61 protein-coding genes are annotated in these 54,776 nt (G+C 66.1%); 35 read left to right on the top strand and 26 right to left on the bottom strand.

The features are described from left to right. The first annotated feature begins 106 nt into the window (after positions 1-106). Positions 107-361 (top strand): hypothetical protein, encoded by a 255-nt coding sequence (locus P0645_RS17110; protein ID WP_284165773.1) that lies wholly within the window; start codon positions 107-109, stop codon positions 359-361. 69 nt (positions 362-430) lie between these two features. Here P0645_RS17110 and P0645_RS17105 read toward each other — a convergent pair whose 3' ends face one another. Together P0645_RS17105 and P0645_RS17100 are read right to left on the bottom strand one after the other, a co-directional pair. Next, on the bottom strand, positions 431-1,153 hold the full coding sequence (locus P0645_RS17105) for a copper homeostasis protein CutC (RefSeq protein ID WP_284165772.1): 723 nt from the start codon (positions 1,151-1,153) through the stop codon (positions 431-433). Then, positions 1,153-2,025, bottom strand: coding sequence for an ROK family protein (locus P0645_RS17100; RefSeq protein WP_284165771.1), 873 nt, complete (start codon positions 2,023-2,025; stop codon positions 1,153-1,155). The genes P0645_RS17105 and P0645_RS17100 overlap by 1 nt, the downstream gene beginning before the upstream one ends. Positions 2,026-2,130: 105 nt before the next feature. Between P0645_RS17100 and pyrF the strand changes: the two genes are divergently transcribed. Further along, entirely contained in the window at positions 2,131-2,853 is a 723-nt protein-coding gene (gene pyrF, locus P0645_RS17095) for an orotidine-5'-phosphate decarboxylase (RefSeq protein ID WP_284165770.1), read from the top strand. Between the two features lie 6 nt (positions 2,854-2,859). On the opposite strand, the gene P0645_RS17090 is transcribed toward pyrF, so the two are convergent. Then, positions 2,860-3,156, bottom strand: coding sequence for an Rdx family protein (locus tag P0645_RS17090; protein WP_284165769.1), 297 nt, complete (start codon positions 3,154-3,156; stop codon positions 2,860-2,862). A gap of 171 nt (positions 3,157-3,327) precedes the next feature. On the opposite strand from P0645_RS17090, the gene P0645_RS17085 reads away from it, so the two are divergent. From P0645_RS17085 to P0645_RS17030, 12 genes are all read left to right on the top strand, one after another. Beyond that, positions 3,328-4,683: an arylsulfotransferase family protein gene (locus P0645_RS17085; protein WP_284165768.1), complete on the top strand. Its 1,356-nt coding sequence runs from the start codon at positions 3,328-3,330 to the stop codon at positions 4,681-4,683. Further along, complete coding sequence (locus P0645_RS17080; protein ID WP_284165767.1) at positions 4,676-4,927, top strand: hypothetical protein; 252 nt, start codon at positions 4,676-4,678, stop codon at positions 4,925-4,927. The genes P0645_RS17085 and P0645_RS17080 overlap by 8 nt, the downstream gene beginning before the upstream one ends. Further along, positions 4,927-6,339: a sulfotransferase gene (locus P0645_RS17075; protein ID WP_284165766.1), complete on the top strand. Its 1,413-nt coding sequence runs from the start codon at positions 4,927-4,929 to the stop codon at positions 6,337-6,339. Before P0645_RS17080 ends, P0645_RS17075 begins: the two co-directional genes overlap by 1 nt. A gap of 168 nt (positions 6,340-6,507) precedes the next feature. Then, positions 6,508-8,313 (top strand): adenine deaminase, encoded by a 1,806-nt coding sequence (locus tag P0645_RS17070; RefSeq protein WP_284165765.1) that lies wholly within the window; start codon positions 6,508-6,510, stop codon positions 8,311-8,313. Next, positions 8,310-9,785: an AMP nucleosidase gene (locus P0645_RS17065; RefSeq protein ID WP_284165764.1), complete on the top strand. Its 1,476-nt coding sequence runs from the start codon at positions 8,310-8,312 to the stop codon at positions 9,783-9,785. Before P0645_RS17070 ends, P0645_RS17065 begins: the two co-directional genes overlap by 4 nt. Before the next feature lie 129 nt (positions 9,786-9,914). Next, positions 9,915-10,202 carry an HU family DNA-binding protein gene (locus P0645_RS17060; protein WP_267635460.1) on the top strand — a complete coding sequence of 96 codons (288 nt, stop codon included), beginning with the start codon at positions 9,915-9,917 and terminating at the stop codon, positions 10,200-10,202. A gap of 93 nt (positions 10,203-10,295) precedes the next feature. Next, positions 10,296-11,192: a DMT family transporter gene (locus tag P0645_RS17055; RefSeq protein WP_284165763.1), complete on the top strand. Its 897-nt coding sequence runs from the start codon at positions 10,296-10,298 to the stop codon at positions 11,190-11,192. Between the two features lie 88 nt (positions 11,193-11,280). Then, the gene (locus P0645_RS17050) at positions 11,281-12,531 is read left to right on the top strand and encodes a sarcosine oxidase subunit beta family protein (protein ID WP_284165762.1); all 1,251 of its coding nucleotides are present in this window, start codon (positions 11,281-11,283) and stop codon (positions 12,529-12,531) included. A gap of 121 nt (positions 12,532-12,652) precedes the next feature. Beyond that, on the top strand, positions 12,653-12,937 hold the full coding sequence (locus tag P0645_RS17045; protein WP_284165761.1) for a sarcosine oxidase subunit delta: 285 nt from the start codon (positions 12,653-12,655) through the stop codon (positions 12,935-12,937). Beyond that, on the top strand, positions 12,934-15,882 hold the full coding sequence (locus P0645_RS17040; RefSeq protein ID WP_284165760.1) for a sarcosine oxidase subunit alpha family protein: 2,949 nt from the start codon (positions 12,934-12,936) through the stop codon (positions 15,880-15,882). Before P0645_RS17045 ends, P0645_RS17040 begins: the two co-directional genes overlap by 4 nt. After that, complete coding sequence (locus tag P0645_RS17035; RefSeq protein WP_284165759.1) at positions 15,875-16,435, top strand: sarcosine oxidase subunit gamma; 561 nt, start codon at positions 15,875-15,877, stop codon at positions 16,433-16,435. Before P0645_RS17040 ends, P0645_RS17035 begins: the two co-directional genes overlap by 8 nt. 70 nt (positions 16,436-16,505) lie before the next feature. Further along, a complete protein-coding gene (locus tag P0645_RS17030) occupies positions 16,506-17,165 on the top strand; it encodes a helix-turn-helix domain-containing protein (RefSeq protein ID WP_284165758.1) in 660 nt (219 codons plus the stop codon). Between the two features lie 18 nt (positions 17,166-17,183). On the opposite strand, the gene P0645_RS17025 is transcribed toward P0645_RS17030, so the two are convergent. Further along, the gene (locus tag P0645_RS17025; RefSeq protein ID WP_284165757.1) at positions 17,184-17,912 is read right to left on the bottom strand and encodes a zinc-ribbon domain-containing protein; all 729 of its coding nucleotides are present in this window, start codon (positions 17,910-17,912) and stop codon (positions 17,184-17,186) included. 167 nt (positions 17,913-18,079) lie between these two features. Here P0645_RS17025 and P0645_RS17020 point away from each other — a divergent pair, with 167 nt between their 5' ends. Genes P0645_RS17020 through P0645_RS17005 form a run of 4 tightly spaced genes read left to right on the top strand, consistent with a single transcriptional unit; the run spans position 18,080 to position 20,992 of the window. After that, entirely contained in the window at positions 18,080-18,751 is a 672-nt protein-coding gene (locus P0645_RS17020; RefSeq protein WP_284165756.1) for a cell division ATP-binding protein FtsE, read from the top strand. Next, entirely contained in the window at positions 18,748-19,653 is a 906-nt protein-coding gene (locus P0645_RS17015) for a cell division protein FtsX (RefSeq protein ID WP_284165755.1), read from the top strand. Before P0645_RS17020 ends, P0645_RS17015 begins: the two co-directional genes overlap by 4 nt. Further along, a complete protein-coding gene (locus P0645_RS17010) occupies positions 19,650-20,390 on the top strand; it encodes a lysophospholipid acyltransferase family protein (RefSeq protein WP_284165754.1) in 741 nt (246 codons plus the stop codon). Before P0645_RS17015 ends, P0645_RS17010 begins: the two co-directional genes overlap by 4 nt. Further along, positions 20,387-20,992, top strand: coding sequence for a pyridoxamine 5'-phosphate oxidase family protein (locus P0645_RS17005; protein WP_284165753.1), 606 nt, complete (start codon positions 20,387-20,389; stop codon positions 20,990-20,992). Before P0645_RS17010 ends, P0645_RS17005 begins: the two co-directional genes overlap by 4 nt. Before the next feature lie 3 nt (positions 20,993-20,995). Here the strand turns inward: P0645_RS17005 and P0645_RS17000 are convergent, their stop codons facing one another. After that, a complete protein-coding gene (locus P0645_RS17000; RefSeq protein WP_284165752.1) occupies positions 20,996-21,955 on the bottom strand; it encodes an acetyl-CoA carboxylase carboxyltransferase subunit alpha in 960 nt (319 codons plus the stop codon). Positions 21,956-22,114: 159 nt separating this feature from the next. Then, a complete protein-coding gene (locus P0645_RS16995; protein ID WP_284165751.1) occupies positions 22,115-23,071 on the bottom strand; it encodes an L-malyl-CoA/beta-methylmalyl-CoA lyase in 957 nt (318 codons plus the stop codon). 190 nt (positions 23,072-23,261) lie between these two features. Between P0645_RS16995 and dgcA the strand changes: the two genes are divergently transcribed. Then, positions 23,262-24,224 (top strand): N-acetyl-D-Glu racemase DgcA, encoded by a 963-nt coding sequence (gene dgcA, locus P0645_RS16990; RefSeq protein ID WP_284165800.1) that lies wholly within the window; start codon positions 23,262-23,264, stop codon positions 24,222-24,224. Between the two features lie 4 nt (positions 24,225-24,228). Further along, entirely contained in the window at positions 24,229-25,089 is an 861-nt protein-coding gene (locus P0645_RS16985) for a D-amino-acid transaminase (protein WP_284165750.1), read from the top strand. 32 nt (positions 25,090-25,121) lie between these two features. Here P0645_RS16985 and trhA read toward each other — a convergent pair whose 3' ends face one another. The 3 genes from trhA to P0645_RS16970 all read right to left on the bottom strand — a co-directional run bounded on the left by trhA (position 25,122) and on the right by P0645_RS16970 (position 27,013). Further along, positions 25,122-25,775, bottom strand: a complete 654-nt coding sequence (trhA, locus tag P0645_RS16980) for a PAQR family membrane homeostasis protein TrhA (protein ID WP_284165749.1) — start codon at positions 25,773-25,775, stop codon at positions 25,122-25,124. Positions 25,776-25,953: 178 nt separating this feature from the next. After that, entirely contained in the window at positions 25,954-26,274 is a 321-nt protein-coding gene (locus P0645_RS16975; protein WP_502855190.1) for a DUF1244 domain-containing protein, read from the bottom strand. Positions 26,275-26,281: 7 nt separating this feature from the next. Beyond that, positions 26,282-27,013, bottom strand: coding sequence for an N-formylglutamate amidohydrolase (locus P0645_RS16970; protein WP_284165748.1), 732 nt, complete (start codon positions 27,011-27,013; stop codon positions 26,282-26,284). Between the two features lie 157 nt (positions 27,014-27,170). Here P0645_RS16970 and pyk point away from each other — a divergent pair, with 157 nt between their 5' ends. Both pyk and P0645_RS16960 read left to right on the top strand, forming a co-directional pair. Continuing rightward, a complete protein-coding gene (pyk, locus tag P0645_RS16965; protein WP_284165747.1) occupies positions 27,171-28,616 on the top strand; it encodes a pyruvate kinase in 1,446 nt (481 codons plus the stop codon). Positions 28,617-28,698: 82 nt separating this feature from the next. Beyond that, positions 28,699-28,923 carry a hypothetical protein gene (locus P0645_RS16960; RefSeq protein ID WP_284165746.1) on the top strand — a complete coding sequence of 75 codons (225 nt, stop codon included), beginning with the start codon at positions 28,699-28,701 and terminating at the stop codon, positions 28,921-28,923. A 108-nt stretch (positions 28,924-29,031) separates the two neighbouring features. On the opposite strand, the gene P0645_RS16955 is transcribed toward P0645_RS16960, so the two are convergent. From P0645_RS16955 to P0645_RS16915, 9 genes are read right to left on the bottom strand one after another with little or no spacing between them, the layout of a single operon-like run. After that, entirely contained in the window at positions 29,032-29,556 is a 525-nt protein-coding gene (locus tag P0645_RS16955; RefSeq protein ID WP_284165745.1) for a flagellar basal body-associated FliL family protein, read from the bottom strand. Between the two features lie 9 nt (positions 29,557-29,565). After that, a complete protein-coding gene (gene flgH / locus P0645_RS16950; protein WP_284165744.1) occupies positions 29,566-30,282 on the bottom strand; it encodes a flagellar basal body L-ring protein FlgH in 717 nt (238 codons plus the stop codon). 14 nt (positions 30,283-30,296) lie between these two features. Then, on the bottom strand, positions 30,297-30,713 hold the full coding sequence (gene flgA / locus P0645_RS16945) for a flagellar basal body P-ring formation chaperone FlgA (protein ID WP_284165743.1): 417 nt from the start codon (positions 30,711-30,713) through the stop codon (positions 30,297-30,299). Continuing rightward, positions 30,713-31,498 (bottom strand): flagellar basal-body rod protein FlgG, encoded by a 786-nt coding sequence (gene flgG / locus P0645_RS16940; protein WP_284165742.1) that lies wholly within the window; start codon positions 31,496-31,498, stop codon positions 30,713-30,715. The genes flgA and flgG overlap by 1 nt, the downstream gene beginning before the upstream one ends. Before the next feature lie 8 nt (positions 31,499-31,506). Beyond that, positions 31,507-32,223: a flagellar hook-basal body complex protein gene (locus tag P0645_RS16935; protein WP_284165741.1), complete on the bottom strand. Its 717-nt coding sequence runs from the start codon at positions 32,221-32,223 to the stop codon at positions 31,507-31,509. A gap of 3 nt (positions 32,224-32,226) precedes the next feature. Beyond that, positions 32,227-32,493: a flagellar biosynthetic protein FliQ gene (locus P0645_RS16930; RefSeq protein WP_284165740.1), complete on the bottom strand. Its 267-nt coding sequence runs from the start codon at positions 32,491-32,493 to the stop codon at positions 32,227-32,229. A gap of 4 nt (positions 32,494-32,497) precedes the next feature. Then, positions 32,498-32,791: a flagellar hook-basal body complex protein FliE gene (gene fliE, locus P0645_RS16925; RefSeq protein ID WP_284165739.1), complete on the bottom strand. Its 294-nt coding sequence runs from the start codon at positions 32,789-32,791 to the stop codon at positions 32,498-32,500. Positions 32,792-32,805: 14 nt separating this feature from the next. Continuing rightward, the gene (gene flgC / locus P0645_RS16920) at positions 32,806-33,198 is read right to left on the bottom strand and encodes a flagellar basal body rod protein FlgC (protein ID WP_284165738.1); all 393 of its coding nucleotides are present in this window, start codon (positions 33,196-33,198) and stop codon (positions 32,806-32,808) included. Positions 33,199-33,206: 8 nt separating this feature from the next. Continuing rightward, a complete protein-coding gene (locus tag P0645_RS16915) occupies positions 33,207-33,593 on the bottom strand; it encodes a FlgB family protein (RefSeq protein ID WP_284165737.1) in 387 nt (128 codons plus the stop codon). An 82-nt stretch (positions 33,594-33,675) separates the two neighbouring features. On the opposite strand from P0645_RS16915, the gene P0645_RS16910 reads away from it, so the two are divergent. After that, the gene (locus P0645_RS16910) at positions 33,676-35,004 is read left to right on the top strand and encodes a FliI/YscN family ATPase (protein WP_284165736.1); all 1,329 of its coding nucleotides are present in this window, start codon (positions 33,676-33,678) and stop codon (positions 35,002-35,004) included. Here the strand turns inward: P0645_RS16910 and P0645_RS16905 are convergent. From P0645_RS16905 to P0645_RS16880, 6 genes are all read right to left on the bottom strand, one after another. Next, positions 34,995-35,822 carry a DUF1217 domain-containing protein gene (locus tag P0645_RS16905; protein ID WP_284165735.1) on the bottom strand — a complete coding sequence of 276 codons (828 nt, stop codon included), beginning with the start codon at positions 35,820-35,822 and terminating at the stop codon, positions 34,995-34,997. The genes P0645_RS16910 and P0645_RS16905 overlap by 10 nt on opposite strands. Further along, positions 35,819-36,223 carry a flagellar biosynthesis repressor FlbT gene (gene flbT / locus P0645_RS16900; RefSeq protein WP_284165734.1) on the bottom strand — a complete coding sequence of 135 codons (405 nt, stop codon included), beginning with the start codon at positions 36,221-36,223 and terminating at the stop codon, positions 35,819-35,821. The genes P0645_RS16905 and flbT overlap by 4 nt, the downstream gene beginning before the upstream one ends. Beyond that, positions 36,220-36,597: a flagellar biosynthesis regulator FlaF gene (gene flaF, locus P0645_RS16895; protein WP_284165733.1), complete on the bottom strand. Its 378-nt coding sequence runs from the start codon at positions 36,595-36,597 to the stop codon at positions 36,220-36,222. The genes flbT and flaF overlap by 4 nt, the downstream gene beginning before the upstream one ends. Positions 36,598-36,682: 85 nt before the next feature. Further along, positions 36,683-37,897, bottom strand: a complete 1,215-nt coding sequence (locus P0645_RS16890) for a flagellin N-terminal helical domain-containing protein (RefSeq protein WP_284165732.1) — start codon at positions 37,895-37,897, stop codon at positions 36,683-36,685. A gap of 226 nt (positions 37,898-38,123) precedes the next feature. Then, positions 38,124-38,471 carry a hypothetical protein gene (locus P0645_RS16885; RefSeq protein ID WP_284165731.1) on the bottom strand — a complete coding sequence of 116 codons (348 nt, stop codon included), beginning with the start codon at positions 38,469-38,471 and terminating at the stop codon, positions 38,124-38,126. Next, positions 38,468-38,764 carry a rod-binding protein gene (locus P0645_RS16880; RefSeq protein WP_284165730.1) on the bottom strand — a complete coding sequence of 99 codons (297 nt, stop codon included), beginning with the start codon at positions 38,762-38,764 and terminating at the stop codon, positions 38,468-38,470. The genes P0645_RS16885 and P0645_RS16880 overlap by 4 nt, the downstream gene beginning before the upstream one ends. 99 nt (positions 38,765-38,863) lie before the next feature. On the opposite strand from P0645_RS16880, the gene fliK reads away from it, so the two are divergent. Further along, complete coding sequence (gene fliK / locus P0645_RS16875) at positions 38,864-40,471, top strand: flagellar hook-length control protein FliK (RefSeq protein WP_284165729.1); 1,608 nt, start codon at positions 38,864-38,866, stop codon at positions 40,469-40,471. Between the two features lie 10 nt (positions 40,472-40,481). Then, the gene (locus P0645_RS16870; protein ID WP_284165728.1) at positions 40,482-41,153 is read left to right on the top strand and encodes a flagellar hook capping FlgD N-terminal domain-containing protein; all 672 of its coding nucleotides are present in this window, start codon (positions 40,482-40,484) and stop codon (positions 41,151-41,153) included. A gap of 4 nt (positions 41,154-41,157) precedes the next feature. Here the strand turns inward: P0645_RS16870 and ubiB are convergent, their stop codons facing one another. Further along, entirely contained in the window at positions 41,158-42,684 is a 1,527-nt protein-coding gene (gene ubiB, locus P0645_RS16865) for a 2-polyprenylphenol 6-hydroxylase (RefSeq protein ID WP_284165727.1), read from the bottom strand. 1 nt (position 42,685) lies between these two features. Further along, the gene (gene ubiE / locus P0645_RS16860) at positions 42,686-43,438 is read right to left on the bottom strand and encodes a bifunctional demethylmenaquinone methyltransferase/2-methoxy-6-polyprenyl-1,4-benzoquinol methylase UbiE (protein WP_284165726.1); all 753 of its coding nucleotides are present in this window, start codon (positions 43,436-43,438) and stop codon (positions 42,686-42,688) included. An 82-nt stretch (positions 43,439-43,520) separates the two neighbouring features. On the opposite strand from ubiE, the gene P0645_RS16855 reads away from it, so the two are divergent. The 10 genes from P0645_RS16855 (at position 43,521) to gyrB (ending at position 54,304) form a co-directional block, all read left to right on the top strand. Then, positions 43,521-44,198 carry a hypothetical protein gene (locus P0645_RS16855; protein ID WP_284165725.1) on the top strand — a complete coding sequence of 226 codons (678 nt, stop codon included), beginning with the start codon at positions 43,521-43,523 and terminating at the stop codon, positions 44,196-44,198. Further along, complete coding sequence (gene mutM, locus P0645_RS16850; RefSeq protein WP_284165724.1) at positions 44,191-45,129, top strand: bifunctional DNA-formamidopyrimidine glycosylase/DNA-(apurinic or apyrimidinic site) lyase; 939 nt, start codon at positions 44,191-44,193, stop codon at positions 45,127-45,129. Before P0645_RS16855 ends, mutM begins: the two co-directional genes overlap by 8 nt. Positions 45,130-45,178: 49 nt before the next feature. After that, positions 45,179-45,955 carry an enoyl-CoA hydratase-related protein gene (locus P0645_RS16845; RefSeq protein ID WP_284165723.1) on the top strand — a complete coding sequence of 259 codons (777 nt, stop codon included), beginning with the start codon at positions 45,179-45,181 and terminating at the stop codon, positions 45,953-45,955. A gap of 95 nt (positions 45,956-46,050) precedes the next feature. Beyond that, positions 46,051-46,320, top strand: coding sequence for a 30S ribosomal protein S20 (gene rpsT, locus P0645_RS16840; RefSeq protein WP_284165722.1), 270 nt, complete (start codon positions 46,051-46,053; stop codon positions 46,318-46,320). A 524-nt stretch (positions 46,321-46,844) separates the two neighbouring features. Beyond that, positions 46,845-48,215, top strand: a complete 1,371-nt coding sequence (gene dnaA, locus P0645_RS16835) for a chromosomal replication initiator protein DnaA (RefSeq protein ID WP_284165721.1) — start codon at positions 46,845-46,847, stop codon at positions 48,213-48,215. 130 nt (positions 48,216-48,345) lie between these two features. Then, the gene (gene dnaN, locus P0645_RS16830) at positions 48,346-49,464 is read left to right on the top strand and encodes a DNA polymerase III subunit beta (RefSeq protein WP_284165720.1); all 1,119 of its coding nucleotides are present in this window, start codon (positions 48,346-48,348) and stop codon (positions 49,462-49,464) included. Positions 49,465-49,547: 83 nt separating this feature from the next. Continuing rightward, complete coding sequence (recF, locus tag P0645_RS16825) at positions 49,548-50,642, top strand: DNA replication/repair protein RecF (RefSeq protein WP_284165719.1); 1,095 nt, start codon at positions 49,548-49,550, stop codon at positions 50,640-50,642. Next, positions 50,639-51,073, top strand: a complete 435-nt coding sequence (locus tag P0645_RS16820; RefSeq protein ID WP_284165718.1) for a VOC family protein — start codon at positions 50,639-50,641, stop codon at positions 51,071-51,073. The genes recF and P0645_RS16820 overlap by 4 nt, the downstream gene beginning before the upstream one ends. Continuing rightward, entirely contained in the window at positions 51,070-51,690 is a 621-nt protein-coding gene (locus P0645_RS16815) for a LysE family translocator (RefSeq protein ID WP_284165717.1), read from the top strand. Before P0645_RS16820 ends, P0645_RS16815 begins: the two co-directional genes overlap by 4 nt. Before the next feature lie 163 nt (positions 51,691-51,853). Next, the gene (gene gyrB / locus P0645_RS16810; protein ID WP_284165716.1) at positions 51,854-54,304 is read left to right on the top strand and encodes a DNA topoisomerase (ATP-hydrolyzing) subunit B; all 2,451 of its coding nucleotides are present in this window, start codon (positions 51,854-51,856) and stop codon (positions 54,302-54,304) included. The last annotated feature ends 472 nt before the right edge of the window (positions 54,305-54,776 follow it).

Here is a 54,776-nt window from a genome sequence, read left to right as displayed (position 1 = left end):
CGCCTTCCGCGCGATGCTAGCCCGCGCGGGGCCCAAGTCAATCCGTCCACCCTTTGGTAACCGCGATGCGCTTCACTGGCGCTGCCCACCAGAAAGGACAAGGCCGATGCGTATTCTTTCCACCCGCGCCACCGAGGTGATGCACGACCGGACCACCAGGATGATCAGCGCAACCATTGTGATCCGGCTCGAGCTTGGCGAAGCGACGGCCGAACGTCGGGTCAGGGTCATGGCGCCTGTCATCGCGGCGGGCGGGGCGCCGCTCAAGGACCGGCTGGTTGCGGCGGCGAAACTTGCGCTGGCCATGGACGGGCGGATGCCCCGCCCGCCGGAGGCGGAGCTGGTGCGCCCGGCGGCGTGAGACGCGCCGTCACGCTGTGTGCACGCATCGCGGCCCCGACGAGAAACGAAGTGCCCGAGGAGGCGGCGGTCACGTCCGGTCAAGCGCCGTGCGAAGCGCGCGCACCGCTGCCAGGTCGGTCATCTGCCGATCCGCGCCCGCAAATCCGAAGGCCAACTCCCCCGCCGTAGAGGGCGCGGCACGGCCGCAGGAGGCGTGCACCTCCAGAACCCCGGTCGCGTCCAGCAGGGCACGGACAGTCTCAGCCCGGATACCGCCCGCCGCCAGAATGCCGGGGCGTCCCGCCGCCTGCCGGACCAGCGCGGAGAGCGTCGCTGTACCTTGTGCAGCGCTCGCCGCACCGCCCGACGTGAGAATACGCGCAACGCCAAGTGCCCGCGCCGCTTCCAGCGCGCGCGCCTTGTCTTCCACCAGATCAAAGACCCGGTGCAGCGTCACGTCCATCCCATCGGCCGCGCGCACGAGCCGCTCCATCGCCGCCAGGTCGAGCCCGTCCAGCCCGCCCGCACCGATGGTGACACCTGCAAGACCCGCAGCGCGTGCCCGTGCGATATCGTCGGCGATCACCTGAAGTTCCATCTTGTCATATCGGAACCCTCCGGCGCGCGGTCGGATCAACGCGGTGACAGGCAGTCCCGATCTTCCGGCGAAAGCCATCAGCGCGGCCGAGGGCGTCAGCCCGCCGAGCGCCAGCGCCGCGCACAGTTCGATCCGGTCCGCGCCGCCTTCTATTGCGGCCTCGATCCCCGCAGGCGTCTCGACGCACAGTTCCAGCACCACGCGCGCCGCCATCAGATCCCCTCCGCCAGATAGCTCGCACCGATCAGCCCCGGCTCCACCCGGTGCAGCGCGGGCACCAGAAGGGCCGCGTCGGGCGGCGCAAGCATGCGCGCCCGAACCGCGCGGTCGAGCGCCGCCACAAGGCGCTGATCCCGCCCGAGACCGCCGCCGACCGGCGCGACCGATGGCCCGATCACATTCATCACCATCGCCAGCGGCCCGCTGACCATGTCGAGCCAGAGGCCGACCGCGCGCACCGCCGACGCCTCCCCCGCCGCCCAATTCGCGAGAACCGCCCGGCTGTCCCGGCCGTCGCCGGTCAGATGGGCGTCAAGCCGTTCCAGCCCGCGCGCGCCAGCGACCGTATCGGCGCAACCGGAAAGGCCGCAACCGCAGGTCCAGGCGGGTACATCCGTCCGCCCCATGACCGGCCCATGGCCCCACTCGCCCGCCACCCCGCGCGCGCCGCGATGCAGGTGCCCGCCGATCACCAGGCCGCCACCCGCCCCGGTGCCGAGGATCACGCCGAAGACCACCGCGTGCCCTGCTCCCGCACCGCTTCGCGCCTCGGCAAGCGTGAAGCAATCGGCATCATTGGCGATCAGGACCGGACATCCCAGCAGCTGTTCCAGATCACGCGCCAAAGGGCGGCCGTCAAGGCAAGGGATATTGGCAACCCGCGCCCGGCCCGTCACCGGGTCGACGATACCGGCAATCGACAAGTGAACCCGGTCCGCACCCGCCGCCGCTTCCCGCAGCACCCCGACGAAAGCCGCGAAATCCGCCCCCGGCGTCGGCCAGGATCGCACCGGGTCAAGCACGCCCGGCGCACGGACCTCTGCCGCGCGGATCTGCGTGCCGCCGATATCGAATGCGATGATCATTCCCGGTCCTCCGCCCCCTTGCTTAGCAAGGCCGCGCGCGCGCCTCCAGCCTTGACAGCCTCCGGCCTGCGGCCCATGAGAGCGCCGACACAAGCGGAGAGTGAGATGACTGAAGCCGATGATCGCCTCATCGTGGCGCTTGACGTGCCGAATGCGCTTGCCGGTCTGCAAGTGGCGCAAGAGATCGGCCCCGCCGTCAGCTTCTACAAGATCGGGCTCGGCATGCTGACGGGGGGCGGACTGGCGCTTGCGAACGAACTGAAAACCGAACACGGCAAGCGCATCTTCCTCGACATGAAGCTTTTCGACATCGGCGCGACGGTCGAAGCGGCGGTGCGCGGGCTTGCACAATTCGATCTCGATTTCCTCACCGTCCATGGCGACCCGCATGTGGTCCGGGCGGCGAAGGAAGGGGCGGGCGGCAAGGATCTGAAGATTCTCGCCGTCACCATCCTCACCTCGCTCGACCGCGCCGATCTTGACGCCGCGCTGATCGTGCCGGGCGCCGTGCCCGACATCGTCACCGACCGTGCGGCCCGTGCCCTTGCCGCCGGGGCTGACGGCGTGATCTGCAGCCCGCAGGAAGCAGCGCGCATCCGCGCCCTGCCGGAAGCGTCGGGCAAGCTGATCGTCACGCCGGGTGTCCGGCCCGTCGGTGCTGCGCTTGGCGACCAGAAACGCGTCGCGACGCCCGCCGAGGCGATTGCTGATGGCGCCGATCATGTGGTGGTCGGTCGCCCGATCTGGGCCGCGCCCGACCCGCGCCGCGCGGCGCAGGCGATCCTGGCCGAACTTGCCTCGCCCCAGGCACAGCGCCCGAACCGCTGACCCCGCCTAGCGGTCCAGATGGCCAAGATCGCGGTCCGGCGCGATCCGGTCCCGCACGCGCTGCTTCAACGCCTTCACATCGGGAAAACCGCCATCGCGCTTGCGTTCCCACAGCAGCTCGCCGTCAATCCAGATCTCGAAGATGCCGCCCGTGCCCGGGGCCAGCGTCACCCCGCCCAGATCGGTGCCGAAGGTCGACAAGAGTTCCTGCGCCATCCAGCCCGACCGCAGGAGCCAGTTGCACTGGGTGCAATAGCGGATCTCCACCCTTGGCCGCGCAGCTGCATTGTCCGCCTTGCTCATCGCTCACCTCCCCGCCGGTTTGCCCGCCGTTGCCAGTCCGGCAGGCGCCCGGCAATTGTTCACATCTGACCGCATAATCCCGACGTTCATGCCGGAATTCCGCAAAGAAATTGCCGCCAATCGCGCAGCCATGCTAGGCCAGTCGCAGAAATACGCGGGTGGATTCTGTTCATGCAACGGCTGATGGCGCTGAAGATCGAGCTTTGGGCGGTCCTGCTCCTGCTGCTTGTGGCCGTCGTCGGCGCGCTCGGCTTCGGTTTTGCGGCGATTGACGGCGAACGCGGCGCCAAGCGTTTCGGGAAACTCTCGCAAACCGCGCTTTTTCTCGCCGAAATGCCCGATACGGTGAAGGCCGCGCTGAAGGCCAAGGACCGGATGCAGGTCTATGACAGCGGCGCTTTCGACGGCAAACCGACGGGCTGGGCGCCCCTTCAGGGTGCGATGCCCGCGCTTTCGGGCTATCTCTTGCAAAGCCGCTATGACGGCACCCGCCGCCGCCCGGTGGTCGAGCTTCTGTCACTGTCGGACTGGCAGGTCCGGCATGAATGGGTGATCGAGGCCAACGACCTCATCGGCGATTTCCAGACCGACAGCTACCACGCGCTCTTCAGCAATTGGGAATCCGAGTTCTACCGGGCGATCCATCCCTATCTCACGCCAGGCGGCGCGCTGCTGATCAAGGACCACACCGGCCCGCTGATCAGCGTGAATGCCTGCGGCAAGCGAAACTGGATCATGCCGGGAAAGCTCTTCCATCACTCGACCGAGGCCGATGCCGACGGCAATCTCTGGATCCCGTCGGTGATCGAGCCTTCGACCATCCCGCGCACCGACAAGACCTTCTACGACGACGAAATCGCGCAGGTCTCGCCCGACGGAAAGGTGCTGTTCGCCCGTTCGGTGCCCGCGATGCTGATGAAGCACGGGTTTACCCATCTCCTTTTCACCAACGCCCGCTATTCCTTCGACCCGACCCATCTGAACGATATCGAGCCGGTGCTGGCCGACGGACCCTACTGGAAGAAGGGCGACGTTTTCCTCAGCCTGCGCAATATCTCGGCCATCGTGCTTTACCGCCCGTCGACGGACGAGATCGTCTGGATGAAACAGGGTCCCTGGATCGCCCAGCATGACGTTGATGTCCTGAACGACCATATGATCGCGGTCTATGACAACCGGGCGGAGGACAGGGGCGCCCGGCCCTTTGTCGAGGATCATTCGCGGATAGCAACCTACGACTTCGCCACCGGCAAGGACGGCGCGATCCTTGACGATCTGATGGCCGCCGAGAAGGTCCAGACGATTGCCGCGGGCCTCTATTCGCCGCTGCCGGGCGGCTATCACCTGATCGAGGATGTGACGCAGGCGACGCTTCTCCTCGCCGATCCGGCGGGCCTGAAGGCAGCCGAGTTCACCAACCGCGCCGAAAATGGTAAGGTCTACCAGCTGGGCTGGAGTCGTTTTCTTTCCCAGGTCGAGGGCGACCGCGCCCTGGCCGCAATTGAAGGTGTTACCTGCAATGAATAGATCCCTGATGTCTCTTGGCCTTGCTGCCGTCCTTCTGGCGCTGCAGCCGGGCATGGCGCTTGCCTACATCGGCCCCGGCGTCGGCGCGGGCGCGATCGGTGCGGTGATCGGCGTCATCGGCGCCATCTTCCTCGCGATCTTCGCGGTCCTTTGGTATCCGATCAAGCGGATGCTGAAGGGCAAGAAGAAGCCCGGCGCGACGAACGGCGCCGCCAAGGCCTCCGACAGTTCCGCCGCCAAGTGATGCTTTTCTGGGGGCTCGTGACGCTCGCGGCGGTCCTCGCCAGCGAGGCTTTGCTGCGCCTGCCGGTCATTGGCCGGATCGCCGAGGTTTCGGCGACGGCGCAGAAAGCCGGGCGGGTCCTCAAATCCGGGCGCATTTCCGATCACTGGAAGGAACGGATCCTGCCAGCCTATGCGCTGCGCATCGGCGTCGGGTCGGTTACCTTCTTTCTCTTGCTCTGCCTTGCGCTTCTGCCGGTTGCGCTGCTCGGGCTGCTCTATCCGCCGGGTCTTTCCGCCTGGATGGCGGCCCTGCTGAGACCGATGGCGATTCTCGTGCTGTGCGTCGTTTCCCTCGGCTACCTCTGGCTGAGGACACGCGGCGCCGCGGCGCACAGGGCGGCGGGCGCCTCTTCGGACTATTCAGCGCTTGACCGGACGCTTCACCGGCTGGCGCTTGGCTCGCCGATGGTGGGCGAAATGGCGATGGACATCGAAAAGGGCCTCTTCCTGAAATCCGCACCGCAGGATGACGGGCGCCATGTGTTCGTCACCGGCCTTGCGCGGGCCGGCACCACGATCCTGATGCGGGAAATCCACGCGACCGGCCAGTTCGGCTCTCTCACCTATGCCGACATGCCTTTCGTGCTGGCTCCGAACCTCTGGGCGAAACTGTCGTCGAAGGGTGCGAAACCCGGCGCCAGGACCGAGCGCGCCCATGGCGACGGGATCGAGGTGGATACCCAAAGCCCCGAGGCGCTGGACGAGGTCTATTGGAAGATGGCCGATGGTGGCGCCTACATCGGCGCCGACGGGCTCAGCCCCCATTCGCCTGACGGGGACGTCGTCGCGGGCTATCGCGACCTGATCCGGCTGGTGCTGCGCAAGACCGGCAAGGGGCGCTATGTCTCTAAGAACAATAACAATATCCTCAGAATCGCCACGCTGGCCGAGGCGATACCCGAGGCGCAGATCCTCGTGCCGCTGCGCGAACCGCTGGCTCATGCGGCAAGCCTGCTGAACCAGCACGAGCGCTTTGCCGACAGCGATCCGTTCGTGTGCGATTACATGACCTGGCTCGGCCATCACGAGTTCGGCGCGACGCATCGGCCCTTCCTGTTCGACGGGCGGCCCGAGGGTGACCCGGCAACGCTTGACTACTGGCTTCGGGTCTGGATTGCAGCCTATCGCGCGCTCGATACCGCCGAGGCGGCGCATGAGAATATCGCTTTCGTCCCTTATGAGGCGCTCAGCGCCGATCCCGCCGTCTGGCAGGCCGTCGCCCGCCGGATCGGGCTTGAACCGCGCCCGGCAGGCGAATTGAAGGTGGCGCGCGACAAGGCGCCGGGCGCGCATGATGCGGCCCTCGCGGCAGAGGCGGCGGCGCTTCATGCGCGACTGAAGGCGCGGGGGCTTGCCAGGCTCGGGCTTTGATGTCCGTCGGGCCTCGTCGAGCATTTCATGCACTCCTCGGTTCCGTCCGCGCGCCTGTCAGCGAAGAGAGCGCGAAGGGCTCGATGAGCGGCCATTTTCGGGAGATTCATTGAAAAGCTGCGGTTGGCCTGCTCTTGCAAGCCACCGGACCTTCTGCCAAATTCTGGCATGAAAAACCAAAATCCCCCCCTTCTTTCCTGGGCCGACGTGGCCCCCCGCCTGGTCGCGGTCGCGGCCGGTCGCTCCCCGGCCGATCTGGTGATCCGCGGCGGCCAATGGGTGAATGTCCATACCCGCGAAGTGCTGCCCGGCCATGATGTGGCGATTGCCGATGGCCGCTTCGCCGCCATCGCGCCGGATCTGTCCTATGCCATCGGCCCCGATACTCAGGTGATCGACGCCAAGGGCCGCTATATGGTTCCCGGGCTTCTGGATGGCCATATGCATGTGGAATCGGGCATGCTGACCCCCGCCGAATTCGCCGCCGCCGTCATCCCGCACGGCACGACGACCATGTTCGCGGACCCGCACGAGATCGCCAATGTCCTGGGCATCGAGGGCGTGCGGATGATGCATGACGAGGCGGCTCTCCAGCCCGTCAACATGTTCATGCAGATGCCCTCCTGCGCGCCCTCGGCGCCGGGGCTGGAGACGACGCCCTACGAGATCGGCCCGGACGAGGTGACCGAGGCGATGAGCTGGCCGGGGATCATCGGGTTGGGAGAGATGATGAACTTCCCGGGCGTCAGCGCGGGAAGCCAGCAGATGCTGGCCGAGATCGCCGCGACCCAGCGGGCGGGCAAGACGGTGGGCGGGCATTATGCCTCACCCGACCTCGGGCCGAATTTCCTGGCCTATGTGGCGGGCGGTCCGGCGGATGACCATGAGGGCACGACCGAGATGGATCCGGTGGTGCGGGCGCGGCAAGGCATGCGTGCGATGATGCGCCATGGTTCGGCCTGGTTCGACGTCGACCGTCAGATCACGGCGGTGACGGAGAAGGGGCTCGACCCGCGGAACTTCATCCTTTGCACCGATGATTGCCACCCGGGGACACTGGTCGAGGAAGGCCATATGGACCGTGCCTATCGGCGCGCCGTCGAGAAGGGTTGCGACCCGCTGATCGCCTTGCAGATGGCCACGATCAATACCGCCACCCATTTCGGGCTGGAGCGCGAATTGGGGTCGATCGCGCCGGGCCGCCGCGCGGATGTGATCCTGACCTCGGACCTGACGACCCTGCCCTGCGAAAGGGTGATCGCGCGCGGCCGGACGGTCGCCGAGAACGGTCGCCTGACCGTTACCTGCCCGCATTACGACTGGCCCGCGAAAGCGAGGGATACGGTCAGGATGGGGCGCGACAAGGTGGCGGACGATTTCCTGATCCCGGCCCCGAAAGGGGCGCAAACGGTCAGCGCCCGCGTCATCGGCATCGTCGAGAATCAGGCGCCCACGCGCGCCCTGACCCGGACGCTGGCCGTCAGGGGCGGGATCGTCGAGCCGGACGAGGCGCAGGATGTCGCGCAATGCGCGGTGATCGAGCGGCATCTTGGTTCGGGCCGTATGGTGAACGGCTTCGTGAACGGTTTTCGCTACAAGGGCCAGATGGCCATGGCCTCGACCGTTGCGCATGACGCGCACCAGATCATCGTCGTGGGCACCGACCGCGACCTGATGGCGAAGGCTGCGAACAGTATCGCGAAGATGGGTGGTGGCTTCAGCCTGTGGAAGGACGGGGAAGAAATCGCCGACATCCCCCTGCCCGTCGCGGGGCTGATGTCGGACGCGCCCGCTGAGGAGATGGCGAAGAAAGCCTCGACCCTTGTCGCCCGCATGCGCGACTGCGGCTGCGATCTGAACAACGCCTCGATCCAGCATTCCTTCCTTGCCCTCGTTGTCATCCCCGAGCTTCGGATATCCGACCTCGGGCTGGTCGATGTGACCCGTTTCCAGTTCACGGAGCTTTTCGAATGACCCCGGCACCGTCGATCCTTCTGCCGAACATGCCGCCTGCCGAAAGCTTCACCGATGCGGAAGCGGCCGTGGCGCGGCTTGAGGCGCTGTACGCCCAGTCCTCGCAATTCCTCATGGAGAAGTTCCGCGCCACGCTGCAGGGCCATCGCCCGCCCGCCCGGGTCCGCGCCTTCTATCCGGAAGTGCGGATCACCACGACCAGCCATTCGCTGGGCGACGCGCGGATGGGCTTTGGCCACATTCCGGTGCCGGGCACCTATGTGGCGACGATCACCCGGCCCGACCTTTTCCGCCACTATCTGGTCCAGCAGCTGTCGCTTTTGATCGAGAACCACGGCGTGCCGGTCGTCGTCGGCCCCTCCTTCACGCCGATGCCGGTGCATTTCGCCGTCACCGCGCAACCCTCGCTGACCGTGCCGCAGGAGGGCGTGCTGGACTTTCCGCTGCGCGACGTCTTCGACGTGCCGGACCTGACGACCACGAACGACGATATCGTCAACGGCACGGCGCGGCCCAATCCCGACGGGTCGGGACATCTGGCGCCCTTCACCGCGCAGCGGGTCGATTATTCGCTGGCGCGTCTGTCGCATTACACCGCGACCGATCCGGTGCATTTCCAGAACCATGTGCTCTTCACCAACTACCAGTTCTATGTCGATGAATTCGAAGCCTTCGCGCGGGCGTCGCTGGGCGATCCGGCTTCCGGCTACACAAGCTTTGTCGCGCCGGGGAATGCCGAGATACGGTCGCCCGACGGGGTCATTCCCGATCTGCCGCGCCTGCCGCAGATGCCGACCTATCACCTGAAACGCCGGGGCGGGCAGGGAATTACCCTCGTCAATATCGGGATCGGCCCGTCGAACGCCAAGACCGCGACCGACCATATCGCGGTCCTCCGCCCGCACGCCTGGATGATGGTCGGTCATTGCGCGGGGCTGAGAAACAGCCAGTCGCTGGGTGATTTCGTGTTGGCCCATGCCTATCTGCGCGAGGATCATGTGCTGGACGCCGACCTGCCGGTCTGGGTGCCGATCCCGGCCTTGGCCGAGATCCAGATCGCGTTGCAGGAGGCGGTTCAGGAAGTGACCGAGCTGGAAGGCTACGAGCTGAAGCGCATCATGCGCACCGGCACGGTCGCCACCATCGACAACCGCAACTGGGAACTGCGCGACAAATCCGGCCCCGTTCAAAGGCTCAGCCAGTCGCGCGCCATCGCGCTCGACATGGAATCGGCCACGATCGCGGCGAACGGCTTCCGCTTCCGCGTACCCTACGGCACGCTTCTGTGCGTGTCGGACAAGCCCCTGCACGGCGAGCTGAAACTGCCCGGCATGGCGACGGAGTTCTACCGCACCCAGGTAAGCCGCCACCTTCTGATCGGCGTCCGGGCAATGGAGCGGCTGCGCGACATGCCCTTGGAGCGCATCCACAGCCGGAAGTTGCGTAGTTTCGAGGAGACAGCCTTCCTGTGACGCGCGGGAAATCGCAGCACACAAGCGAAAATCGCTTGCCTTGCGCCGCAAAAGCATGAATTTCACCTCTACCGGCTGTGAACAAGCCCCCAATGACCCCCCATAAGATGGGGCAACAAGGAGACAGACATGTCCAAACCCATGACCAAGACCCAGCTCGTGGCCGCTCTGGCGGATGCCATGGGCTCCGACAAGAAGACCGCATCGGGCGCCCTTGACGCGATTGCGTCGGTCGTCGCGCGCGAAGTCTCGGCCGGTGGCGCGGTCACGCTGCCGGGCATCGGCAAGGTCGTCTGCCGCGCCCGCCCCGAGCGTCAGGTGCGCAACCCCGCGACCAACGAAATGATCACCAAGGCCGCCGACAAGGTCGTGAAGATCTCGGTCGCGAAGGCCCTGAAGGACAGCGTGAACGGCTGATCCGACCTCACGCCAACGCGCGCCCTTGCGGGCGCCGCGGCAATGGTTAGGGTCGCCCCCCGGGGCGGCCTTTTCTTTTGGAGCGATGAAACGATGGATCTCCGCGCGATCGGGATGGGGCTGGCCTTCGCCTTCATGTGGTCTTCGGCCTTCACCTCTGCCCGGATGATCGTGGCCGACGCCCCGCCGATGGCCGCCCTTTGCCTGCGCTTCCTTCTCTCCGGCCTGATCGGCGTCGGCATCGCCCGGGCACTGGGGCAAAGCTGGCGCCTTTCCCCGGCGCAATGGCGCGCGACGCTGATCTTCGGCCTGTGCCAGAACGCGATCTACCTCGGTTTCAATTTCGTCGCCATGCAATGGGTCGAGGCCTCGCTGGCCGCGATCATCGCCTCGACCATGCCGCTTCTGGTCGCGCTCTTCGGCTGGCTCTTATTCGGCGAAAAGGTGCGTCCCCTGGGCATCGCGGGCCTGATCGCGGGTTTTGCAGGGGCGGCGATCATCATGGGTGCGCGGCTGTCGGGCGGGGTCAGCCTGCCGGGCATCGCGCTGTGCATTGCCGGCGCTGCCGCGCTCGCCATTGCGACGCTTTCGGTGCGCGGCGCCACATCGGGCGGCAATCTTCTGATGATCGTCGGCCTTCAGATGTTCGTGGGCGCCGCGCTTCTGGGGCTGGCCTCGCTTTTCCTCGAAACCTGGACGGTCAACTGGACGCCCCGGCTCGCCGCCGCCTTCGCCTACACGACGCTGGTGCCCGGCCTTCTTGCCACCTGGGTCTGGTTTCGCCTTGTCGGCCGCATCGGCGCGGTGCGGGCCGCGACCTTCCATTTCCTCAATCCCTTCTTCGGGGTCGCCGTCGCCGCCGCCCTGTTGCACGAGGCGCTCGGCATGACCGACATCCTGGGCGTCGCGATCATCGCGCTTGGCATCCTTGCCGTGCAGCTGTCGAAGCAGAGCGCGGCGCCGACAGTCCAGCGCGCGAACGGGGCGTGACGAAAACCGCGCGATCGATGGCGAAAAGGCGCGGGCCGCGCCGGGCCGAACCGCTAGATTTCCAGTCAGGAACAGAAAGCGGACTAGCATGCGATACTCGGCCTTCAGGGTCATTGCCGAAGCGCTGACCGGCCACCGGGGCTGGACGCCGGTGTGGCGCGACCCCGAGCCGCAGGCGGACTATGACTACATCATCATCGGCGGCGGCGGGCACGGGCTTGCGACCGCCTATTACCTGGCCAAAGAGTTCGGACAGAAGCGGATCGCGGTTCTGGAGAAGGGCTATCTTGGCGGCGGCAATGTCGGACGCAATACAACGATCATCCGGTCGAACTACCTGCTCGACGGCAACGAACCTTTCTACGAATTCTCGCTGAAGCTCTGGGAAGGGCTGGAGCAGGACTTCAACTACAATGCGATGGTCAGCCAGCGCGGCATCATCAACCTGATCCATACCGACGCCCAGCGTGACGCCTTTACCCGGCGCGGCAATGCGATGATCCTGAATGGTGCTGACGCCGAGCTTCTGGACCGCGAGCAGGTCCGGGCGATGTACCCCTGGCTCAACTTCGACAATGCCCGCTTTCCGATCAAGGGCGCGCTGATGCAGCGGCGGGGCGGCACGGTGCGCCATGATGCCGTCGCCTGGGGCTATGCGCGCGGCGCCGACATGCGCGGCGTCGACCTGATCCAGAATTGCGAAGTCACGGGCATGCGGATCGAACGCGGGCGCATCCTTGGGGTCGAGACCACACGCGGCTTCATCGGCGCACGGACAGTGGGCGTCGCGGTAGCGGGATCATCGTCAAAGGTCATGGCGCAAGCGGGCCTGCGGCTGCCGATCGAGAGCCATGTGCTGCAGGCCTTCGTCTCCGAGGGGCTGAAGCCCTTCATCGACGGGGTGATGACCTTCGGCGCGGGCCATTTCTATGTCAGCCAGTCCGACAAGGGCGGGCTTGTGTTTGGCGGCGATATCGACGGCTACAATTCCTATGCCCAGCGCGGCAACCTGCCGGTGATCGAGGATGTTGCCGAAGGCGGCATGGCGCTGATGCCCGCGATCGGGCGGGCGCGGCTTCTCAGGACCTGGGGCGGCATCATGGACATGTCGATGGACGGCTCGCCCATCATCGACCGGACGCCTGTCGAGGGGCTCTATTTCAACGGCGGCTGGTGTTACGGCGGCTTCAAGGCGACACCGGCGTCGGGCTGGTGCTTCGCCCATCTTCTGGCGCGCGACGAACCGCATCCGACCGCCCGCGCTTACCGGTTCGACCGGTTCCTGAAAGGGCTGATGATCGACGAAAAGGGGCAAGGCGCGACCCCGAACCTGCATTGAGGCCCGTAATGCGACATATCCAGACCGGCTGCTCATCAATCCCTTGCGGGCTTTCTTCGCATGGGCGCCCGCAGCGAAGACGCCTGTCAGGGCGGATGAACGGCCCGGGGAGCCACCGGAGATGATCATCGACCACCCGATCCTCGGCCCCCGTGACGCGCAGGAGTTCGTCTATCTGGGCGATGCGAGCCTGATGAACCGCCCCGACGGCCTGTCCGACGGGATCGGGGCCTTCCACGACTATCTTTACAACCGCGCCAACCCGGTGGGCGAACATCGCGAGCTTTGGTATCACGAGCAGGGCGACCGGTCCTGGCTTGTCGTCACCCGCAACACGCTGACGCATGAGATCACGAAAGTGGAGCTTGCCCGCGACGTGGCCCGTGCGTCGGGGCGGTCGAGATGAGCCGGTCACATCGCATCGCGGGCGGGCAGATCGACCGGACGTCAACGATCCGCTTCAGTTTCGACGGGCTGCCCTATACCGGGCATCCGGGCGACACGCTCGCCTCCGCACTCCTTGCGAATGGTGTGCGGCTGATGGGTCGCAGCTTCAAGTACCATCGCCCGCGCGGACCCCTTTCTGCGGGGTCGGAGGAACCGAACGCCCTTGTCCAGCTCCGCACCGGTGCCCGGCAGGAGCCGAACAGCCGCGCAACGGTGGCCGAGCTGTTCGACGGCCTCACCGCCACCAGCCAGAACGCCTGGCCCTCGCTGCGCCTCGACGCGATGGCACTGAATGACCGGCTGAGCACGTTCTTCGCCGCCGGTTTCTACTACAAGACCTTCATGTGGCCTGCCGCCTTCTGGGAAAAGGTCTACGAGCCGATGATCCGCCGCGCGGCGGGCCTTGGGCGCCTGACCCGCGAGGAAGACCCGGACAGCTATGACAAGGGCTTCCTGCATTGCGACCTTCTGGTGATCGGCGCGGGGCCTGCCGGCCTGATGGCGGCGCTGACTGCGGGCCGCGCGGGGGCGCGGGTTATCCTTGCAGACGAGGATTTCCGCATGGGCGGGCGGCTCAATTCCGAGAGGTTCGAGATCGGCGGCCAGCCGGGGGCAGACTGGGCTGCGGGGGCGGTCGCAGAGCTTGCGCAACTGCCAACTGTCCGGCTGATGTCGCGCACCACCGTCATCGGCGCCTTCGATCACGGCATCTACGGCGCGGTCGAGCGCGTCTCTGACCATCTGCCGGAACCCCCGCCGGGCAAACCGCGCCAGACGCTCTGGCGCATCTATTCGCGACGGGCGATCCTTGCCGGGGGCGCCACCGAACGGCCGATCGCGTTCGAGAACAACGATCGACCGGGGATCATGCTGGCGGGCAGCCTGCGCGCCTATGCCAACCGCTGGGCGGTGGCCGCAGGCGACCGGGTGGCGATCTTCACCAACAACGAGGACGGGCTGCGGACCGCCACCGACCTGCATGCCAAGGGGGTGGATGTCGTCGCGGTGATAGACGCCCGCGCCGACGGGCCGCTTCTGCCGGGCATCCGCCATCTGAGGGGCGCCGAGGTGATCGACACGCGCGGACGCCTCGGTCTGACGTCGATCACGATCCGCCAGGCGAACGGGCGGACAGAGACTCTCCGCGCCTCGGCCCTTGGCGTCTCGGGCGGCTGGAACCCGAACGTCAATATCTCGTCCCACCACCGCGCCCGGCCCGTCTGGGACGAGGCTATCCTGTCCTTCGTTCCGGGCAAGGCTGGCCCTCCCGGCCTCTCGGCAGCCGGTGCGGCGGCAGGCCGGCTTTCGACGCATGGCGCGCTCGCGAGCGGGCAGACCGAGGCGCTTGCGGCTCTCGCCGACCTCGGACGCGCCAGCCGAGCCCAGCCGCTGCCCGAGGCAGAGGATGCGCCCGTGTCGATCACGCCCAAATGGTATGTCGCGGGCGGCAAGGGCCGGGCCTGGATCGATCCGCAGAACGATGTCACCGTCAAGGATGTGAAGCTTGCCCATCAGGAAAACTTCACCAGCGTCGAACATCTGAAGCGCTACACCACGCTTGGCATGGCAACCGATCAGGGCAAGACCGGCAATGTGCTGGGCCTTGCGATCATGGCCGGGCTGACCGGCCGGACGATCCCCGAAACCGGTACGACGATCTACCGCCCGCCCTACACTCCGGTGGCGATGGGCACGCTCGCCGGACGGTCGAGAGGAAAAGAGTTCAAGCCGACACGCCTGACGCCAAGCCACGCATGGGCCGAGGAACAGGGCGCGGTCTTCGTCGAAGTGGGCCAGTGGCTTCGCACCCAATGGATCCCGCGCCCGGGCGAGACGCACTGGCGCGAAAGCGTCGACCGCGAGGTTCTGGCCACGCGCAGGTCGGTCGGCATCTGCGATGTGACGACGCTCGGCAAGATCGACATTCAGGGCACGGATGCGGGGGCCTTCCTCGACCGTGTCTATGCCAACACCTTCTCGACCCTGCCCGTCGGCAAGTGCCGGTACGGGCTGATGCTGCGCGAGGATGGGATCGTCTTCGACGACGGCACCACCGCGCGGCTTGGCGAGCATGAATATGTGATGACCACCACCACCGCGAACGCGGTCGCCGTCTTCCGTCACCTGGAATTCTGCCGCCAGGTCCTATGGCCCGGCATGGATGTGCAGCTTATCTCGACGACGGAAGCCTGGGCGCAATTTTCGGTCGCGGGCCCGAACGCGCGGCGGCTGTTGGAGCGGATCGTCGATCAGGACATTTCCGACGCCGCCTTCCCCTATTTGGCGGCGGGCAACATCACCGTTGGCGGCTTGCGCGCGCGGCTCTTCCGCATCTCTTTCTCGGGCGAACTGGCCTACGAAATCGCGGTCCCCGCCCGCTACGGCGACGCGCTGATCCGGCGGCTGGTCGAAGAGGGGCGCACCTTTGACGCGGTTGTCTATGGCACCGAGGCGCTTGGCGTCATGCGGGTCGAAAAGGGCCATGTTGCCGGAAATGAGCTGAACGGACAGTCGACGGCGCTGAACATGGGTCTGGGAAAGATGGTGTCGAGGAAGAAAGACAGCATCGGCATGGTGCTTTCGGGCCGAGAAGGCATGATGGACCCGGGCGGCTACCGACTCGTCGGCGTGAAACCGGTCGCCCCGGACGGCAAGCTGACGGCGGGCAGCCATTTTCTCGATATCGGCGCGGCGGCGGTGATGGAGAACGATGGTGGCTGGCTGACCTCCAAGGTCTATTCGCCGCATCTCGGCTCTGACATAGCGCTTGGCTATCTGAAGGCAGGCGACCGCAGGATCGGCGAAAGGATGCGCGCGGTGAACCTGCTTGCGGGAACCGATACCGAGGTGGAGATCGTCAGCCCGCACTTCTTCGATCCGGAAGGGGAGAGACTTCGTGGCTGACCGTCTGAATGCCCTCACTTCGCTTGGCCATTCTGATCCGGTGACGCGCGAGATCGGCCCCTACCGGATCGTCGAGCGCTTCGATATTGCGCTCGCCTCGATTGCCTGCCGCAGGGGGCGCGACAAGGATTTCTCCAAAGCGGCAAAAGGCATGGTACCCTTGCCCGATCCTGCCGGTTCAACTCAGGGCGCACCTTATTCAAGCTTCTGGGTCGCCCCGGACATGTGGTTTGTCGAGGCGCCCTTCGCGACGAACGAGGATATCGCTGAAGAACTGAAGCGCCTGTTCGGTGACAGCGCCTCGGTCACCGAACAGACCGATGGCTGGGCAAGGTTCGACCTTTTCGCGCCCGACCTCGCGCCACTGCTGGAACGGCTATGTAACGTCGATTTCCCGCATGTGGAGGACGGTTTCGCCAGCCGGACCCTCGTCGAACATATCGGCTGCTACCTGATCAGGCGCAGACAGGGCGAAGTCACGCTCTACGGACCCCGGTCATCGGCGAAAAGCCTGCTGCATGCGATCGAAACCGCCGCGGCATCGGTCCTCTGAACTCCGGCTTGCGAGGGGATATGTTTCCCGGTAGGAAAAACGCTACCATCCATTCTGCCGGGAACAACCCATGTCCGACCCCGCCGAGGAAACGACCCTTCCGCGCGGCAAGCCTGCGTTCAACCAGGACCCGCATCGCGTCCGGGAAGTCACCGAGCGCAATCTCGAAGCCGCCATCGGCCGCGAAGTGCGCAGTTTCCGCCGCCAGCAGGGCATGACGGTGGCCGACCTCGCGGCGGTCAGCGGCCTTTCCATCGGCATGCTGTCGAAGATCGAAAACGGCAATACCTCGCCCTCGCTGACGACGCTCCAGGTGCTGAGCCACGCCTTTTCCGTACCCGTCACCGCCTTCTTCCGCAGCTACGAGGAGCGGCGCGAGGCGCAGCATGTGAAGGCGGGCGAACATATCGAGATCGAACGGCGCGGCACCCGCGCGGGGCATCAATACAACCTCCTCGGCCATATCGGCTCCAATTCCTCGGGCGTGGTGGTCGAGCCCTATATCATCACTCTGACGACCGAAAGCGACACGTTCCCCGCCTTCCAGCACGAGGGGCTTGAACTGCTTTACATGCTCGAGGGCGAAGTCGATTACCGCCATGGCGATCAGGTTTACGCTCTGAAGCCGGGCGACAGCCTGTTCTTCGATGCAGACGCGCCGCATGGGCCAGAACTGTTGCGCCAGCTGCCCGCGCGCTATCTGTCGGTGATCGCCTACCCGCAGGGATAGGTCGCGGCCCGGGCGCCGTCAGCCCTGCGGTTTCATCCCGGCCGTGGCGCGGTGCATCAGATCGTCCAGCCAGAGCCGGATCGCATCCACACCGGCGGAATAGCTGGCCACCGTTCCCTCCAGAGCCGGAACCGCGCGGGTGATGGGGCCCGAATAGACATAGGGCAGCAGCAGCAGCACCATGAAGACGACCGAGGTCAGGAATCCGCGACGGAAGCCGGACCGTTCGCGGCGGCGGGTCTCAGGTGCGTCGTAGGAAGCTGCGTCACCGCCCCGCTCGGACGTGGGGCGGAGCGTCGAGTTGATTTCCTCGATATCGGGCAGAAGCTCGCGCCGCGAAGCGCGCGGGACCAGCGCGGGGTCGGGCGCATCGTCATCCTCGACCGGGTCGGCGGGTCGGGGCGGAGGCTCGGGCGGCGCCATCGGCCCGAAGTCCTCCTGCACCTCAAGCGACGTGCCTTCGGCGCGCCGGGCCTCGGCCTCGCGCGCGGCTTCTTCGCGCAGAACGTTCAGGACGGAGTCGTCGGGTTTGCGGCGGGTCAGGCCCGCTGTCTCGGGTTCCGACGCGCCTTCCTGGGGCGGCGGCTCAGCAGACGCCTCGGCCAGTTCGCGCTCGCGCAGGGCCGCGGCGCTTTCCTGGAACCAGGTGTGACCGCAGCTTGAACATTGCACGTCGCGACCCGCGGCCGGAATCGCCGCCTCGTCGACTTCATACTGCGCGTTGCAGTTCGGGCAGATCAGCCGCATGACTTTCCCACCGCTCCCACTTGCCTGCCTGCCAGAGGCCATTCTGGCCTTTGCTTTGAGACTGTTGTAGCAAGCCCGCAGGCCCCGTCCAAGCCTTTGTGGCAAGTTGGGGGCGAAAACGGGCGATGAAAAGCCGGGGCAGTGCCGCTTTTCCGAGGGACGGGCAGGTGATCGAATTTCATGACGTGACGTTGGGCTATCCGGGCAGCGACCTTCTGTCGGGCGTCACGATGAAGCTTGCGCCGGGGTCGTTTCACTTTCTGACCGGCCCGTCGGGGGCGGGCAAGACCTCGCTCATCAAGCTTTGCTACGGCGAGCTTGCGCCAAACGGCGGGCGGGTGGAGATCTTCGGCGAGGACAGCGTGAAGATGAGCCGGGACGAAACCGCGCGGATGCGCCGCCGGATCGGCATCGTGCATCAGGACTGCCAGTTCCTCGACCACCTGCCGCTGGACGAAAATGTCGCGCTGCCGCTTGAGGTCGCCGGGCAGAAGGCCGACGGCGAAGCCCTGACCGAGCTTCTAACCTGGGTCGGGCTTGCCGGTCAGGCGCAGGCATTGCCGCCGTCGCTGTCGGGCGGCGAACGCCAGCGCGCAGCGCTTGCCCGGGCCGTCATCATGTCGCCGGACATGATCCTGGCCGACGAACCCACGGGCAATGTCGATTGGGACATGTCGTTGAAAATCCTCAAACTTCTGGCCGAACTGAACCGGATGGGAAAAACCGTGCTGATGGCGACCCATGACCTGAACCTGATCCGCGCCGCCAAGGGCCTGACCTCGGCACGGGTGCTGAGGATACAGGGCAAGCGGTTGCAACTGGCGGGGTCGGACCTGTGATCGCACGGCTTTCCATCCTCGCGCCCCTCTTCGGCGGGCGGAGCGGCGCCGACCGCGTCGTGCCCTCGACCGGCCCGACCGCGCTTCTGACCATGCTGACCGCCGCGGCCATGGCCTTTCTTGCGATCTTCGCGCTCGCGCTTGCCATGGCCACCGGTCGCCTTGCCGACCGCTGGGCCGGATCGCTGGAGCGGTCGGCCACGATCCGCATCTCCGCCCCCGCCGACCAGATCGACCGGCAGACCGCCAAGGTGCTGGAAGTGCTGGAACAGACGCCGGGCGTCGAGTTCGCCCGTGCCACGACGCCGGACGAGACGCGCAAGCTTCTGGAACCCTGGCTCGGACCTGACCTGCCGGTCGAGGACCTGCCGCTGCCCCAACTGGTAGAAGTGACGCAATCCGAGGCCGGTTTCGATGCCGAAGGCCTGCACCTCAGGCTCGCGGCCGAGGCGCCGGGCGCGGTGCTCGACGATCACGAACGCTGGCGCGCGCCGCTTGTCGCCTCGGCGGAACGTATCCGCGCGATCGGCCTTCTGTCGCTTGCCCTCATCACCGGTGCCACGGCGGCGATGATCACGCTTGCCGCCCAAGCCGCCCTTGCCGCGAACGGCCAGGTGATCCGGGCGCTGAGGCTTATCGGCGCCGAGGATCGCTATATCGCCCGCGCCTTCGTCCGCCGCTTCACGCTGCGCACACTCGCGGGCGCGCTCGCCGGAACCTTCGCAGGCGCACTCGCCATCGCCCTGATGCCCGCCGCCGAGGAAGAGGCCGGGTTCCTTACCGGTCTGGGCTTTCAGGGGCTTCAGTGGCTCTGGCCACTTGCCATTCCCGCGCTTGCCGCCATTCTGGCCTTCGTCGCCACCCGCATGGCGGCCTTCCGGGTCTTGAGGACGGTGCGATGAGGCTTGCCTTCCAATATCTCATGTCTCTGATCTTCATCGGCCAGATGTATCTGGCGATGCTGGTTCTGGCGATCTGGTACACGCCCTTCGCGCTTTTCCGCCGCGATGCGGCCTTCGACGCGATCCATACCTATACGCGCTGGGTGCGGTTCTCTGCGGCAGTGCTTGTCGGTCTGAGGTCCGAGATTCGCGGCGAGGTGCCGACTGACGAGGTGATCGTCGCGTCCAAGCATCAAAGCTTCTTCGACATCATCATGATCGTCTCGGTACTGCCGCGCCCGAAATTCATCATGAAGAAGCAGCTCATGTGGGCACCGATCCTCGGCTGGTACGCCAAGCGGATCGGCTGCATTCCGGTAGATCGCGGCAAGCGGTCCGAGGCGATGAAGAAGATGGTGGCCGAGGTGAAGGCAGGCCGTCAGGCGCCGGGGCAGCTGATCATCTATCCGCAAGGCACCCGCGTCGCGGCGGGGGCGACCAAGCCCTACAAGATCGGGGTCGGCGTGCTTTACAACGAACTGCAGGAAGATTGCGTGCCCGCCGCCACCAATGTCGGCGTCTTCTGGCCACGCCACGGGATCCTGAGGAAACCCGGCCTCGCCGTCGTCGAGTTTCTGCCGCGCATCCCGGCGGGCGAGCCGATCGAAACATTCATGGCGAGGCTTGAACCGGCGGTCGAGGAAGCCTCGAACCGGCTGATGGCGGAGGCAGGCTTCACGGGCGGGGCGCGGGGATGAGGTTCATCGATACGGTTGCCGAACTCGAAAGCCATTACGGCACGCCGGTCGAAGCCTCCATCGTGAAGGTCGCCCGCCGAATGACGCCCGGCTACCGGACCTGGATCGAGCGCAGCCGGTTCTGCATCCTCTCGACCGTCGGCCCCGAAGGCACCGACGCCAGCCCGCGCGGCGACGACGGTCCGGTGGTGCGCGAAGTCGATCCCGGCACGCTCGCGCTGCCCGACTGGCATGGCAACAACCGTATCGATTCGCTCCGCAATATCGTGCGCGACCCGCGCGTCAGCCTGATGTTCTTCGTCCCCGGCTCCTCGAATGTCGTCCGAGTCAATGGCACCGCCCGGCTGACCGCCGACGAAGGCCTGAGCGACAGCTTCGCGAAGGGCGGCAAATGCCCGCGCACGGTCATCCTGATCGCCATCGAGGAAATCTATAGCCAATGCGCCCGCGCCATCGTCCGTTCGCGGCTGTGGTCAAGCGGCGACGAATCGGCCGGGCTGCCGACGATGGGCGATATTCTTGCCGAGATGACCCAGGGCCGGATCGACGGCGCCGCCTATGACGCGGACTGGCCGAGGCGCGCCAAGGCGAGCCTCTGGTAAGTCTCAGGCCGCGAGGCCTTTCGAGCCCATATCGAGGAATTTCTCGCGGCGGCTGCGGATCAGGTCGGCCGGCTTCTTGCCCGAAAGATCGGCTAGGGCCTTGCCGATCGCCTTGCCGACCGCCTCGATCGTTTCCTCGCGGCCGCGCTGCGCGCCGCCCAAAGGTTCCTTGACGATCTCGTCGATCACGCCGAGCTTCAGCAGGTCCTGTGCCGTCAGCCTGAGCGCATTCGCCGCCTCGCGCATCCGTTCGGCATCCTTCCACAGGATCGATGCACAGCCCTCGGGCGTGATCACCGAATAGATCGAATGTTCCAGCATCAGCACGCGGTTGGCGGTAGCGAATGCCACCGCTCCGCCCGATCCGCCCTCGCCGATCACCACGGCAATCAGCGGCACGCCGATCTGCAGGCATTTCTGCGTCGACCGCGCGATGGCCTCTGACTGGCCCCGCTCCTCTGCGCCCTTGCCGGGATAGGCGCCGGGCGTGTCGATCAGCGTCACGACCGGCAGACGGAACCGGTCGGCCAGATCCATCAGGCGGATCGCCTTGCGGTACCCTTCGGGCCGGGCCATGCCGAAATTGCGCTCGATCCGGCTTTTGGTGTCGCTGCCCTTCTCCTGCCCGATCACCACGACCGGCTGGTCGTTGAAACGGGCAAGCCCGCCCACCACCGCATGGTCATCGGCAAAGTTGCGGTCCCCGGCAAGCGGCGTGAACTCGCTGAACAGCGCATTCACATAATCCAGGCAATGCGGCCGGTCGGGATGGCGCGCCACCTGGCATTTCCGCCAGGGGTCGAGCCCCTTGTAGAGGTCCTTGAGCATGTCGGCGGCCTTCTTGTCGAGCGCCGCCGCCTCCTTTTCGACATTCATCCCCTCGCTCTTGCGGGCCAGGGCGCGCAGCTCCTCGGCCTTGCCTTCGATCTCGGCGAGCGGTTTTTCGAACTCGAGGTAATTCATCACTCTCTCCCGCAGGGTCGAGGTTTATATGACGCGCTGAATGGCCGATTGCAACTTGCCACGCTTCGCCCCGGGCGGCGAGTTGGCACAGGCAGGTCGCACTGCCTTTCACGCTGGCGCAAATATCCCCGGGGGTCCGGGGGCAGGCAGCCCCCGGCCTCAGCCGCCGATCAGTTCCGCCTGCCGGACGATCACCTCGGCCTGCCGCATCGAGGCGATGTCGATCAGGCGGCCCTTGTAGGTCGCGGCGCCCTGCCCCGCGGCCTTCGCCGCCTCCATGGCCGCAAGGATCTCGCGCGCCTCGGTCACCTGCGCCTCGGACGGGGTGAAGACCTCGTTCGCCAGCGCCACTTGCTTGGGATGAATCGCCCATTTGCCGACCATGCCGAGCGTCGCTGCCCGCCGCGCCTGCGCGCGAAAGCCCTCGTCGTCGGAAAAATCGCCGAACGGCCCGTCAACCGGCAGGATGCCATGCGTCCGGCAGGCCGCGACGATGGCGGCGGTTGCCCAATGCCAGGGGTCGGACCAATGCCGCGCCTCGCCGCGCTGCATGTAATAGTTTTCCTGCGTCCCGCCGATGCCGGTGGTCTGCATCCCCATCGAGGCCGCAAAGTCGGCCGCCCCAAGGCTCATTGCCTGCAAACGCGGCGAGGAAGCGGCAATCTCCTCGACATGGGCAATACCCGCCGCCGTCTCGATGATCACTTCAAGGCTGATGCGTTTCTGCCGCAGTTTCGCGGCCTCGATCGCGGTGACCAGCGCATCGACCGCATAGACATCGGCCGCGCAGCCCACTTTGGGGATCATGATCTGGTCGATCCGCTCGCCCGCTTCTTCCAGCACCTCGACGACATCGCGATACCAGAACGGCGTGTCCAGCCCGTTGATGCGGACCGACAGGTATTTCTTGCCCCAGTCGACCTCGTTGATCGCCTTGATGATGTTCCTGCGCGCCTCCGGCTTGTCGGCGGGCGCCACGGAATCCTCGAGATCAAGATTGATCACATCCGCAGCACTCGCCGCCATCTTCTCGAACAAGGCCGGGCGCGAGCCAGGGCCGAACAGCTGGCAGCGGTTCGGCCGGGCGGGCGCGGGGGGTTGCAGGCGGAAGCTCATGATCGTCTCGCACGTTTCTGTCGCATGGTTTGCCGGAATTGGTAGATTATTGCCGAAGCGTCAGCAAGAAGCTTTTCGCAATCGCAGCATCGGCGCCGCGGCGCAGCGCTCATCCGGCCTCACAGCCGTCTTCGCTTCCCTCCCGGGCTGGAATCGGCGAAGAGGTCTGAAAGGACCGATGAGCCGCCCGATGATCAGTGCCACCGAAGAGACCTTTCCCCTCGCCCAGGCCTTCACCATCTCGCGCGGGTCGAAAACCGAGGCGCGGGTGGTGACGGCGACCGTCGCGCGGGGTGGCGCCCTTGGCCGGGGCGAATGCGTGCCCTACGCCCGCTATGGCGAGACGGTGGAAAGCGTCCTTGCCCAGATCGCGACATTGCCGCCCGACGTCACCCGGGACGCGCTTCGATCGCTCCTTCCGCCCGGCGCCGCCCGCAATGCCGTCGATTGCGCGCTCTGGGACCGGGAGGCAAAGCAGACGGGCCAGCCGGTCTGGCGGCTGGCGGGCCTCGCGCCGCCCGGTCCGCTGACCACCGCCTACACGCTCTCGCTCGATGCGCCCGACGCGATGCGCAGGGCGGCGGCGGACCAGGCGCACCGGCCGCTTCTGAAGATCAAGCTCGGTACGCCCGACGACATGCCGCGGCTGGAGGCCGTCCGCGCCGGTGCGCCGAAAGCGCGGATCATTATTGATGCCAATGAAGGCTGGACGGCCGAGACCTACACTGACCTTGCGCCGCACCTTGCCCGGCTGGGTGTCGCGCTTGTCGAACAGCCGTTGCCTGCGGGCGACGATGACGCGCTGGCGGGCATGGAGCGCCCGGTGGCGGTCTGCGCCGATGAAAGCTGCCACGACCGCACCTCGCTTGGCAACCTTCGGGGAAAATATGACCTGATCAACATCAAGCTCGACAAGACCGGCGGGCTGACCGAGGCGCTGGAACTGCGCGCAGCCGCCGAGGCTGAAGGGTTCGGTATCATGGTCGGTTGCATGGTCGGCTCGTCGCTTGGCATGGCGCCCGCGCTCCTCGCCGCGCAGGGCGCGACCTATGTTGACCTTGACGGCCCGCTTCTTCTGTCTCAAGACCGCGACCGGCCGCTTCGGTACGAGGGCTCGACCGTTCACCCGGCCACGCCGGACCTTTGGGGGTAGGATCATGCGCACAGTCTATGTCAACGGCAGCTGGGTTTCCGAGGATCAGGCGGTCATATCGGTCTTCGACCGCGGCTTCCTGATGGCGGACGCGGTCTATGAGGTGACGACGGTCATCGACGGCAAACTGGTGGACTTCGCCGGGCATATTGCACGGCTGGATCGCAGCCTTGGGGAACTGGACATGCCCTCGCCCGCGACGCCCGAGGAGCTGCTGGACCTTCACCGCGAGATCGTCGCGAAGAACGGCATCACGGACGGCCGCGTCTATCTGCAGGTGACGCGCGGCAACCCCGGGGATCGCGATTTTCTTTTCCCCGATCCGAAGGTTACCAGGCCGACGCTCGTCCTTTTCACGCAGATCACCGGACGCCCGGAGGACAGTGCGGACGCCAAGCGGGGACTCAAGATTCTCACGATTCCCGATGTTCGCTGGGGGCGGCGCGACATCAAGACCACCCAGCTTCTCTATCCCTCGATGGGCAAGATGATGGCGAAGAAGGCCGGATGCGACGATGCCTGGTTCATCGAGGACGGGCTGGTGACCGAAGGCACCTCGAACAATGCCTGGATCGTGAAGGGCGGCAAGCTGATCACACGCGGACTTTCCAACGACATCCTGCACGGCATCACCCGCGCGGCCGTCATGCGCTATGCGGCGGAAGCGCAGATGGAGGTCGAGGAGCGGAGCTTCACGCTGGATGAGGCGCAAGCGGCCGACGAGGCCTTCGTCACTTCCGCCTCGGCTTTCGTCATGCCGGTCGTCGAGATCGACGGTGCGAGGCTCGGCGACGGCAAGCCTGGCCGCGTGGCAGCGCGGCTGAGGGAAATCTACCTCGACGAAAGCCGCAAATCCGGCGTCTGACATCCGCCCCGAAAAGCGGCCCTGCCTGCGGTTCACACGGCGCTCTGCACCACCTGCAGCGTGACGGCGGAATAGAGCATCACGCTCGCCGCCAGCACCATCACATGCCAGGCGGTATAGTGATAAGGTAGCCGGTCGAAGAGATAGAGGATGACCCCAAGCGTATAGAGCACGCCGCCGACGACTATCAGTGTCAGGACCGGTACCGAGAGCGCGCCGATCAGCCCGCCGCCGAAGGCCAGGCCCGCCCAACCCATGCCGAGATAGAGCGCGAGTGCCAGACGGCGGAAGCGGCGGGGCGAGAAGAGTTTCAACCCCATGCCGGCGACCGCCGCCCCCCAGAGACCCGCGACCAGCCAGCCGCCCTGGCCGGAGAGCAGCGCGAACGGCGTGTAGGTGCCCGCGATCTTGGCATAGATCGCCGAATGGTCGAGCCTTTGCAGAAGCCAGGCCCAGCTGCCGTGACCGACCGTATTGTAAAGGCCCGAGCAGAGGACCATCAGAAGAAGCGTTGCGCCGTAAACCGCAGTCCCGATCATGGCGGGCGCATCGCCGCGGACAAAGGCGGTGACGGTGATGAGGACCGGAACCGAGGTCAGGACGAAAATGAGGCCGAGGACATGCACCACGGCATCCGAAAGAAACTCGGCGCGGGAATAATGGGTGCGTGTCTCCAGAAGGCTCATGATCCAAGGCTACCAGCTTCGCTGCGATAACCGTAGATGCAGGACGTTACGTCACCGTGACAGGCCCGGCGCGTCGGCAAACCGGCGCCAATTCTGAAATGAAGAGCGGAAGGTCCGCCACGTCGCAACAGTCCAAGCCGGGCCAGTCGGAAGCCCGACTCGACCCGGTTTCATGCAATCAGGGCTTGCCCACATTTTCCCGGAAGGCCACCTCGAAGGCAGCTTTCTTGGCCTCGTCCGCATCAGTCTGGTTCGCCGCGCGCCAGTCCTCGTAGGCCATGCCGTAATAGATTTCGCGCGCCTCGTCCTTCGTCATTGCGATGCCGCGTTCGTTTGCGGCCTCCTGATACCAGCGCGCCAGGCAGTTGCGGCAAAAGCCCGCGAGATTCATCAGGTCGATGTTCTGCACGTCCGCGCGCTTGTCCATCAGGTGGTGGCGCAGCGTGCGGAAGGCGGCGGCTTCAAGCTCGATCTGGGTCTTTTCGTCGATGGCAGGCATGGGCGCCTCACAGGCCGGAGGTGGACAGGACATGGTCCAGAATGGGGGCAAGCCGCGCCGCCCACAAGGCCTGGCCTTCAGTGTCGGCGATCAGGTCGTTGCGGACCTCGATCAGCACGTTCGGGCGGCCGTGCTGCAGGGCGTGCCGGTCGATCGCATCGCCTTCAAGATGGCCGTTGTAGGGCTCGTTGTCGCCGGTCACATAGCCTGCCTCGCGCAGGGCGCCGATCAGCGGCAGCGCGAGGCGGGTGTCGAGGTGGGAATAGAGAACCGCTACCTCCCACGGCCGGGGCGCGCGGCCCTTGAGGCAGGGGGTGAAGGAGTGGATGGCGCAGATCGCCCGGTCGGCGCGACGGGCGGCGAGGCGGGCGAGCGCCTCGTGGTAGGGGCGGTGGAACTTCACCAGCCGCCGTTCGGTTTCTTCCTTGTTCGCGCGGGCGTTCGCGGGAATGATCGTGCCATCGTAAATCCGCATGAGCAGCGTCGGATCATCCTCGCCCCGGTTCGGGTCGATGACAAGCCGCGAGAAGGTCGACAGGATGGCAGGCGCATCGAGATGGCGGGCGAGCGCCCGAGTCACACCGGCCGCGCCCACATCATAGGCGATATGGCGGGCCATATCCTCTGCCGCGATGCCGAGAGAGCCGCCCTCCACGCAGTCGGGCACCCGGTTCGATGCGTGATCGCAGGTCACGAGCCACCGGCCCGGCCGATCCTCCCCTTCGATTTCAAAGGCCATCTGTCACCTCTTTGTGCAACAAGAGGGGTTACGTGATCAGACGGCAGGCGTCCAGATATCCGGTTGCGCCGCACGGGTCGAACGGGGCCAATCCTGTTGCCGGGCGCGGGGATATCTGCGATAGCAGGTCGAGTTTGCGCTAACGTCGGGGAATGGGATGAGGCGGCACCGGAATGTGAAGATCGTGGCCACCCTCGGCCCGGCATCGAGCGATTATGCGACGATCCGCGCCTTGTTCGAGGCAGGGGCGGATGTGTTCCGCCTGAACATGAGCCATGGCAGCCATGCCGACCAGAAGGCGCGCTACGACCTGATCCGCCAGATCGAGGAAGATGTCGGCCGCCCCATCGCGGTGCTGGCCGACCTGCAGGGCCCGAAGCTGCGCGTCGGCACCTTCGCGAACGGCTCGGAGGAGCTGGTGGAGGGCGCGCAATTCCGGTTCGATCTCGACCCCGCCGAAGGTAGCGCCACCCGCGTCTGCCTGCCGCACCGCGAGATTTTCGCAGCCCTCGAACCCGGCGCCTCGCTTCTGGTCAATGACGGCAAGATCCGGCTGAAGGTTGAGGCCTGCGGCGCCGATTTTGCCGATTGCACGGTGACGACCGGGGGCACGATTTCCAACCGCAAGGGCGTGAACGTGCCCGACGTGGTGCTGCCGCTTGCCGCCTTGTCCGACAAGGACCGGGCGGATCTGGAATTTGCCTGCAGCCTCGGCGTCGACTGGCTGGCGCTTTCCTTCGTGCAACGGCCCGAGGATGTGGTCGAGGCCCGGACCCTTGCCAAGGGCCGTGCGGCGATCCTGTCCAAGATCGAGAAACCGGCGGCGGTGAAGGCCTATGCCGAGATCCTCGCCGTGTCGGACGGGATCATGGTGGCACGCGGCGATCTGGGCGTGGAACTGCCGGTTCATTCGGTGCCGCCGATCCAGAAGCGGCTGGTGCGCGGGGCGCGGGCGGCGGCCAAGCCGGTGATCGTGGCAACGCAGATGCTCGAATCGATGATCGAAAGCCCGATGCCCACCCGCGCAGAGGTTTCCGACGTCGCGACCGCGATCTACGAGGGCGCCGATGCGGTGATGCTGTCGGCGGAATCGGCGGCCGGGCAATATCCGGTCGAGGCGGTGGCGACGATGCACAATGTCGCGCGGTCCGTCGAACAGGACCCGACCTACCGCGAGGTGATCGAGGCCTCGCGCCGCGCCAACCGCCAGACCGTCGCCGACGCGATCGTGTCGGCGGCGCGCGAGATCGCCGAGACCACCGACATCAAGGCGATCTGCTGTTTCAGCCAGTCGGGGATGACGGCAAGCCTCGTTGCCCGCGAACGGCCGCGCGTGCCGATCCTCGCGCTGACGCCACTGCCTGCAACGATCCGGCGCCTGTGCCTGACCTGGGGGGTCCATTGCGTGCTGACCCCGGCGGTCGACCGGTTCAAGATGGCGGTCGTCAGCGCGGTGCGTGCCGCGCGTGACCACGGATTCGCGACCGAGACCGATCAGATCGTGGTGACGGCGGGCGTGCCGTTCAACGTGAAGGGCACAACCAACATCCTGCGCGTCGCGCCCTGCAACGAACGGCTGATCTTCAACACCGATCCGGAATAGGCCACGGCCCGGTTGATTTTCTCGCCCGGCGGGCAATACTTGTCCCGAAGGCGCCGGGCAGGGAAACGAACGGGAGGTGACTGTGGAGGCCGATTTCGCGCTTACGGCGGGGATTTTGTGCATTCTCCTGTCGATGCCAGCTTTCGTATCGGCCTTTTCCGGCAGCCGGACGATGCGGTTGCCCGTCACGCTCCTGATCCTCGGCGGTGTGCTCGTCACCTGGGCCACCAGCTTTTCCGGCACCACCTACCGGTCCGACGAAGTGCCGCAGGCGATCCTGAGGGTGCTGGCCTATTTCTTCCGCTAGAGCGTCTTCAGGAAGAGTTGACAGACTTCTCCGGTTCGAAAACGCGCCAAATCAGAATCTTGCTGCAGTCTGCCGCTTCGGCAACAAGAAGAACCTGTTCTGAGGGCGTCAGTTGTCCTGGCGGACGATGTCGGTGATCAGCACATCGCTGACCATGTCCTTCAGAACCTTTGCCGCCGCCTCGTTCAGCGCCACACGCAGAATTTCCATAGTGTTGGAATTGGTGAAAGCGCCGTCGAAGCCACCGGCATTGGCATGGTCGAACAGGACCTTGAGAAAACTGTCGCGCAGCTTTGGTTCGACCTGGAACACCTGTTGGGTCGACCCGGTCGGCACTTCCAGGCTGATCGACAGGATGACGAGTGAATTGACCGCGCCCTTGTTCACGACCGGCACGATGAACTGATTGTTGAGCTTCACATACTCCTTAAGCGGTGCCTCGCCTTCCTCGTCTTCGCCATGGCCCTCGCCCGCGCTGGCTTTCGCCTCGCCGTGACCCGCGTCAGCCGTCTCGCCGGTCTCGCCACAGGGGTTCAGCATCACCTCCTCGGGCGGCGGGCGCAGCATCAGCCCCGCGCCACCCCCGGCCAGAAGGCCGATCAGCCCCAGAAGGATGGGAAGCAGCTTGCGCATCGCGCCCTCTCAGAACGGCAGGAGATTGTCGATGATCTGCTGGCCGTAGCGCGGCTGCTGCACATCGGTGATCTGGCCGCGCCCGCCGTAGGAAATGCGCGCGCCGGCGATCTTGTCATAGGTGATCTCGTTCTGGCGGCTGATATCCTCGGGCCGGACGAAGCCGGTGACGATCAGTTCGCGGATCTCGAAATTCACCCTGACCTCCTGCGAGCCCTGGATGCGCAGCACGCCGTTCGGCAGTTCCTCGGTCACGGTGGCGGCGATGCGCAGCGTGAGCTTTTCCTTGCGCTTGACCGAACCGTCGCCCTGATAGTTCGATGTGGATTTGGTGCTGAGCGCATCGGCCATCGAGGCGCCCTCTGGCAAGACCTCATCGACCAGTTGCGGGATGCCGAAGGCTGAAGGCACGCCAAGACTGTCGGCGGACGAGCGGCTGCGGCCCGAGGAATTGGAAATCTCCGCCTTGTCGTCGATCTCGATCACCACGGTCAGGATGTCGCCGCGGAGCGCTGCGCGCCGGTCGCCGAAAAGCGATCCGCGCCCCGCCGCCCAGAGCGAGCCCCCCGCGGCGCGCGCCGTCTCGCGCGGCAGGCCCGCACTCGTCATCGCGAAATATTCGTTGCCGCCCTCGACCGGAGAGAGCGCCGGGGCCTTGCCGACCTCGCTCATGTTGCCGCAGGCGGCAAGAAGGCCAAGGAGAAGGGAAAGGGCGATCCGGCGCAAGGTGAGCTCCATGGTCAGGGGGTGACGATGACGGTGCCGTCGGCGGCGACGGTGCCGCTGACGGTGGTGCGGGAGGCGAGATTCATGACGCGGATGACTTCGCCCGCGCCCGCGCGCGCCAGCGCCCGGCCCTCGGCGGTGATGGACAGGCCGCCGGTGCGGTAGAGAAGCGTCACCTTCGCATTGCGCTCAATGAGCGCCGGGGCGGACAGCTTGTCGGCAAGGATCGGAAAACCCTTGTAGATCGTGATGCGCGCCTCCATCCCGATCGCGTCGGCGGGATCTTCGACCGCACCTGCGACCGGCTTCACACCCGGCTCCATATCCTCGACCGCAAGGATGGTCCGCGCCGGGATCGTCCGTGCGGCGACCAGGGTTTCGGCACCAAGCGGCGCGGGCAGAAGCGCGATCAGGAGAACAAGCGCGCGCATCAGCGGATCTGCGTGGTTGCGCCGAGCATCTGGTCGGCGGCGGTGATGACCTTGGCGTTCATCTCATAGCCGCGCTGGGCCTCGATCAGGTCGGTGATCTCGCGCACCGGATCGACCGAGCTTGATTCGAGGAAAAACTGGCGGATGGCGCCGAGGCCGTTTTCGCCCGGCGCGCCCACCTGCGCGGGGCCGGAGGCCGCGGTTTCCAGGAAAAGGTTTGACCCGGTCGCCTGCAGGCCCTTTTCGTTGGTGAAATTGGCCAGCGTCAGCTGGCCCAGAAGCTCCGGATCGACCCGGTCGGCGAAATAGGCATAGACCTCGCCCGAAGGGTTGATCGAGATGTTCCGCGTGTCGTCGGGGATGGTGATGCCGGGCACCAGAGGATAGCCTTCGGAGGTAACGATCTGGCCGTCGGGCGAGCGTTTCAGCGATCCATCGCGCGTATAGGCCGAAAGCCCGGACGGCAGCGTCACCTCCAGATAACCCAGGCCTTCGATGGCGACGTCGAGATCGCCGTTGGTCGAGGAGAGCGTGCCTTGCGAGATATTGACCGTCACCGCGACCGGCCGGACGCCAAGGCCCACCTGGATGCCGGTCGGCACCACGGTGCCGTCCGAGGCGCTGACCGCGCCCGGCGGTGTCATCTGCTGATAATGCAGGTCGGCAAACTCGGCGCGGCGCGGCGAATAGCCGGTCGTCGACATGTTGGCGAGGTTGTTGGAAATGACCTCGACCCGCAGGCTTTGCGCGGTCATGCCGGTCGATGCGATCTGAAGGGCGCGCATTCTGCCTCCTACCTGCCAAGCGTCTGGGAGACGGAGCGGATGCGGCTATCCTCCGCCTCTAGGAAATTCTGGCCCGCCTCATAGGCGCGCTGAACCGCGATCATACGGGTGATCTCGCTTACCGGGTTCACATTCGAACTTTCCAGAAATCCCTGAAAGATGATGCCGTCCTGCATCGGGTCGGGCGGCGTGGCGGTGGAAAAGCGTGTGCCACCCTGATGGATCAGGTCATTGGGGTCGGCGGGCAGAAAAAGGCCGATCTGGCCGATCGGCTGGCCCGCGGCGGAAATCGTGCCGTCCTGGGCGATGGTCACGGTTCCGGCCTCGACCGGCACCTGGATCGGCCCGGCGCCCGCGTCGAGCAGGCGAAAGCCGTCCGCCGTCATCAATTCGCCCTCGGCCGAACGGGTGAAGGCGCCCGCGCGGGTCAGCTGGTTGCCTTGCGGGGTCTCGATCAGGAAGAAGCCCTCGCCCTCGATCGCCAGATCGAAGGCGCCGCCGGTCGCCTGCAGGACGCCCTGCGACAGGTTGATCTCGCGCCCTTCGGCGGTTGCCATCGACAGCGAGGGCTCGGACCCGTCGAGGGCCGCCACATGTTCGGCGAAGATCACGCCTTCGCGCTTGAAACCGGTGGTCGAGAGGTTGGCGATATTGTTCGCGACCGACTGCATCTCGCGCATCAGGCCCGACTGGCGGTTCAGCGTGCTGTAGACGGCATTGTCCATGGCTCAGCTTCCCGCGATCAGGGGGACGATCCGGTCGGTGAAGAACGACACGAGCGTCCCGGTCATGAAGGTCATCGACACCCAGAAAACGAGCATCATCGCGCCGACCTTGGGCACGAAGGTCAGCGTCATCTCCTGCACCGACGTCAGCGCCTGAAAGAGGCCGATGGCGACGCCCACCACCAGCGCCACGGCCAGAAGTGGCGCCGACAGGATCACGGCGGTCCAGAGGCCCTGGCGCAGCGTGTCGAAGAAGAGGGCTTCATTCATGGCGTCACACCGGCATCCTGAGAATTTCCTGATAGGCCTCGACCACCTTGTCGCGAAGCGTCACCGCGGTTTCGACGGCAAGCTCCGAAGCCGCGAGCGCCTCGACCAGCGCATGCGGATCGGCGGTACCCATCATCGCGGCGCGCGCCGTTTCCTCGCCTGCGCGCAGCGTCTGACCGAAACCGTCGAGTGCTGCGGCAAAGGTGCCGGGCGCCTGTTCTGCGCCGCCGGGTGCGGGCGCCGTGGCGGGCCGCGCCCGCGTGTAAGTCAGGGAGGCGAGAGTGCTTCGCACGTCCATTCCGGATCACCTCCCTACCGGCGCAGCAGCTCAAGCAGGCTTTGCGACATTTGCCGCGCCTGATCGAAGAGCTTGAGGTTCGCCTCGTAACTGCGCTGCGCTTCGCGCGCATCGGCTATCTCGATCACCATGTCGACGTTGGAACCGTCATGGTAACCGTTCTGATCGGCCAGCGGGCTGCCCGGGTCGAAGACCCGTGTCAGGTCCGACTGGTCAAGTTCCACCTGACCGAGTTCCACCCGCCCGGTCGCCCGACCGCCATCAAGCTCTGCCTCGAAGGGCGCCATCTTGCGGCGGTAGCCGGGCGTGTCGGCATTGGCGAGATTCTCAGAGACATAGCGCAGGCGCATGGCCTGCGCCTCCATCCCGGAGGCGGAAACGGCAAGCGAACTCTCGAATGTGCCCATGGGATGCCCTACCTGCGGCCGAGGCTCGCCCGCAGGATGCCGAGCGAGGTCTTGTAGATGGTGAGCGCGAGGTCATGGTCGCGGCGCACGTCGGCGGCGGCGACCATCTCGCCCTCGAGCGAGACGTTGTTGCCGTTGGGCGACATATGGCCGCCAGCGCGGTCGGAAATCGCGGTGAGGCTCTCGCCCGCTGCGCCCTGGACATGACCGGGCCGCGTGGCGCGCAAGGAAAGGCCCGGACCGGCGCCATAGACGTCGGCAAAGGGCTTGCCGTCCTTCGCGCGGTAGCCGGGCGTGTCGGCGTTGGCGACATTTTCGGCGATCGCACCTAGGCGGACGCCGGCATTTCGTGCCAGCGCGGATGCCATGCCCATGACTTCGGGGCTTTCGAACATCGGGGCTTCTCCTCCGAGCTTTCAATCAAGGCTTAACCCCGATTCGTTTAGAAAGGGTGAGCGTGAACAAAAGGGGGTCAGAATGGCCGATGGCGCGCTGGAGCTTCTGAAGGCCGATATCGCGGGCTGCCGCGCCGCGCGGCCCTTCGCACGGGTGGAAGAGGCGGGGCGCGGCCTGATCCGCGTCGGCGGCGGGGGGCCAGACTGGCAGATGGGCGAGCGTGTGGTCCTTCAGACCGGCGCCGGGCGGATCGGCGGAGAGATCGTGCTGATCGACGCGGGCGGCGCCGCGATCCTGGCCGACGAGGCGCCGGACGGCGTGCGGATCGGCGACCGGGTCGAGCGGGCGGACGGCGGCGGGATCGCCCCGCATGCCGGATGGATCGGCCGGATCGTCGACCCGTTCGGGCGGCCCCTGGACGGCAGGCCGCTGGCGCGGGGTCCCGAGGCCAGGCCGCTTCGCGGCCATCCGCCCTCGGCCGCTGCGCGGCGGCGGATGGGGGGGCGGCTGGAGACCGGCATGCGTTGTTTCAACACGCTTCTGCCGATCGTACGCGGCCAAAGGATCGGGCTTTTCGCGGGCTCCGGCGTTGGCAAGTCGATGCTTCTGGCAAGCTTCGCCCGCCATCTCGACTGCGATGTCGCGGTCATCGCGCTGATCGGCGAACGCGGGCGGGAGTTGAGGGAATTCGTCGAGGATGTGCTGGGGCCCGAGGGCATGGCGCGCAGCGTGGTCGTCGCCGCCACCTCGGACCAGTCGCCGCTCGTCCGCCGCCGCTGCGCCTGGACGGCGATGGCCGCCGCGGAATATTTCCGCGACCGGGGGGCACATGTGCTGTTCCTCGCCGATTCCGTCACGCGTTTGGCCGAAGCCCACCGCGAGGTGGCGCTGGCGGCGGGGGAACCGGCGACGATGCGCGGCCATCCGCCATCCATGTCGCATCTGGTCATGTCGCTCGCCGAACGCGCAGGGCCGGGGCCCGAGGGCGCTGGCGATATCACGGCGGTCTTTTCGGTGCTGGTCGCGGGGTCAGACATGGACGAGCCTGTCGCCGATGTGCTCCGCGGTGTCCTTGACGGCCATGTGGTGATGGAGCGCGAGATCGCCGAACGCGGGCGCTATCCGGCGATCAACCTCTTGCGCTCGGTTTCCCGCTCGCTGCCCGCGGCGGCGGACGAGCGGGAGAATGCGCTGATCGGCGAGGCGCGAAGGCTTCTTGGCGCCTATGACCGGGCCGAGATGATGATTCAGGCCGGGCTCTATGCCGCCGGAAGCGACCCTTTGGTCGATGCGGCGATCCGGGTCTGGCCGCGGCTCGATGCCTTTCTGGCGGAGGCAGAGAGCGATGGATCGGGCGCGAGTTTCGCGCGACTGGCCGATATCCTGGCGGGGGCGGAACCTCAGAGATAGAGCGACAGGCGGCTGCGCGCGGCCTGAGATTGCTGCAAAAGCGCGAGCGCGGTCGAGCCGCCAGTTGCGCCCGACAGGTCTGACTGCATCTGGGATCGGACAAGGAAGAGACGGACGAGCTTTTCGGTCTGCGCCGGATCGGCCATGTCCTTCAGGTCGGTGGTCCCCAGCGCGCTTTCCGCCCGGTCCTTCAGGATCACCAGTTGCTTGTCGATATCCACCTGGGAGAAGCTTTTCGGCAGGCCGAGCGCGGTCTGGATCACCTGACGCAGCGGCGGCGAACCGAGCGCGGTAAACCATCTGGCATCCGCCGACATCGAGCGCCCCGCGATCTCGGCCAGCTCGCGCCGCGCGTTGAGCGCGAGCCGCATGTCGTCATTCTGCTCGCCCACCGCCGCCTCGAACCGCCGCGCCTCGTAGCGGGCGAGGATCTTCTGGGGAAAGTCGGACAGGACGGTGTTCGGCACCGGATAATCGCCGAAGCCGAAGGCCTTGGAAAATTCCAGATAGCGCTTGTCGGCCAGCCGGTTGCCCAGACCATCGGGCTTCAGCGTGCCGTCTTCGAGGATCTTCCTCAGGAAGGCCTTGTTGTTGATATCGCCCTCCAGCCCGAAAGCGGTGAGGGCGACATTGAGAAGCCGCCGGTCGGAGACAAGGTCTTCGGCCGTGCGTATGGTGGCGATCTTCTCGCGAAAATAGGCCTCGTCGCGCTGGATCGCGCCGTCCTTGAGGAAGGCGCCTTTCTGCGCGTCGAGCGTGCGGGTCAGGAAGGCCCAGCCCGCGTAGCCGCCCATCGGAACGACCGGCGCGAAGCTCATCCGCTGCCGGCGGCGAGAAGCCGCGCCTCCCTCGGCAGAAGCGTGCGCAGGGCTTTCAGCGCCTGGTAGAACTGATCGTCCAGCAGCGCCTCGGTTGCCGCCGCAAGCTGGGCGCGGCTGTCCTGATCGCTCAGCGCATGGCTCAGCTGTTCGACGCCGCGCATCATCTGCACCTTGGCCTCGGCGGGTTTGGCATCGCCCGCGAGCACGAGCTGCGCAATGTAGCAGACACGACGAACCGGCGTATTGACTTCACCGGGATGGATCGCGTCGCGCAGCCGCAGGATATTGGCGTTCGGCGTCAGGATCGACAGGCGCGAGCGCTTGTCGCCGTTTTCGATCACGGCGCCGTTGATGAGCACACGCTCATGCGGCGCGAGTTTCAGGACAAGGCCGCTCATCCCCTGTCCTCCTCGCGCCTCAGGCCGCGCATGACGGCGGTGTTTATCTCGACCAGGACGCCAGCTTCGGCTTCGCCGGCCAGAACCTTGCGGGAATGGTCCACGGTGAATTCGGCAAGGTAGAAGAGTTTCGCGCGCAGCGCCTCGGGCAGGCCGTTGGCGGCCTCGGCCACATCGGCGGCGAGTACCGTCCAGAGCGCGCGATTGTCATGAAGGGCGCGGGCGAGTGCCGCGAAATTCGCCTTGGGCGCGGCGAGTGCCGCCTTGAGCTGGTATGTCACGCGGGCGAAAGCGTCATATTCGATACTGCGGGGCGAGCGGGTCGCGGCAGTTGGGCTGGCATAGGCCGCCCGGGCCATGATCTGTGCGGTCACTTCAGAACCTTCCGATGGCTAGGGTGCAGGCGCGCGGTCTTTGCCGCGGCGGGCGGGGCGCCCTGTACGGGCGCCCCGGGATTCATCAGCGGAAGAGCGCCAGGATGTTTTGCGGGGCCTGGTTCGCGATCGACAGCGACTGGATGCCAAGCTGCTGCTGGACCTGCAGCGCCTGCAGGCGGGCCGAGGCTTCCTCCATATCGGCATCGACCAGCGAGCCGATCCCGGCCTTGAGCGAATCCGAGAGCTTCATCACGAACTTGTTCTGGATGTCGATCCGGCTTTGGGCCGAACCGAATTCCGCCGCGGCGTCGATGCCGGTCTGGATCAGGCTCTCGATATTGCCAAGCGCCGCCGCCGCACCGGACGCGGTCGAGACATCGACCGTGGACAGGACGCCCAGGCCGCCCGAGCCAGCGTTCTTGAACTGGCCCGAAACCGCAAGGTCCGCCGCGCCATTGTTCGTGAAGACCAGTTCGCCCGGCGTGCCGCTGTCATAATCCACGGTGAAGTTCGAGATGCCGAGCGCATCGATGGCGTTCTTCAGCCCGACCGCCACCAGATCGTCGGTCGAGGAGGCGGCAAGCACATCGTTCGCCGTCACCGTATAGGTCGCGGTCTTGTTGCCGATCGAGATCGAGACCTGATCGCCCGCCGCCCAGGTGCCGCCATTGGCGATGGTGATGTCGTCGGTGCCGCCGCCCTGGTCGAGCGAGGCCACGAACGTATCGCCGTCGGTCGAGATCGTGCCGCCGGTCGAGGCGCTGAACACATCCGAAGCGACATAGCCGCCGATCGACAGATCCTGTGCGTTGATGGTGATCGAGGAGGTGGTCACCGTGCCGTTCGCCTGCCGGTCGAGCGATGCAAGCACGTCGACGGTCGTCTGCGACCCGTCGACGAGGTTCAGGCCGTTGAACTGCGCGGCGCCGACCACCGTCGAAATCTGGCTGCGCAGCGCGGCGATGTCGGTCTGGATCTTCGCGCGGTCGACGTTGTCTTCCTGCGCGGCAACGATCTTGCCCTTGATGTCGGTCAGAAGCTCGGTCACCGTCTCGGCCGCCTGACGGGCCACGGCGACGGTCGATTCACCGAGCGACAGGCTCGACGAGATCCCCTTGAAGCCCTTCACGTCGGCTTCCATCACCTTGGAGATCGCCCAGACCGCGGAATTGTCCTTTGCGGTCGCGACCGACTTGCCGGTCGAAATCTCGTCCTGGGTCTTCATGAGGTTGGAGTTCACCGAGCGCAGGGTCTGCAGCGCGACCATGGAGCTGGTGTTCGTCAGAATGCTGGACATCATCTGTTCCTTCGAAAGGGGGTGCTTTGCACCCGCGCCAAAGAGAGCCCGAAAGCGGGCCGTGCCGGTGTTCTGACCGTTGCGGAAGAAGGCCTTCGCCCTGACCCCGCGCCACTCCGTCCGGAGCGCGAAGCCCACATTCCGGGCGAAAGGCTAACGTTTCGCTAAACCCCGCCCGCCACCGCCCCGCCGAATCTCTAGAAATTGAGCAATCGCGGTCATCGGATCAGGCCCGCTTCTCGACCGTCCCGGGCCGGGTGGTGTGGCGCACGCTCTTGCCATCGGCGGTATAGGCCGTCAGCCCCTCGACCGCATCGCGGACCGCCTTCAGCCGCCCCACCGCGGCCTGCACACCGCGCAGCGCCGCGCCGATCAGCCGTTCGTTCACCCGCGCCTCGGCCGCCAGCCGCGCCAGCGCGGCGCGGGCGGCCCCGCCCGCGGGCGGATGGGCGAGAAGCCGGTCAAGTAGCTCGGTCTTCCGTGCGCCAGCCTCGGCAAGTGTTGCGATACGGCCAGCCTTCAATAGTGCACGTTCCTCGGTCAGGATCGCTGTCAGGTCGTCAATCTCGGTCATTCCCCGCCTCCCGCCGCCTCGGCACGCGCCTTCAGCGCCTCGAAAATACTCTCCGACAGGCCGATGCCGCCCTGTTGCACCATGGCCTTGGCCTGCGCCTCCAGCATGAAGCTTGCATATTGTTCCTCGCCGATGCCGCCGCCGAAGGATTGCCGCGCGCTGGCGGCGCCCATCGGTTTCAGCATCTCGGCGAGGAAGGCGGCCTCGAACTCTTGCGCTGCCTGCCGAAGTGCGGGTTCGTCGACCGCCGTCGGACGCGTCGCCGCAGGGGCGGTGGTGCTGTCGATCCTCATCGATCGTTCCAATCCAAGCTATTTCCGCAGATCAGACCAGAGGACGGTAAAGAAGCGGTAACCGGCATCAGGGATGGTCGGCGGGCAATGGCAGAAGTCATGGTGATTCCCGTGGACGCTTTCCCGTTCCTCGCCCCCGCTGGCCGCCTCTCGGGTCAGACCGCGCAGCAACTGTCCGGCCCCGAGGAGGGAGAGGTCGCGCTGGCGCCTTTTGCCTTTCTCGCGCTCTTCGGCGAGGCCGATCCCCCGGCACCGACGGTCGTCGCGCCCGAACCGGCCGAAACCGACAGCCCGCCAGAGGACGAGGCGGCAGACCTGAAGCTCGCCCTCCCGGCATTCGCGGTGCCGCTACCCGCCGCGCCCCCCGAATCGCCCGCCGCGCCCGAGCCCGAGCGCCTTCAACCCGCAACGAAAGTGCCAGAGGAGCCTCCCACGGCCTTGCCGGATCCGCGCGGGGCCGGTCCGGGCACCATGCCCGACGCTGCGCCGACCCATGCGCGCGCGCACTGGACAATCGACCCCGGGCAATTGCCGAACACTGCGGGCCGCATGGACCCGCCGGGCCAGCCGGGCCGTCAGGGCCACGAGGCGCCCCCGCCGCCGGCGGCACGGGGCACGCCGCCCGGCGCCGTTCCGGTGGCGGCAGATGCGACGCCGCCCGATCCGGACCGGCCCCGGGCGTATGCGGCCGAGGCGCCACTCCCACCGGCCTCCTCTGCGGCACCGGCACAGGGAAAGGCACAGATGCGGGTTGACCTGCCCGACGAGGCGGCGCAGGTTGCCGCCCTTGCGCCGCCGACCGATGGCGAGCGGGCCGAGCAGGCGGCACGCGCCGGGCAGAGCGCGGTTGGCCGGACCGACCCCGGGCGTGACCTGCCGATTGAGCCAACCTTGGCGCCTGAGACTGGGCGCCGGCACGCCGAGATGCCCCGGCCCGCGCCAAAGACGGACCGCGTGGCGGTCGCGGCACCGGTGCGAGAGGACTGGAAGGGCGAGCGTCCGCAGGAAGGTTTCCGCAGCGAAATCTCGGGCCTGCCACCGCACGCGATGCCGTCCCGGTCGGTGGCCGTCGAGCCTGAGCCCGACGCCGCCCCGGAACAGGTTGAGCCCCGGACAGCCCTGTCCGGCGCGGGGGCCATCGGAGCGGGGGCCATCGGAGCGGGGGCCATCGGCGCGGGCGACCTGCCCGACAGCGCTGCACCCGCGCCGGTTCGGCCGGAACCGGACATCACCGGCGGACGGGCGCCACACGCTCCGGCCGCTGCCGCGCCGCCGCATCCGGCGCCCGCTGCCGATCATGGCGCGGCGGTCGGGCGGCAGCTTGCCCTCGGCCTCGACGCCCATCGCGGCGGGCCGGTCGAGGTGACGCTTTCGCCAGAGGAGCTGGGCCGGGTTCGGATGGTCCTGCAGGGCGGCGAGGCGGGGCTGACGCTGACGCTGACCGCCGAGCGGCCGGAAACGCTCGACCTGATGCGCCGCCATATCGACCAGCTGGCGCAGGATTTCCGCGATCTCGGCTATCGCAACCTGGCCTTTTCCTTCGCCAGTGACGGCGGCCAGCGCGGCGGCGGCGGGCCAATGCCGCAACCCGAGGGCACCCCTTCGGGGACCGCGCGCGCCGAGGCGCCGCCGCCCGACGTGCCGCTACCGACCAGAACCGGTCAGATGCGCCTTGCGGGCGAAGACCGGCTCGACCTGAGGCTTTGAGGAGAGACCCATGGACCTGACCACCACCAGCCAGACCAGCGCTGTCCGCACAAACCCGACCGGGCGGGCGCCCGAACAGCAGGCGATCTCGTCGGATTTCCAGATGTTTCTAAAGATGCTGACCGCGCAGATGAAGAACCAGGACCCGCTGAACCCGATCGAATCGTCCGACTATGCGGTGCAGCTCGCCACCTTCTCGGGCGTCGAGCAGCAGGTGAAGACCAATGACCTTCTGGCCTCGCTGACCGCGCAGCTGGGCGTCACTGCGATGGGCCAGTATGCGAGCTGGGTGGGGATGGAGGCGCGGTCCTCCGCGCCCGCGCCTTTCGCGGGACAGCCGTTGACCGTCTATCCCACACCCGCCAAGGGCGCAGACAAGACCGTTCTGGTCGCCTATGACGACAAGAACAGGGAGGTCTGGCGGCAGGAGATTCCCGTCTCGACCGACCCGGTGCAATGGACGGGCACCACCGCCTCAGGCGGGCAGGTCCTGCCGGGGAACTACACCTTCAAGCTTGAGAATTATGCGGGCGGTCAGCTGACATCGACCGACAAGGTGCAGACCTTCAGCCGCGTGACCGAAGTGCGTCAGGGCCCGACCGGGCCGCTGCTGGTGCTGACCGGCGGCGCGACCGTGGCGCCGGCCGATGTCTCGGCGCTCAGGCCCGGGACGACGCCCTGACGGGTCAGAAGAGCGCGGCCACCGCCACGCCTGCCGCGAAAGCGGCAACAGCAAGCGCCGCAATGGCCCAGGGGCGGCGGCGCGGCGGCCTCGATTCCTCGGGAACGGCCGCGCCACGCACCAGAAGCGCCTCGGCGATCTGCGGCAGTTTCGGCCCGAACCGGCCCAGAACCTGTGCGGTCTTGATGAGGTCGCGGAAAAGCGCCTGCGGACCGATATTGCTGCGGATATAATCCTCGACCACGGGGCGCGCCACGTCCCAGATGTTGATATGCGGATCGAGCGAGCGGGCGACGCCCTCGACCACCACCATCGTCCGCTGCAGAAGGATCAGTTCCGTCCGCGTCTGCATCCCGAACCGTTCCGTCACCTCGAAGAGGTAAGACAGAAGATGCGCCATCGAGATCTGGTTGGCGTCCATCCCGGCGATCGGCTCGCCCACGGCCCTGAGCGCGCGGGCAAATTCGTTGATGTCGCGGTCGCGCGGCACGTAGCCCGCCTCGAAATGCACCTCGGCCACGCGCACGTAATCGCGGCGGATGAAGCCCATGAGGATCTCGGCATAGACCCGGCGGGTATAGGTGTCGATCTGACCCATGATGCCGAAATCATAGGCGATCAGATCCCCGTTCGCGGCGACCTTCAGGTTGCCCTGATGCATGTCGGCATGGAAGAACCCGTCGCGCAGCGCATGGCTGAGGAACAGTTGCAGCACGCGGGCGGCGAGCGCCTGACAATCATGGCCCGCGGTCTTGATGGCGGCCACATCGCCAAGGGGAATGCCCTCGGCCCAGCCAAGCGTCATCACCCGGCGGGAGGAGAGGTGCCAGAGCGGCGTCGGCACCGCGAAGCCCTTGTCCTTCGCCGTGTTGACCGCGAATTCCGAGGCGGCGGCGCTTTCGAGCCTCAGGTCCAGCTCGCCCATCACCACGCTTTCGAAGTGGGCGATCACGTCGGTGGGGCGCAGGCGGCGCGAGGCGGGCGAGAGGGTCTCGATCAGTCCGGCGGCGAAATAGAATGCGTCGATGTCGCGGCGGAAGGCGCGCTCGATTCCCGGGCGCAGGACCTTCACCGCCACCTCCTCGCCGGAACTTGCGACGCGGGCACGGTGCACCTGCGCGATCGAGGCGGCTGCGACAGGTTCGGAGAATTCCGAGAAGAGATATTCGACCGGCTTGCCAAGCTCGGCCGCGACCGTGGCCTTTGCCGTCGCCAGATCGAAGGGCGGCAGCTTGTCTTGCAGGACCTTGAGTTGGTCGGACAGCTCCACCCCCACCACATCCGGGCGGGTCGACAGGACCTGCCCGAACTTGATGTAGGCGGGGCCAAGGGCGGTCAGGGCGCGCGTCACCGGCGGCAACGCCGGATCACCGCGATAGCCGAGGAAGCGGAAGGGCCAGCCAAGGACGCGCGCCAGCAGTCGCAGGCGCGGCGGAACTTCCATTGCCTCCAGCGCGAGCTTCATCGCGCCGGTGCGCTCGAACGTGGCCCCGGTGCGGATCAGCCGCCAGAGATTGTGAGGGCCCCGCACCTCAGATCTTCCAGCCGGAGTGAAGGGCGGCAATGCCCATCGAGAGGTTGCGGTATTTCACCTGGCCGAAGCCCGCCTGCCGGATCATGGCGGCGAATGCCTCCTGATCGGGGAACTTGCGGATCGATTCGACGAGATACTGATAGGAGGCGCGGTCGTTCGCGACGATCTGGCCCATCAGCGGAATGACATTGAAGGAATAAAGGTCATAGGCCTTTTGCATCAGATCATTTGGGATCTGGCTGAACTCCAGCACCATCAGCCGCCCGCCGGGCCTCAGCACCCGGTAGGCCTCGGTCAGCGCATCGGCGATGCGCGTCACGTTCCGGATGCCGAAAGAGATCGTGTAGACATCGAATGACCGGTCGGGGAAGGGCAGCGCCATTGCATCGCCAACGACCCAGTCGAGGCTTGGGGCCATATTCTCGGCCTCGGCGCGCTTGCGGCCTTCGACCAGCATGCTTTCGGTCATGTCGCAGACGGTGGCATGGGCCGATTTCGCCCTTGTCAGAAAGCGGAAGGCCACATCGCCGGTTCCGCCCGCCACATCGAGAAGCCTCTGGCCCGGCTGCGGCGCCAGCCAGTCCATCAACGCGTCCTTCCACAGCCGGTGGATACCGACGCTCATCAGATCGTTCATCACGTCGTAACGGTTCGCCACACGGGTGAAGACGCCATGCACCATCCCAGCCTTCTCGGCCTCGGGCACGGTCTGGAAACCGAAATGCGTGTTCTGTTGCCTGTCCTGCGTCATGTCTTCTGCCCGATTTCCGCCGCACTCGAGTTATACCGAAGCCGCTGCAAATAAAACCTTTGTCGGCAAGAAAGGTCGGTTCATGAACATGGCGGTTGCGTTCGACGTGATCTTCAGGACGATATCGCTCGTCCTGCCATTCGCCGTGATCTTCGGGCCGATGGCCTATTTCGGCTGGTGGAAGGCAAGAAGGCGGCGCCAAATCATCGACCTTCACCGCGATCAGGGCACGATCGGACCGGCTGCGTTCTTTCAGGGACAGCCCCTTCCGCGACATTATGATGCAGTCGCACGGATCGGCACGGGCGGCCCTGCGCCAATGACATTGAACGAGCGGATCCTTAAGGCATCTGTCGGCGTGAGGTTCTTCGTCCTCGGCCTCGCCGCTGTGATCGGCACATTTGTCTTCCGGCCCGATCTGGCGCCGAATGGCTTTCACGAAGCGATGGAGGAGCTGCCTGTCAGCGTCAGCTACCTGCACTGGGCCATCCTGTTCTTCCTTGGCAACGGCGTGCTTTACATTTTCGGGTTCGAGGCGCGCTACGACCGCGATGTGCTGATCGTGACGCGGATGATGTTCGTTCGCCGGGAATATCTCTGGCGGAACCTGGACTGGATCGGCGATGATGGGGCCTATGAACTGGTGCTGAAATTCGAGCCGGGGGGCAAGGCGAAAGTGTTGAAACACAGCGTCGGTATCGGCGAATTCAAGGAATTTGCGCAGGAGCAGATCAGGAAGAACCGGACCCACCGTGCCTGAACTGCCAGAGGTCGAAACCGTCCGGATGGGGCTTCTGCCGGTGATGGAGGGCCGCGTGATTGCCCGCGCGCAGGTCAACCGGCCCGATCTGCGCTTTCCCCTGCCCGCGCGGATGGCGGAGCGGTTGACCGGTGCCCGGGTCGAGGGGCTCAGGCGGCGGTCGAAATATATCCTCGCCGATCTTTCGACCGGCGAGACGCTTCTCATTCATCTTGGCATGTCGGGGCGGATGCTGGTTTCGGCGCCCCCCACCCTCTCCCTCCCCACAAGGGGGAGGGAAGCGCCAGAGACCACGGCGCAGGTTCGCGGCCCCCTCCCCCTTGCGGGGAGGGAGGGGGTGGGGGGCTTTCACTTCAGCCATCCGGCGCCGGAAAAGCACGATCATGTCGTTCTCGACATGGAGGGCGGCGTGCGGATCACCTTCAACGACGCCCGCCGCTTCGGGGCGATGGATCTGATGCCGACGGCCGGGGCCGAGGCACACAGACTGTTGCGCGATCTGGGGCCGGAGCCCCTGGGCAACCTCTTCAACGAAACCTATCTGGCCGGACGGCTGGCGGGCCGGGCGATGCCGGTGAAGGCCGCGCTGCTTGATCAGAAGATCGTCGCGGGGCTGGGCAATATCTATGTCTCCGAGGCGTTGCACCGCGCCGGGATCGACCCGCGCCGCCTGTCGGGCGATCTGGGGGCCGCGGACGTGGCGCGGCTGGTACCGGTGGTGCGTGAGGTCCTGTCCGAGGCGATCGCGGCGGGGGGATCGTCGCTGCGCGACTACCGGCAGGCGGATGGCGAGCTTGGCTATTTCCAGCATTCCTTCCGGGTATATGACCGGGAAGGCCAGCCCTGCCCGGCACCGGGATGCACGGGAGCGATCGAGCGGATCGTCCAGTCGGGCCGGTCCACCTATCACTGCCCCGTCTGCCAAACGTGACTTGCACCCTTCGCCCCGCCTGATAGTCACGGGGAAACGGGAGAGTGCCATGACCTATGAAACGCTTCTCATCGAGAGCCACGGACCGGTCCGCCTGATCCGCCTGAACCGGCCCGAGGCGCTGAATGCGCTGAGTGCGCAGCTCATGGGGGAACTGGCGGCGGCGCTGACCGCGATGGACGGCGATCCGGACGTGCGCGCCATCGTGGTGACCGGGTCGGAAAAGGCCTTCGCGGCGGGCGCCGACATTCGCGAAATGTCGACGAAAGGCTTCGCCGAAGTGTTCCTCGAGAATATCTTCGCGGCTGAAGCCGACCGTATCCGCGCCACCCGCAAGCCGGTGATCGCGGCGGTGGCGGGCTATTGCCTCGGCGGGGGCTGCGAGCTTGCCATGCTGTGCGATTTCATCATCGCCGCCGACAGCGCGAAATTCGGCCAGCCCGAGATCAACCTTGGCGTCATTCCCGGCATCGGCGGGACGCAGCGCATGACCCGGCTGATCGGGCGCGCGAAGTCCATGGACCTGCATCTGACCGGCCGGATGATGGGGGCGGAAGAGGCAGAGCGCGCGGGCCTGACCGCACGCACCGTGCCCGCCGCCGATTTGGTGGCCGAAGCGCTGGCCGCCGCGCAGAAGATCGCCGAGAAATCGCAGATCGCGGTGAAGGCCGCCAAGGAGGCGGTGCACCGGGCCGACGAAATGACGCTTGCCGAGGGGGTGCTTTTTGAGAGGCGGCTTTTCCAGTCGCTTTTCGCGACCGAGGACCAGAAAGAAGGCATGCTGGCCTTCATCGAGAAGCGCCCGCCGAAATTCACCGATAGATAGGCGAATTTTGCGCCTGGCGCACTGTTGACTTCTCCGCGAGTCGCCCCTAGAAGCGCGGCTTCAGATTTACTTGAACCGAAATCGGAATCCGTCCCATGGCAAATACGCCCCAGTCCAAGAAGCGCGCGCGCCAGTCCGAGCGTCGTCAAGACGTGAACAAGGCACGCCGTTCGCGGATCCGCACGTTCCTGCGCAAGGTTGAAGAAGCGATCACTTCGGGCAACACCGAGGCCGCGACCGCCGCGCTGAAGAATGCCCAGCCGGAACTGGCGCGTGGCATCACCAAGGGCGTGCTGCACAAGAACACCGTCGCGCGCAAGATGTCGCGTCTGGCGTCGCGCGTGAAAGCGCTCGCGACCGCCTGACAGGCAGACGATCAAGACCAATTCAGGGGCGCACCGCAAGGTGACGCCCCTTTCGATTTTCGGGCGCAGGCGGATCATGACGTGACGTAAGATTCTTGCGTTCCAACCGGTCCGAAAACCGCCCTGTCACACGTTTGCACGGCCCTTCGGGATTCGTTCTGCCAATCGGTGAGTCAAGCGCGAAGTTCTGTTGCGGGGCGCGCGCGCGGCTTGCTAGCGTCTGGTCAGCGATTCACTTCGTCCTGGGGGGACGGAAGACATCGGGGAAGTTGCGGGGGTGCACCCGCTTCACCTCACCGCACATTCGCGAAGATGTGCGGCATGTGCCTTTGCCCGTGCGCTCGCACGGTTGTCTGTGAAGGAACGGTCCGGCCGATTTTTGGCAGGTAGTGCCGTTGTTTCCGATCACCCCCCAACCTTGTGAGGTGCAGCGGCCGGACACGCCGCCTGCGCCCTGAAGGAGAGCGGAGGAATGCCGGCCGGGCGACCGGGCGCATGGGACAGAAGATGTGGGCACAAAAAGAATGATCGAAAAAACCTGGGGGCAGGCTCAAGATGAATTGCGCAAGACGGTCGGCAAGAATGCCTTCGCGAGCTGGATCGAGCCGCTGACACTCGTCAGCCTCGATGCGGGCACCGCCCGTTTCGACGTTCCGACCAATTTCATGCGCGACTGGGTGTCGCGCAATTATTCCGAACAGATCCGGTTGCACCTTGCCAAGGTCGGCGCCGAGGTCGAGCGGGTGGACTTCGTGGTGCCCAAGGCCCGCGCCGTCCCGATCGCCAAGGTCGCGCCCGCGACCCGCAAGGCGGCGAGCCGCCCGCAGGCGGCCCAGCGGTCGGAAGAAGGCGACCTGCCGGGCGCCGCGCTCGATTCCCGCTTCACGTTCGATTCGTTCGTCGTGGGCAAGCCGAACGAGCTGGCCCATGCCGCCGCGCGCCGCGTGGCCGAGGGCGGGCCGGTCACCTTCAATCCGCTGTTCCTCTATGGCGGCGTCGGCCTCGGCAAGACCCATCTCATGCATGCGATCGCGCAGGAGATGCAGGCGCGCGACCCCGAACTGCGGGTGCTGTATCTTTCGGCCGAACAGTTCATGTACCGCTTCATCCAGGCGCTGCGCGACAAGCAGATCATGGATTTCAAGGAGCTGTTCCGCTCGGTCGACGTGCTGATGGTCGATGACGTCCAGTTCATCGCGGGCAAGGAATCGACACAGGAAGAATTTTTCCACACGTTCAACGCGCTGATCGACCAGAACAAGCGCATCGTGATTTCGGCAGACCGCGCGCCGGGCGAGATCAAGGATCTGGAAGAGCGGATCAAGTCGCGCCTGCAATGCGGGCTGGTCGTCGACCTGCATCCCACCGATTACGAATTGCGCCTCGGCATCCTGCAACAGAAGGCCGAGACCTATCTGGCGCTGCATCCCGGCGTGAAGCTTGCGGGCGGCGTGCTGGAATTCCTGTCGCACCGGATCACCACCAATGTCCGCGTGCTGGAAGGGGCGCTGACCCGGCTTTTCGCCTTCGCCTCGCTCGTCGGCAAGGAAATCACGCTCGACCTCGCGCAGGACTGTCTTGCCGATATCCTGCGCGCCTCGGACCGCAAGATCACCATCGAGGAGATCCAGCGCAAGGTCAGCGAACATTTCAACATCCGGCTGTCCGACATGATCGGGCCGAAGCGCACCCGGACCATTGCCCGTCCGCGTCAGGTGGCAATGTATCTGGCCAAGCAGCTGACGACGCGCAGCCTGCCCGAGATCGGCCGCCGCTTCGGCGGGCGCGACCACACGACCATCATGCATGGCGTCCGCGTGATCGAGGAAATGCGCGGCACCGACCATCAGCTGGCCGAAGATGTGGACCTGCTGCGCCGGCTTCTCGAAAGCTGAGCCGTCACGGCGGGGCGCGGCTTGACCTCGCGCCCCTTTCCGGTTGAAACATCTGAAAAACCTTGAGCCCGGGCGGAAACTTGCTAGTTTCTCCGTCCCGGGCTGTGTCCGGACATGACAGGGGACGGAAATGAAACTCAGCATCGAACGCGCAGTGCTTCTGAAGGCGGTCGCCCAGGCACAGTCGGTCGTCGAACGGCGCAATACGATTCCGATCCTCGCCAATGTGCTGATCGAGGCCGAGGGATCGACCGTCTCGCTGCGCGCGACCGACCTCGATATCGAGGTCATCGACAAGGCCCCCGCGATGGTCGAGCGCGCCGGTGCGACGACCGTATCGGCGGTGATGCTGCATGAAATCGTGCGGAAACTGCCGGACGGGGCGCTGGTGCAGCTGACCGACGACAGCGCCGCGGGCCGCCTGACCGTCGAGGCCGGCCGCTCGACCTTCTCGCTCGCGACCCTGCCGCGCGAGGATTTCCCGGTGATGGCCTCGTCGGAATATACCGCCAATTTCTCGGCGCCCGCGGGTGTGCTGCGGCGCTTGTTCGACAAGTCGAAATTCGCGATCTCGACCGAAGAGACGCGCTATTACCTCAACGGCGTCTACATGCATGTGGCGACCGGCGAAGACGGCACCGTCCTGCGCTGCGTAGCGACCGACGGCCATAGGCTGGCACGGATCGACGCGGCGCTGCCCGACGGCGCACAAGGCATGCCGGGCGTGATCGTGCCGCGCAAGACCGTGGGCGAACTGAGAAAGCTTCTGGAAGACGACGAAGCAAAGATCGCCGTGTCGGTTTCGGAAACCAAGGTGCGTTTCGCCACGCCCGCGATCACGCTGACCTCTAAGGTCATCGACGGCACCTTCCCCGACTATACCCGTGTGATCCCGACCGGAAACACCAAGCGGCTGGAAGTGGATGCGGCCGAGTTTGCCAAGGCGGTCGACCGGGTGGCGACGGTTTCGTCGGAACGCTCGCGCGCGGTGAAGATGCAGCTGGACGAGGACCGGCTGGTCCTGTCGGTCAACGCCCCCGACAGCGGCGCGGCAGAAGAAGAGCTGGCGGTCGCCTATGGCGACGAGCGGCTGGAAATCGGCTTCAACGCGAAATACCTGCTGGAGATCGCAAGCCAGGTCGATCGCGAGAATGCCGTGTTCCTGTTCAATTCGGCAGGTGACCCGACGCTTATGCGTGAGGGTAACGATACGTCGGCCGTCTATGTCGTGATGCCGATGCGGGTGTGATGTCCGGGCCGAGGCCGGGGGGCCAGCCCCCCGGACCCCCCGGGATATTTGTACCAGAATGAAGGGCAAGAGGGTCTTTCGGGGTGCCCGTTACAGAACTGCTCCTGTCGCATTTCCGCTCGCACCGCCGCACGGCCTTGAGCTTTGACGGTGGACCGGTGGCGATCCACGGGCCGAACGGCGCGGGCAAGACCAACATTCTCGAAGCGATCTCGCTTCTGTCGCCCGGTCGCGGCCTGAGGCGGGCGGCGGCAGAGGACCTGTCGCGGCGGCCCGAAGCGCTTGGCTGGAAGATCGCGGCGAGCGTCGACGGACATGAGATCGAGACCATGGCAGAACGCGCCGCCGCGCGCAGCGTCACGATCGACGGCAAGACTTCCACACAGGCGACGCTCGGGCGGATCGCGCGTATCCTGTGGCTGACCCCGGCGATGGACCGGTTGTGGATCGAAGGGGCGGAGGGGCGGCGTCGGTTCCTCGACCGGATGGTCCTGTCCTTCGTGCCCGCCCATGCCGAGGCAGCGCTGGCCTACGAAAAGGCGATGCGGGAGCGCAACCGGCTTTTGAAGGACGGGGTGCGCGATCCGGCCTGGTACGGGGCGCTCGAGGCGCAGATGGCCGAGGCGGGCGCCGAGATCGACAGAAACCGCAGCGCGGCGCTGGACCGGCTGGCAGCGGCGCAGGCCAACGCGGACACGACGTTTCCTGCCGCCGAACTGGCGATCCTGGATGGCGAGGATGGCGCGATACCCGGCGGTGCGGAGGGGCTGGCGGGGGCCTTCGCCGCGGGCCGGGCCCGCGACATGGCCGCGGGGCGGACGCTCGTCGGCCCGCATCGCGCCGATCTGTCGGCGATCTATGCTGCGAAAGGCACACGCGCCGCCCAATGTTCGACCGGCGAGCAGAAGGCGCTTCTGATCTCGCTCATCCTCGCCAATGCCCGTGCGCTTGCCAACGACATCGGCCAGCCGCCGATCCTGCTGCTGGATGAAGTGGCCGCCCATCTTGATGAGGATCGCCGCGCCGCGCTCTACAACGAGATCGCGGCGCTTGGCGCGCAGGCGTTCATGACCGGCACCGGGCCGGAACTCTTCGAGGCGCTCGGGCCTCGTGCGCAGTGGCTTGAAGTCTCGGAGGAGGCGGGTCACTCTCGCGCCACCTTCCGGAGCGGAACATGAAGCGCGAACGCGTCACCTTGATCACCCTCGGCGTCGCCGATCTTGCCCGCGCGCGCGCCTTCTACCAGGCCTGGGGCTGGCAGACCCATCCGCGCTCGATGGAAGCGCTTGTGCTTTTCCAGATGAACGGGCTGGCGATGGCGCTCTTCGATCTGGAGGCGCTTGCAGCCGATCAGGACAGGCCGGGGGCAGCGCTCGGCACCGGGGCGATGACGCTCGCACAGAACATGGAAAGCGAGGCAGATGTGGACGAGACTTTCGCGCGCGCCGTCGCCGCCGGAGCCGAGATGCTGAAATCGCCGAAGAAAGCCTTCTGGGGCGGTTATTCGGGTTATTTCGCCGATCCCGACGGCCATGTCTGGGAAATCGCCCATAATCCCTTCTGGCCCCTTGACGAGGATGGCAGCCTGACACTCGGGGTGGCGGAGTGACCGTCACGCTTTCCCAGCTCGCGCTTTATGCGGGCGGCATGTTCCTTCTCTGGGCCGTACCCGGACCGGTCTGGGTGGCGCTGACGGCCCGTGCGCTTTCCGGCGGCTTTGCGTCGGCCTGGCCGCTCGCCGTCGGCGTGGCGCTTGGAGACCTCGTCTGGCCGCTCTGCGCGATCTTCGGCCTGACCTGGATCCTGTCCGTCTATGGCGAGTTCCTGTCCCTCCTGCGCTGGGTGGCGGCGGCGGTCTTCATGCTCATGGGCGCGATGCTCATCCGCAAGTCCACCGGAACGATGAAGGCCGACAGCCGCCTGACGAGGCCCGGCGTATGGCCGGCTTTCTCCGTCGGGGTCGCCGCGGTGATCGGAAACCCCAAGGCCATCCTGTTCTACATGGGGGTGCTGCCCGGCTTCTTCGACCTGTCGAGGATCACTGCCCCCGACATTGCCGCCATACTTGCCATCTCGGCGCTTGTCCCGATGCTCGGGAACCTTGGCCTTGCCCTCTTTCTCGACCGCGCCCGCGCGCTTCTCGCCTCGCCCGAACGGTTGCACCGTCTGAACGTGATCTCGGGCTGCCTCCTTATCGCCGTCGGCCTCGCGATCACTCTGACCTGATCATCTCTTCCGTTTGCAAATATCCCGGGTGGGTCCGGGAGGGCAGAGCCCTCCCGGCGGATCGCCGCCGCAGGCGGCGAAACCACAAAATCTTGGGGCTTGCGCGTGACAATCCCGGCCCGAACCCCTATAAAATGGGTAGAAAACGTACAGGCGGACAGGCATGACTGAGAAGGCGCAACAGCCCGGCGACTACGGCGCGGATTCCATCAAGGTTCTCAAGGGGTTGGAGGCTGTCCGCAAGCGCCCCGGCATGTATATCGGCGACACCGACGACGGCTCGGGCCTGCATCACATGGTCTATGAGGTCGTGGACAACGGCATCGACGAGGCGCTGGCCGGTCACGCCACCGAAGTGGTAGTGAGAATCCATGCCGACGACAGCGTTTCAGTGCGCGACAATGGCCGGGGGATTCCGGTCGACATGCACCCTGAGGAAGGCGTGTCGGCGGCCGAAGTGATCATGACCCAGCTGCATGCCGGCGGAAAATTCAACAACACCGACGAGGGCGGCAATGCCTACAAGGTCTCGGGCGGGCTGCATGGCGTCGGCGTCTCGGTGGTGAATGCCCTTTCCGAGTGGCTGGAACTGACCGTCTGGCGCAACGACACCGAATATCGCGCGCGCTTCGAGGATGGCGAGTGCACCGTCCATGTGCACGAGGTCGGCCCCGCTCCCGGCAAGCGCGGCACCGAGGTCCGCTTCCTCGCCTCGGCCAAGACCAACCGCGAAGACGGCACCTTCTCGAACCTCGACTATCAGTTCAAGACGCTTGAAACCCGTCTGCGGGAACTGGCCTTCCTGAATTCCGGCGTCCGCATCGTCATCGAGGACGACCGCCATGCCGAACCGATCCGGACGGAGCTGTTCTACGACGGCGGCGTGCGGGAATTCGTCAAATATCTCGACCGTTCCAAGCAGTCGGTGATGGCCGAGCCGATCTACATGACCGGCGAACGCGCCGGCATCGGCGTCGAGGTCGCGATGTGGTGGAACGACAGCTACCATGAAAGCGTGCTGCCCTTCACCAACAACATCCCCCAGCGCGACGGCGGCACACACCTTGCGGGCTTCCGCGGCGCGCTGACCCGCACGATCAACAACTATGCCCAGTCCTCCGGCATCGCGAAGAAGGAAAAGGTCGATTTCACCGGCGACGATGCCCGCGAAGGGTTGACCTGCGTCTTGTCAGTGAAGGTGCCCGACCCGAAATTCTCCAGCCAGACCAAGGACAAGCTGGTGTCGTCCGAGGTCCGCCCGGCGGTCGAGAATCTGGTGAACGAAAAGCTCGCCGAATGGTTCGAGGAAAACCCCGCCCAGGCCAAGATCATCGTCGGCAAGATCATCGAGGCAGCGCTTGCCCGCGAAGCGGCGCGCAAGGCGCGCGAACTCACGCGCCGCAAGACGGCGATGGACGTGGCGTCGCTGCCCGGCAAGCTGGCCGATTGCCAGGAGAAGGACCCCGCACTGTCGGAATTGTTCCTCGTCGAGGGTGACTCGGCCGGCGGTTCGGCGAAACAGGGCCGCGAGCGGAAGAACCAGGCCGTGCTGCCCCTGCGCGGCAAGATCCTGAACGTCGAACGCGCACGCTTCGACCGGATGCTCTCGTCCGAACAGATCGGCACGCTGATCACCGCGCTGGGCACCGGCATCGGGCGCGACGAATTCAACGTGGGCAAACTGCGCTATCACAAGATCATCATCATGACCGACGCCGACGTCGACGGCGCCCATATCCGCACGCTCCTGCTGACCTTCTTCTTCCGCCAGATGCCCGACCTGATCGAGCGCGGCCACCTCTACATCGCCCAGCCGCCGCTCTACAAAGTCGCGCGCGGCAAGTCCGAAGTCTATCTGAAGGACCAGGCGGCACTGGAGGATTACCTCGTCCAGGCCGGGATCGAGGGCGCGGTCCTGAAGCTCGTCTCGGGCGAGGAAATCAGCGGGGCCGACTTGGCCCGGGTGATCGAGGAAGCCCGCGTGGTGAAGAGGATTCTCGCCGCCTTCCCCACACATTACCCCCGCCATATCCTCGAACAGGCGGCGATCGCCGGGGCGCTGTTGGCTGGCAGGGTGGATGCCGATGCCCAGGGCGTGGCGAACGAGGTCGCACGGCGTCTGGACGAGGTCGCCGTCGAGTATGAGCGCGGCTGGTCCGGCCGCCCGACGCAGGATCACGGCCTGCGCTTCGCCCGCGCGCTGAGGGGGGTCGAGGAGGTGCGCACGCTCGACGGCCCGGTCCTGCGCTCTGGAGAGAGCCGCCGCCTTGCGACGCACACGCAAAGCCTGCAGGAAACCTACGGCGCGCTCGCCCGCCTTGTCCGCAAGGACAAGGAACAGCCCATCCACGGCCCGACCGAGCTTCTTGCCGCGATCCTCGCCGAGGGCGAGAAGGGTCTGACGCTGCAGCGCTACAAGGGGCTTGGAGAGATGAACCCCGACCAGCTGTGGGAGACCACGCTCGACGCCTCGGCGCGCACGCTTCTGCAGGTGAAGGTCGATGATCTGGCCGAGGCCGAGGACATCTTCACCAAGCTGATGGGCGATGTGGTCGAGCCGCGCCGCGAGTTCATCCAGCAGAACGCTTTGAGCGTCGAGAATCTGGATTTCTGAAGTACTGTAGGATCGCGCAAAACCTTGCGCTCTACCCAAAGGTTTGCGCGATTTCCTCATAACCATGCGCGGACCGAATCTTGTTGCGATCCGGATCTGGTCAAATTTTTCCGGAAAAACGGCCAGTTTCTCCCATGCGACGCCGACGGAAATTCCGGATTTGTTAGACAACGCTTCACGGTGAGCTCTCCTCGTTGCACCTCCCGCAACCAGATCGCCGATGCCCAACTTGGAGTCGTGCCGTGGTAGCACCAGTGGCCAGAGGATGAGGCAAAGGGTTCAGCATTCTGCAGCAGAGAATGCTTCAGCAGGTGGCCATCGCTCCCAGCATTCGCTCCGACCTCTTCGAGTGACCTGCCACTGAACTTTCACCCAGCCGGAACCGGAGTCCTTTGGGTTGATACGCCGATCGGCGCTGGTGGAGCAACCAACAGATGCGCGGAGCTTTCAGGTTGCGCAGCGCGGCTGTTGG

This window comes from Frigidibacter sp. SD6-1, assembly GCF_030143255.1.
Taxonomy (GTDB): Bacteria; Pseudomonadota; Alphaproteobacteria; order Rhodobacterales; family Rhodobacteraceae; genus TMP-24.
This window is presented reverse-complemented; position numbering and strand designations above follow the sequence as displayed.

Excerpts from the sequence above, each read along its gene's own strand:
- P0645_RS17110 (WP_284165773.1), top strand. The coding sequence starts at position 107 with ATGCGTATTCTTTCCACCCGCGCCACCGAGGTGATGCACGACCGGACC.
- P0645_RS17105 (WP_284165772.1), bottom strand. The coding sequence starts at position 1,153 with ATGGCGGCGCGCGTGGTGCTGGAACTGTGCGTCGAGACGCCTGCGGGG.
- P0645_RS17100 (WP_284165771.1), bottom strand. The coding sequence starts at position 2,025 with ATGATCATCGCATTCGATATCGGCGGCACGCAGATCCGCGCGGCAGAG.
- pyrF (WP_284165770.1), top strand. The coding sequence starts at position 2,131 with ATGACTGAAGCCGATGATCGCCTCATCGTGGCGCTTGACGTGCCGAAT.
- P0645_RS17090 (WP_284165769.1), bottom strand. The coding sequence starts at position 3,156 with ATGAGCAAGGCGGACAATGCAGCTGCGCGGCCAAGGGTGGAGATCCGC.
- P0645_RS17085 (WP_284165768.1), top strand. The coding sequence starts at position 3,328 with ATGCAACGGCTGATGGCGCTGAAGATCGAGCTTTGGGCGGTCCTGCTC.
- P0645_RS17080 (WP_284165767.1), top strand. The coding sequence starts at position 4,676 with ATGAATAGATCCCTGATGTCTCTTGGCCTTGCTGCCGTCCTTCTGGCG.
- P0645_RS17075 (WP_284165766.1), top strand. The coding sequence starts at position 4,927 with ATGCTTTTCTGGGGGCTCGTGACGCTCGCGGCGGTCCTCGCCAGCGAG.
- P0645_RS17070 (WP_284165765.1), top strand. The coding sequence starts at position 6,508 with ATGAAAAACCAAAATCCCCCCCTTCTTTCCTGGGCCGACGTGGCCCCC.
- P0645_RS17065 (WP_284165764.1), top strand. The coding sequence starts at position 8,310 with ATGACCCCGGCACCGTCGATCCTTCTGCCGAACATGCCGCCTGCCGAA.
- P0645_RS17060 (WP_267635460.1), top strand. The coding sequence starts at position 9,915 with ATGTCCAAACCCATGACCAAGACCCAGCTCGTGGCCGCTCTGGCGGAT.
- P0645_RS17055 (WP_284165763.1), top strand. The coding sequence starts at position 10,296 with ATGGATCTCCGCGCGATCGGGATGGGGCTGGCCTTCGCCTTCATGTGG.
- P0645_RS17050 (WP_284165762.1), top strand. The coding sequence starts at position 11,281 with ATGCGATACTCGGCCTTCAGGGTCATTGCCGAAGCGCTGACCGGCCAC.
- P0645_RS17045 (WP_284165761.1), top strand. The coding sequence starts at position 12,653 with ATGATCATCGACCACCCGATCCTCGGCCCCCGTGACGCGCAGGAGTTC.
- P0645_RS17040 (WP_284165760.1), top strand. The coding sequence starts at position 12,934 with ATGAGCCGGTCACATCGCATCGCGGGCGGGCAGATCGACCGGACGTCA.
- P0645_RS17030 (WP_284165758.1), top strand. The coding sequence starts at position 16,506 with ATGTCCGACCCCGCCGAGGAAACGACCCTTCCGCGCGGCAAGCCTGCG.
- P0645_RS17025 (WP_284165757.1), bottom strand. The coding sequence starts at position 17,912 with ATGCGGCTGATCTGCCCGAACTGCAACGCGCAGTATGAAGTCGACGAG.
- P0645_RS17010 (WP_284165754.1), top strand. The coding sequence starts at position 19,650 with ATGAGGCTTGCCTTCCAATATCTCATGTCTCTGATCTTCATCGGCCAG.
- P0645_RS17005 (WP_284165753.1), top strand. The coding sequence starts at position 20,387 with ATGAGGTTCATCGATACGGTTGCCGAACTCGAAAGCCATTACGGCACG.
- P0645_RS17000 (WP_284165752.1), bottom strand. The coding sequence starts at position 21,955 with ATGAATTACCTCGAGTTCGAAAAACCGCTCGCCGAGATCGAAGGCAAG.
- P0645_RS16995 (WP_284165751.1), bottom strand. The coding sequence starts at position 23,071 with ATGAGCTTCCGCCTGCAACCCCCCGCGCCCGCCCGGCCGAACCGCTGC.
- dgcA (WP_284165800.1), top strand. The coding sequence starts at position 23,262 with ATGATCAGTGCCACCGAAGAGACCTTTCCCCTCGCCCAGGCCTTCACC.
- P0645_RS16985 (WP_284165750.1), top strand. The coding sequence starts at position 24,229 with ATGCGCACAGTCTATGTCAACGGCAGCTGGGTTTCCGAGGATCAGGCG.
- trhA (WP_284165749.1), bottom strand. The coding sequence starts at position 25,775 with ATGAGCCTTCTGGAGACACGCACCCATTATTCCCGCGCCGAGTTTCTT.
- P0645_RS16975 (WP_502855190.1), bottom strand. The coding sequence starts at position 26,274 with ATGCCTGCCATCGACGAAAAGACCCAGATCGAGCTTGAAGCCGCCGCC.
- P0645_RS16970 (WP_284165748.1), bottom strand. The coding sequence starts at position 27,013 with ATGGCCTTTGAAATCGAAGGGGAGGATCGGCCGGGCCGGTGGCTCGTG.
- pyk (WP_284165747.1), top strand. The coding sequence starts at position 27,171 with ATGAGGCGGCACCGGAATGTGAAGATCGTGGCCACCCTCGGCCCGGCA.
- P0645_RS16955 (WP_284165745.1), bottom strand. The coding sequence starts at position 29,556 with ATGCGCAAGCTGCTTCCCATCCTTCTGGGGCTGATCGGCCTTCTGGCC.
- flgA (WP_284165743.1), bottom strand. The coding sequence starts at position 30,713 with ATGCGCGCGCTTGTTCTCCTGATCGCGCTTCTGCCCGCGCCGCTTGGT.
- flgG (WP_284165742.1), bottom strand. The coding sequence starts at position 31,498 with ATGCGCGCCCTTCAGATCGCATCGACCGGCATGACCGCGCAAAGCCTG.
- P0645_RS16935 (WP_284165741.1), bottom strand. The coding sequence starts at position 32,223 with ATGGACAATGCCGTCTACAGCACGCTGAACCGCCAGTCGGGCCTGATG.
- P0645_RS16930 (WP_284165740.1), bottom strand. The coding sequence starts at position 32,493 with ATGAATGAAGCCCTCTTCTTCGACACGCTGCGCCAGGGCCTCTGGACC.
- fliE (WP_284165739.1), bottom strand. The coding sequence starts at position 32,791 with ATGGACGTGCGAAGCACTCTCGCCTCCCTGACTTACACGCGGGCGCGG.
- flgC (WP_284165738.1), bottom strand. The coding sequence starts at position 33,198 with ATGGGCACATTCGAGAGTTCGCTTGCCGTTTCCGCCTCCGGGATGGAG.
- P0645_RS16915 (WP_284165737.1), bottom strand. The coding sequence starts at position 33,593 with ATGTTCGAAAGCCCCGAAGTCATGGGCATGGCATCCGCGCTGGCACGA.
- P0645_RS16910 (WP_284165736.1), top strand. The coding sequence starts at position 33,676 with ATGGCCGATGGCGCGCTGGAGCTTCTGAAGGCCGATATCGCGGGCTGC.
- P0645_RS16905 (WP_284165735.1), bottom strand. The coding sequence starts at position 35,822 with ATGAGCTTCGCGCCGGTCGTTCCGATGGGCGGCTACGCGGGCTGGGCC.
- flbT (WP_284165734.1), bottom strand. The coding sequence starts at position 36,223 with ATGAGCGGCCTTGTCCTGAAACTCGCGCCGCATGAGCGTGTGCTCATC.
- P0645_RS16890 (WP_284165732.1), bottom strand. The coding sequence starts at position 37,897 with ATGTCCAGCATTCTGACGAACACCAGCTCCATGGTCGCGCTGCAGACC.
- P0645_RS16885 (WP_284165731.1), bottom strand. The coding sequence starts at position 38,471 with ATGACCGAGATTGACGACCTGACAGCGATCCTGACCGAGGAACGTGCA.
- P0645_RS16880 (WP_284165730.1), bottom strand. The coding sequence starts at position 38,764 with ATGAGGATCGACAGCACCACCGCCCCTGCGGCGACGCGTCCGACGGCG.
- fliK (WP_284165729.1), top strand. The coding sequence starts at position 38,864 with ATGGTGATTCCCGTGGACGCTTTCCCGTTCCTCGCCCCCGCTGGCCGC.
- P0645_RS16870 (WP_284165728.1), top strand. The coding sequence starts at position 40,482 with ATGGACCTGACCACCACCAGCCAGACCAGCGCTGTCCGCACAAACCCG.
- ubiE (WP_284165726.1), bottom strand. The coding sequence starts at position 43,438 with ATGACGCAGGACAGGCAACAGAACACGCATTTCGGTTTCCAGACCGTG.
- P0645_RS16855 (WP_284165725.1), top strand. The coding sequence starts at position 43,521 with ATGAACATGGCGGTTGCGTTCGACGTGATCTTCAGGACGATATCGCTC.
- P0645_RS16845 (WP_284165723.1), top strand. The coding sequence starts at position 45,179 with ATGACCTATGAAACGCTTCTCATCGAGAGCCACGGACCGGTCCGCCTG.
- rpsT (WP_284165722.1), top strand. The coding sequence starts at position 46,051 with ATGGCAAATACGCCCCAGTCCAAGAAGCGCGCGCGCCAGTCCGAGCGT.
- dnaA (WP_284165721.1), top strand. The coding sequence starts at position 46,845 with ATGATCGAAAAAACCTGGGGGCAGGCTCAAGATGAATTGCGCAAGACG.
- dnaN (WP_284165720.1), top strand. The coding sequence starts at position 48,346 with ATGAAACTCAGCATCGAACGCGCAGTGCTTCTGAAGGCGGTCGCCCAG.
- P0645_RS16820 (WP_284165718.1), top strand. The coding sequence starts at position 50,639 with ATGAAGCGCGAACGCGTCACCTTGATCACCCTCGGCGTCGCCGATCTT.
- gyrB (WP_284165716.1), top strand. The coding sequence starts at position 51,854 with ATGACTGAGAAGGCGCAACAGCCCGGCGACTACGGCGCGGATTCCATC.